Origin of the sequence: Dactylosporangium cerinum (genome assembly GCF_042653625.1) — a bacterium.
Taxonomy (GTDB): domain Bacteria; phylum Actinomycetota; class Actinomycetes; order Mycobacteriales; family Micromonosporaceae; genus Dactylosporangium; species Dactylosporangium cerinum.
The window spans coordinates 1-57,671 of record NZ_JBHSIU010000015.1 but is presented as its reverse complement, the minus strand read 5'-3'; the positions used below and the strand labels follow the sequence as shown (position 1 = coordinate 57,671).

General features: G+C 71.9%; 49 protein-coding genes (1 of these 49 running past the window's edge). 30 read left to right on the top strand and 19 right to left on the bottom strand.

What is annotated here, in order from left to right; genetic code table 11:
* From ACFPIJ_RS15145 to ACFPIJ_RS15125, 5 genes are all read left to right on the top strand, one after another.
* Positions 1–157, top strand: the final stretch of a protein-coding gene (locus tag ACFPIJ_RS15145; protein WP_380115523.1) for an adenosine deaminase. 914 nt of this gene lie to the left of the window's left edge; only the last 157 of its 1,071 coding nucleotides appear in the window; its start codon lies beyond the left edge, outside the window; it ends in the stop codon at positions 155–157.
* Between the two features lie 300 nt (positions 158–457).
* Positions 458–3,925, top strand: a complete 3,468-nt coding sequence (locus tag ACFPIJ_RS15140) for a sensor histidine kinase (protein WP_380115522.1) — start codon at positions 458–460, stop codon at positions 3,923–3,925.
* Entirely contained in the window at positions 3,922–4,326 is a 405-nt protein-coding gene (locus tag ACFPIJ_RS15135) for a roadblock/LC7 domain-containing protein (protein ID WP_033358336.1), read from the top strand. The genes ACFPIJ_RS15140 and ACFPIJ_RS15135 overlap by 4 nt, the downstream gene beginning before the upstream one ends.
* A 98-nt stretch (positions 4,327–4,424) precedes the next feature.
* Positions 4,425–4,802: a DUF742 domain-containing protein gene (locus tag ACFPIJ_RS15130; RefSeq protein ID WP_033358337.1), complete on the top strand. Its 378-nt coding sequence runs from the start codon at positions 4,425–4,427 to the stop codon at positions 4,800–4,802.
* Positions 4,783–5,385, top strand: coding sequence for a GTP-binding protein (locus ACFPIJ_RS15125; RefSeq protein WP_203848113.1), 603 nt, complete (start codon positions 4,783–4,785; stop codon positions 5,383–5,385). Before ACFPIJ_RS15130 ends, ACFPIJ_RS15125 begins: the two co-directional genes overlap by 20 nt.
* A gap of 1,404 nt (positions 5,386–6,789) precedes the next feature.
* Here the strand turns inward: ACFPIJ_RS15125 and ACFPIJ_RS15120 are convergent.
* The 5 genes from ACFPIJ_RS15120 to deoC form a co-directional block, all read right to left on the bottom strand.
* Positions 6,790–10,422, bottom strand: a complete 3,633-nt coding sequence (locus ACFPIJ_RS15120; protein WP_380115520.1) for a hypothetical protein — start codon at positions 10,420–10,422, stop codon at positions 6,790–6,792.
* Positions 10,423–10,681: 259 nt separating this feature from the next.
* Complete coding sequence (locus ACFPIJ_RS15115; RefSeq protein WP_380115519.1) at positions 10,682–11,860, bottom strand: DNA primase; 1,179 nt, start codon at positions 11,858–11,860, stop codon at positions 10,682–10,684.
* A gap of 91 nt (positions 11,861–11,951) precedes the next feature.
* Entirely contained in the window at positions 11,952–12,827 is an 876-nt protein-coding gene (locus ACFPIJ_RS15110; RefSeq protein WP_380115518.1) for an aldehyde dehydrogenase family protein, read from the bottom strand.
* A complete protein-coding gene (locus ACFPIJ_RS15105) occupies positions 12,817–14,247 on the bottom strand; it encodes an aldehyde dehydrogenase family protein (protein WP_380115517.1) in 1,431 nt (476 codons plus the stop codon). Before ACFPIJ_RS15105 ends, ACFPIJ_RS15110 begins: the two co-directional genes overlap by 11 nt.
* 4 nt (positions 14,248–14,251) lie before the next feature.
* On the bottom strand, positions 14,252–15,187 hold the full coding sequence (gene deoC / locus ACFPIJ_RS15100) for a deoxyribose-phosphate aldolase (RefSeq protein ID WP_380115515.1): 936 nt from the start codon (positions 15,185–15,187) through the stop codon (positions 14,252–14,254).
* Between the two features lie 24 nt (positions 15,188–15,211).
* Between deoC and upp the strand changes: the two genes are divergently transcribed.
* Together upp and ACFPIJ_RS15090 are read left to right on the top strand one after the other, a co-directional pair.
* Entirely contained in the window at positions 15,212–15,844 is a 633-nt protein-coding gene (gene upp, locus ACFPIJ_RS15095) for a uracil phosphoribosyltransferase (RefSeq protein ID WP_380115514.1), read from the top strand.
* Between the two features lie 265 nt (positions 15,845–16,109).
* Entirely contained in the window at positions 16,110–17,270 is a 1,161-nt protein-coding gene (locus ACFPIJ_RS15090) for a glycoside hydrolase family 26 protein (protein WP_380115513.1), read from the top strand.
* Here ACFPIJ_RS15090 and ACFPIJ_RS15085 read toward each other — a convergent pair.
* Positions 17,265–18,863: a phospho-sugar mutase gene (locus tag ACFPIJ_RS15085; protein WP_380115512.1), complete on the bottom strand. Its 1,599-nt coding sequence runs from the start codon at positions 18,861–18,863 to the stop codon at positions 17,265–17,267. The genes ACFPIJ_RS15090 and ACFPIJ_RS15085 overlap by 6 nt on opposite strands.
* A 222-nt stretch (positions 18,864–19,085) precedes the next feature.
* The gene (locus ACFPIJ_RS15080; RefSeq protein WP_380115510.1) at positions 19,086–21,014 is read right to left on the bottom strand and encodes a serine/threonine-protein kinase; all 1,929 of its coding nucleotides are present in this window, start codon (positions 21,012–21,014) and stop codon (positions 19,086–19,088) included.
* A 656-nt stretch (positions 21,015–21,670) separates the two neighbouring features.
* Between ACFPIJ_RS15080 and ACFPIJ_RS15075 the strand changes: the two genes are divergently transcribed.
* The gene (locus tag ACFPIJ_RS15075; protein ID WP_380115509.1) at positions 21,671–22,954 is read left to right on the top strand and encodes an amidohydrolase; all 1,284 of its coding nucleotides are present in this window, start codon (positions 21,671–21,673) and stop codon (positions 22,952–22,954) included.
* 96 nt (positions 22,955–23,050) lie between these two features.
* A complete protein-coding gene (locus ACFPIJ_RS15070) occupies positions 23,051–25,297 on the top strand; it encodes a hypothetical protein (RefSeq protein ID WP_380115508.1) in 2,247 nt (748 codons plus the stop codon).
* A 56-nt stretch (positions 25,298–25,353) separates the two neighbouring features.
* On the opposite strand, the gene ACFPIJ_RS15065 is transcribed toward ACFPIJ_RS15070, so the two are convergent.
* A complete protein-coding gene (locus ACFPIJ_RS15065; RefSeq protein WP_380115507.1) occupies positions 25,354–26,580 on the bottom strand; it encodes a DUF4349 domain-containing protein in 1,227 nt (408 codons plus the stop codon).
* Between the two features lie 141 nt (positions 26,581–26,721).
* Here ACFPIJ_RS15065 and ACFPIJ_RS15060 point away from each other — a divergent pair, with 141 nt between their 5' ends.
* Positions 26,722–27,351: an MBL fold metallo-hydrolase gene (locus ACFPIJ_RS15060; RefSeq protein ID WP_380115506.1), complete on the top strand. Its 630-nt coding sequence runs from the start codon at positions 26,722–26,724 to the stop codon at positions 27,349–27,351.
* 6 nt (positions 27,352–27,357) lie between these two features.
* Here ACFPIJ_RS15060 and ACFPIJ_RS15055 read toward each other — a convergent pair whose 3' ends face one another.
* Positions 27,358–27,927: a 3'-5' exonuclease gene (locus ACFPIJ_RS15055; protein ID WP_380115505.1), complete on the bottom strand. Its 570-nt coding sequence runs from the start codon at positions 27,925–27,927 to the stop codon at positions 27,358–27,360.
* 22 nt (positions 27,928–27,949) lie between these two features.
* On the opposite strand from ACFPIJ_RS15055, the gene ACFPIJ_RS15050 reads away from it, so the two are divergent.
* The 3 genes from ACFPIJ_RS15050 to ACFPIJ_RS15040 all read left to right on the top strand — a co-directional run bounded on the left by ACFPIJ_RS15050 (position 27,950) and on the right by ACFPIJ_RS15040 (position 30,516).
* A complete protein-coding gene (locus ACFPIJ_RS15050; RefSeq protein WP_380115504.1) occupies positions 27,950–28,750 on the top strand; it encodes a TolC family protein in 801 nt (266 codons plus the stop codon).
* 69 nt (positions 28,751–28,819) lie between these two features.
* Positions 28,820–29,569, top strand: coding sequence for an SCO6745 family protein (locus tag ACFPIJ_RS15045; RefSeq protein WP_203848100.1), 750 nt, complete (start codon positions 28,820–28,822; stop codon positions 29,567–29,569).
* Entirely contained in the window at positions 29,566–30,516 is a 951-nt protein-coding gene (locus ACFPIJ_RS15040; RefSeq protein WP_380115502.1) for a GNAT family N-acetyltransferase, read from the top strand. Before ACFPIJ_RS15045 ends, ACFPIJ_RS15040 begins: the two co-directional genes overlap by 4 nt.
* 22 nt (positions 30,517–30,538) lie before the next feature.
* Here the strand turns inward: ACFPIJ_RS15040 and ACFPIJ_RS15035 are convergent, their stop codons facing one another.
* Entirely contained in the window at positions 30,539–30,994 is a 456-nt protein-coding gene (locus tag ACFPIJ_RS15035) for a gamma-glutamylcyclotransferase family protein (RefSeq protein ID WP_033358353.1), read from the bottom strand.
* A gap of 253 nt (positions 30,995–31,247) precedes the next feature.
* Between ACFPIJ_RS15035 and ACFPIJ_RS15030 the strand changes: the two genes are divergently transcribed.
* Positions 31,248–32,651 carry an NAD(P)H-quinone dehydrogenase gene (locus ACFPIJ_RS15030; protein WP_380115501.1) on the top strand — a complete coding sequence of 468 codons (1,404 nt, stop codon included), beginning with the start codon at positions 31,248–31,250 and terminating at the stop codon, positions 32,649–32,651.
* A gap of 55 nt (positions 32,652–32,706) precedes the next feature.
* On the opposite strand, the gene ACFPIJ_RS15025 is transcribed toward ACFPIJ_RS15030, so the two are convergent.
* The gene (locus ACFPIJ_RS15025; protein WP_380115500.1) at positions 32,707–33,222 is read right to left on the bottom strand and encodes a 2'-5' RNA ligase family protein; all 516 of its coding nucleotides are present in this window, start codon (positions 33,220–33,222) and stop codon (positions 32,707–32,709) included.
* Positions 33,222–34,037 (bottom strand): Fpg/Nei family DNA glycosylase, encoded by an 816-nt coding sequence (locus ACFPIJ_RS15020; protein WP_380115498.1) that lies wholly within the window; start codon positions 34,035–34,037, stop codon positions 33,222–33,224. Before ACFPIJ_RS15020 ends, ACFPIJ_RS15025 begins: the two co-directional genes overlap by 1 nt.
* A gap of 195 nt (positions 34,038–34,232) precedes the next feature.
* Here ACFPIJ_RS15020 and thrS point away from each other — a divergent pair, with 195 nt between their 5' ends.
* From thrS to ACFPIJ_RS14995, 5 genes are all read left to right on the top strand, one after another.
* The gene (gene thrS / locus ACFPIJ_RS15015) at positions 34,233–35,429 is read left to right on the top strand and encodes a threonine--tRNA ligase (RefSeq protein ID WP_380115497.1); all 1,197 of its coding nucleotides are present in this window, start codon (positions 34,233–34,235) and stop codon (positions 35,427–35,429) included.
* Positions 35,430–35,462: 33 nt separating this feature from the next.
* The gene (locus ACFPIJ_RS15010; protein ID WP_380115495.1) at positions 35,463–36,212 is read left to right on the top strand and encodes a DUF3152 domain-containing protein; all 750 of its coding nucleotides are present in this window, start codon (positions 35,463–35,465) and stop codon (positions 36,210–36,212) included.
* A gap of 45 nt (positions 36,213–36,257) precedes the next feature.
* Positions 36,258–36,770 carry a SigE family RNA polymerase sigma factor gene (locus ACFPIJ_RS15005; RefSeq protein ID WP_380115493.1) on the top strand — a complete coding sequence of 171 codons (513 nt, stop codon included), beginning with the start codon at positions 36,258–36,260 and terminating at the stop codon, positions 36,768–36,770.
* Entirely contained in the window at positions 36,767–37,708 is a 942-nt protein-coding gene (locus ACFPIJ_RS15000; protein ID WP_380115492.1) for a hypothetical protein, read from the top strand. The genes ACFPIJ_RS15005 and ACFPIJ_RS15000 overlap by 4 nt, the downstream gene beginning before the upstream one ends.
* Positions 37,709–37,817: 109 nt before the next feature.
* The gene (locus tag ACFPIJ_RS14995) at positions 37,818–38,180 is read left to right on the top strand and encodes a YbjQ family protein (RefSeq protein ID WP_380115490.1); all 363 of its coding nucleotides are present in this window, start codon (positions 37,818–37,820) and stop codon (positions 38,178–38,180) included.
* A 36-nt stretch (positions 38,181–38,216) separates the two neighbouring features.
* Here the strand turns inward: ACFPIJ_RS14995 and ACFPIJ_RS14990 are convergent, their stop codons facing one another.
* Positions 38,217–39,977 carry an acetyl/propionyl/methylcrotonyl-CoA carboxylase subunit alpha gene (locus tag ACFPIJ_RS14990; RefSeq protein WP_380115488.1) on the bottom strand — a complete coding sequence of 587 codons (1,761 nt, stop codon included), beginning with the start codon at positions 39,975–39,977 and terminating at the stop codon, positions 38,217–38,219.
* 114 nt (positions 39,978–40,091) lie between these two features.
* Between ACFPIJ_RS14990 and ACFPIJ_RS14985 the strand changes: the two genes are divergently transcribed.
* From ACFPIJ_RS14985 to ACFPIJ_RS14970, 4 genes are all read left to right on the top strand, one after another.
* The gene (locus ACFPIJ_RS14985; RefSeq protein ID WP_380115486.1) at positions 40,092–40,736 is read left to right on the top strand and encodes a PadR family transcriptional regulator; all 645 of its coding nucleotides are present in this window, start codon (positions 40,092–40,094) and stop codon (positions 40,734–40,736) included.
* Between the two features lie 80 nt (positions 40,737–40,816).
* Positions 40,817–41,773 carry an ATP-binding cassette domain-containing protein gene (locus tag ACFPIJ_RS14980; protein ID WP_380115485.1) on the top strand — a complete coding sequence of 319 codons (957 nt, stop codon included), beginning with the start codon at positions 40,817–40,819 and terminating at the stop codon, positions 41,771–41,773.
* Between the two features lie 6 nt (positions 41,774–41,779).
* A complete protein-coding gene (locus ACFPIJ_RS14975) occupies positions 41,780–42,535 on the top strand; it encodes an ABC transporter permease (protein WP_380115483.1) in 756 nt (251 codons plus the stop codon).
* 74 nt (positions 42,536–42,609) lie between these two features.
* Positions 42,610–43,788, top strand: coding sequence for an MFS transporter (locus ACFPIJ_RS14970; protein WP_380115482.1), 1,179 nt, complete (start codon positions 42,610–42,612; stop codon positions 43,786–43,788).
* Here ACFPIJ_RS14970 and ACFPIJ_RS14965 read toward each other — a convergent pair.
* A complete protein-coding gene (locus ACFPIJ_RS14965; protein WP_380115480.1) occupies positions 43,766–44,425 on the bottom strand; it encodes an O-methyltransferase in 660 nt (219 codons plus the stop codon). The genes ACFPIJ_RS14970 and ACFPIJ_RS14965 overlap by 23 nt on opposite strands.
* Before the next feature lie 28 nt (positions 44,426–44,453).
* A complete protein-coding gene (locus ACFPIJ_RS14960) occupies positions 44,454–45,077 on the bottom strand; it encodes a Maf family protein (RefSeq protein ID WP_380115478.1) in 624 nt (207 codons plus the stop codon).
* Between the two features lie 27 nt (positions 45,078–45,104).
* Between ACFPIJ_RS14960 and mscL the strand changes: the two genes are divergently transcribed.
* Entirely contained in the window at positions 45,105–45,797 is a 693-nt protein-coding gene (mscL, locus tag ACFPIJ_RS14955) for a large conductance mechanosensitive channel protein MscL (protein ID WP_380115476.1), read from the top strand.
* On the opposite strand, the gene ACFPIJ_RS14950 is transcribed toward mscL, so the two are convergent.
* The gene (locus ACFPIJ_RS14950) at positions 45,700–45,921 is read right to left on the bottom strand and encodes an acyl-CoA carboxylase subunit epsilon (protein WP_380115475.1); all 222 of its coding nucleotides are present in this window, start codon (positions 45,919–45,921) and stop codon (positions 45,700–45,702) included. The two genes, mscL and ACFPIJ_RS14950, sit on opposite strands and share 98 nt — an antisense overlap.
* Positions 45,922–46,015: 94 nt before the next feature.
* On the opposite strand from ACFPIJ_RS14950, the gene ACFPIJ_RS14945 reads away from it, so the two are divergent.
* Positions 46,016–48,175: a prealbumin-like fold domain-containing protein gene (locus tag ACFPIJ_RS14945; protein WP_380115474.1), complete on the top strand. Its 2,160-nt coding sequence runs from the start codon at positions 46,016–46,018 to the stop codon at positions 48,173–48,175.
* 76 nt (positions 48,176–48,251) lie between these two features.
* Positions 48,252–50,156 carry a protein kinase domain-containing protein gene (locus ACFPIJ_RS14940; RefSeq protein WP_380115472.1) on the top strand — a complete coding sequence of 635 codons (1,905 nt, stop codon included), beginning with the start codon at positions 48,252–48,254 and terminating at the stop codon, positions 50,154–50,156.
* 28 nt (positions 50,157–50,184) lie between these two features.
* On the opposite strand, the gene ACFPIJ_RS14935 is transcribed toward ACFPIJ_RS14940, so the two are convergent.
* Complete coding sequence (locus ACFPIJ_RS14935) at positions 50,185–51,780, bottom strand: acyl-CoA carboxylase subunit beta (protein ID WP_380115471.1); 1,596 nt, start codon at positions 51,778–51,780, stop codon at positions 50,185–50,187.
* Here ACFPIJ_RS14935 and ACFPIJ_RS14930 point away from each other — a divergent pair.
* Together ACFPIJ_RS14930 and ACFPIJ_RS14925 are read left to right on the top strand one after the other, a co-directional pair.
* Positions 51,764–52,663 carry a biotin--[acetyl-CoA-carboxylase] ligase gene (locus ACFPIJ_RS14930; protein WP_380115470.1) on the top strand — a complete coding sequence of 300 codons (900 nt, stop codon included), beginning with the start codon at positions 51,764–51,766 and terminating at the stop codon, positions 52,661–52,663. The two genes, ACFPIJ_RS14935 and ACFPIJ_RS14930, sit on opposite strands and share 17 nt — an antisense overlap.
* Positions 52,664–52,710: 47 nt before the next feature.
* Complete coding sequence (locus ACFPIJ_RS14925; protein WP_380115468.1) at positions 52,711–53,277, top strand: PH domain-containing protein; 567 nt, start codon at positions 52,711–52,713, stop codon at positions 53,275–53,277.
* A 54-nt stretch (positions 53,278–53,331) separates the two neighbouring features.
* On the opposite strand, the gene ACFPIJ_RS14920 is transcribed toward ACFPIJ_RS14925, so the two are convergent.
* Positions 53,332–53,946, bottom strand: coding sequence for a GtrA family protein (locus tag ACFPIJ_RS14920; protein WP_380115467.1), 615 nt, complete (start codon positions 53,944–53,946; stop codon positions 53,332–53,334).
* 122 nt (positions 53,947–54,068) lie between these two features.
* Positions 54,069–54,563, bottom strand: a complete 495-nt coding sequence (locus ACFPIJ_RS14915) for a GtrA family protein (protein WP_380115465.1) — start codon at positions 54,561–54,563, stop codon at positions 54,069–54,071.
* A gap of 335 nt (positions 54,564–54,898) precedes the next feature.
* Between ACFPIJ_RS14915 and ACFPIJ_RS14910 the strand changes: the two genes are divergently transcribed.
* Both ACFPIJ_RS14910 and ACFPIJ_RS14905 read left to right on the top strand, forming a co-directional pair.
* Complete coding sequence (locus ACFPIJ_RS14910) at positions 54,899–56,719, top strand: phosphoenolpyruvate carboxykinase (GTP) (RefSeq protein WP_380115464.1); 1,821 nt, start codon at positions 54,899–54,901, stop codon at positions 56,717–56,719.
* A gap of 118 nt (positions 56,720–56,837) precedes the next feature.
* On the top strand, positions 56,838–57,608 hold the full coding sequence (locus ACFPIJ_RS14905; RefSeq protein WP_380115463.1) for an isoprenyl transferase: 771 nt from the start codon (positions 56,838–56,840) through the stop codon (positions 57,606–57,608).
* Positions 57,609–57,671: the final 63 nt, after the last annotated feature.

Here is a 57,671-nt window from a genome sequence, read left to right as displayed (position 1 = left end):
CGAGATGGCGCTGCTGGTGGAGGCCTTCGGCTACGGCTGGTCCGAATTGCAGTGGTTCACGGTGAATGCAATGAAGAGCGCGTTCATTCCGTTTGATGAGCGCCTGTCGTTGATCAATGACGTCATCAAGCCCGCGTACGCGAAGTTGATGTCGTAATTTTGTCCGTATTTGTCAGGCGTCATCATCTGCGTGCATCGGGTAAATCGCCCAGCGTAACGGGATGATCGGGTGAAGCGCCTGATAAACGGACGAATTTCGTTACTCCGTACATAACGGCTAGCGGGAGGCCTGGGCTTTCTTCTTGCGACGGGACATGGTGGAATCTCGGAGGTCTGGCCCAGTAGGGTCGGCCGGTCGCGGGTGCCTGCTGTTTCACAAGGCCCCGGTTCGGAGGGCGGTGAAGTGAGCAAACGGCCAACGACGCGGGAGCCGGTCTCGTCGCGTCTGCGTCTCCCGGTGGGCCGGCTCCGAGACCTGCCGATCTGGTCGAAGCTCGGCCTGATCATGATCGTCCCCATCATCGCGACGATCGTGGTCGGCACGAACGGCCTGGTCAACAACATCGGTCAGGCCAACGACGCCGACCGGGCGCGCACCCTTTCCGGGTTGTCGGCCCAGGCCTCGGCCCTCGTGCATGAGCTGCAGAGCGAGCGCGCCAACGCGGCGCTGCTGCTCGGTGTGATCAGCACGCCGGCCGACGTCGAGGCGCGCGCCACGTTCGAGCGCCAGATCCAGAAGTCCGAGGACGCGAGCAAGGACTACCGGCTCACCCGGTCCGGCCTGGCCGACCCGCCGGAGGACTTCCGCAAGCAGCTCGCGGCGATCGACATCCAGTTGCTCGACCTGCCCGGCATGCGCAAGCAGATCTCCGAGGGCGGCAAGGAAATCCTGGCCAGCACCGTCGTCAGCCGCTATCGCACGCTGATCGACGACCTGCTGAGCATCCGCGACGCCGCGGCCGAACTGTCCAACAACCCGGCGCTCGGCGCCGACATGCGCGCCGCCGCGGCGATCTCCGAGATGAAGGAGCAGGTCTCCCTCGAGCGGGTCGTCGTGCTGCGGGTCCTCACCACCAAGGCGTTCACCCCGCAGCTGCGCAAGGAGTTCGACGCCGCGCTCAACGGCCAGGAACAGGCCGAGGAGCAGTTCCGGGTCGTCTCCGAGCCGTGGCACCGCGACCTGTTCGACAAGAAGATCGCCGGCTCAGACCTGCGCGAGGCCGCCAAGTTCGAGGGCCAGCTCACCCCGCTCACCACCGAGGCACTGCCCGGCGGCATCTTCAGCGTTGCCAACTGGGACAACGCGATGGTGAACAAGACCAACCTGTTGCGCGGCATCGAGATCGAGTTCGACGAGCACAACATCGAGTCCGCCACGGCGCACCGCAACGACCTGCAGCGCCAGGTGCTCGTCACCGCCGGCGCCCTGCTGGGCATGCTGCTGCTCGCCATCCTCTTCGCCTGGATCGTGGCCCGGTCCATGGCCCGCTCGCTGCGGGAGCTGCGCCACGGCGCGCTCACCGTCGCGCAGTACGGGCTGCCCCAGGCCGTCCAGCGACTGCGTGACCCGGCACTCGCCGGTCAGATGTCGCCGCACCAGCTTGCGCTGCAGATCGCCGAGCCGCTGCCGGTCCGAAGTCGCGACGAGTTCGGCCAGGTGGCCGAGGCGTTCAACGCCGTCCACCTGGAAGCCGTCCGGACCGCGGCCGAGCAGGCCGCCCTGCGGGCCAGCGTCGCGACGATGTTCGTCAACCTCGCCCGCCGCTCCCAGATCCTGGTCGACCGGCTCATCGGTCACCTGGACCGCCTGGAGCGCGGCGAGGAGGACCCGGACCGGCTGGCCGAGCTCTTCCAGCTCGACCACCTGGCCACCCGGATGCGCCGTAACGACGAGAACCTCCTGGTCCTCGCCGGCGCCGACTCGACCCGCATCCAGCGCGAGCCCGCGCCGCTCATGGACGTGCTCCGCGCCGCGCAGTCCGAGGTCGAGCACTACACGCGCATCGAGTTCGGCATGATCGACCGGGACATCGAGATCGCGGCCCACGCGGTCAACGACATGGTCCACCTGGTCGCCGAGCTGCTCGACAACGCGACCGCCTTCTCCCCGCCGGACTCGGCGGTCATCGTGGAGGCCCGCCGCGTCGGCGACCGCTCCGTCCTCCTCGTCGAGGACCACGGCATCGGCGTCTCGCCCGAGCAGCTCAACGAGCTCAACGACCGCCTCGCCAACCCGCCGATGGTCGACGTCGCCGTCTCCCGGATGATGGGCCTCGTCGTGGTCGCCCGGCTGGCCGCCCGGCACGGCGTCAAGGTCGAGCTGCGGGCCGCGCGTGAGCGCGGCACCATCGCCGACATGACGCTGCCCGCCGGGGTCCTGGTGCCGCGGGCGCTGTCCGGCCGCGCCAACGCCGGCATGCCGACCGCGGGCATGCCCGCCGTCGGTCCCAACGACATGGTCCAGGCCCGGCCGATCCCGTCGACGCCCGCGCCGCGCTCCCCGCTCGCCTCGCCACTCGCGCTGGAAAGCGGTCCGGCTCCGGTCGGCGGCGGCAACGGCGGCCCGCGCTTCGGCACGCTCACCAGCAGCGGTCTGTTCGGTGGCGGTAGCCACACCGGCGAGCGGCCGACGGTCAACGGCTTCGCCAACGGTGCCCCGCCGCGGCGGGAGATCCCGCCCGCGGGCAACGGGCAGCCTCCGTACGGTGGCGGACCCAGCGCCTTCCACGACGGCGGCGGCTTCGGCCAGGGCCCGTCCGGCCCGGCGCCCCGCGAGGGCTTCGCCGGCGGCCAGGGCCCCGGCCCCCGCGAGGTCGGCCCCGGCCCGCGCGACGGTGGCTTCGGCGGCCGCCCGCCGGTCGGACCCGGACCCGGACCCGCTCGCAGCCTGCCCGCCTGGTCGGACCTGACCGGTGTCAGCGGCGACCAGGACCGGCAGTCGCCCGGCGACCTCAACCCGCTGCCGCAGCGCCGCGCCAACGAGAACTGGGACGTCGACGGCGAGGTCGAGGACGAGGCCAGTGGCCAGATCCCGCGGCAGCGCCCCGAGGCACCCGGACCGCGCGGCTACGACGCCCCCGCGGCGTACGCGGCCGGTGGGCCGCCTCCGGCCGCGGCGGCACCGCCCGCCTGGCCACCGGTGTCCCCGGCGCCCGCGCCCGGCGCGTCGCAGCCCGACAGGTATGCGGCCGCGGCGGCCCAGCAGGCGGACGCCTACGCGCCACCGCAGCCCGAGGCCTACCCGGCGGTCGACATGACCGCGGAGATCCCGCGGGTGCGCCTGGACTGGGACCCCTCGGCCTCCGACAGCGACGCCGGCGACTCCCGCCAGCGCTTCGTCGACGAGACGATGGAGCTGCCGATCTTCCGCGAGCTGGAGTCGGCCTGGTTCCAGACCACCAGCAAGCACCCGACCTTCGACGACGAACCTGTCGCCGCTGCTTCGCCCGCTCCTGCCGCACCGCCGGCCCCGGCTCCGGTGTCCAACGGTGCCTCGGCGACGCGGCCGGTCGAGGTGACCTACAGCGATACGGCATACGTGCCGCCGCAGCGTTTTGAAACCCGGGTTCCGGGTGAAGCTTCGCGAGGTTCGGCCGACCGGACATCCGGCGGTCCGGCGGTAAACTGGCAGACTGCGGCTGACGAAGGATGGCAGGCGGCGGCCGCGCTCGCCGAGGAACAGGAATTTGCGACGACCGACACGGGTTTGCCAAAACGCGTGCCGCAGGCGCAGCTGGTCCCCGGTGGGGTGGAGAAAAACCCCGCCACGGTGCACCGGCGCACACCGGAGTCCGTGCGTGGTCTGTTGTCCGCGTATCACCGAGGCGTTCAGCGCGGCCGCACCCGGTCCGACGACTCGAAAACCCCGGAGCCCACTTCGGCCGGGCCTCAAAACTCGCAGGTTGGCAAGGAGCAAGAGGCATGACATCTACGCAGGATCTCGGTTGGCTACTCGCCAACTTCGCGGACCGAGTGCCGGGCGTCGCCCACGCGGTAGCCGTCTCGGCAGACGGTCTGCTGTTGGCCGCCTCTCGTGACCTGCCGCGCGACCGGGGCGACCAGCTCGCCGCGATCGCCTCCGGTCTGGTGAGCCTCACGCAGGGCGCTTCCCGCTGCTTCGAGGGCGGGGCGGTGCTGCAGACCGTCGTCGAAATGGACAACGGTTTCCTCTTCCTCATGTCGATCTCCGACGGCTCCTCGTTCGCGGTCCTCGCGGCCCGTGCGTGCGACGTCGGTCAGGTCGGATACGAAATGGCGTTGCTGGTCGACCGGGTCGGTGACGCTCTGACACCGCCACCCCGGCCGACTGCGTCGATGCTCGGCTGAAACTGAACTAGGTGCTTTACGCGTTAGCTCATGACGACATAACTGTTGACGCATTAGCTGTTGACGACGCCCGACGAGTGAGGAGGTGAACGGCGACCATGGCCGAGCGCGATGAACCAACCGGCGCGTTGGTCAGGCCGTACGCCGTCACCCGAGGTCGCACCCGGCCAAAGCTGGATATTGCGATTGAGGCGCTGGTCGAGACCACCGTGCGTGGTCGAGCGGCCAACTCCCGGCCGGGCGGTGCTCACGGACAAGAACAGCAATACATTTCCACGCTTTGCGACGGTCGCTTGCAGTCTCTCGCTGAGATCGCGGCGCGCATGCAGCTTCCGCTGGGTGTCGCGCGGGTCATCGTTGCGGACATGGCTGCCGACGGACTGGTCGCGGTGTACGAGCCGACCTCGCTCGACGAAAACGAGTCGGTGGGCACAGAACTGCTTGAGAGGGTGCTGAGTGGACTTCGGAGGCTCTGACGTGGCAGTCCGCCCAGGGCGGGTCACGTCAGCGAAGATCGTCATCGCCGGAGGGTTCGGCGTGGGCAAGACCACACTGGTCGGCTCGGTCTCGGAGATCACGCCGCTGACCACCGAGGCCATCATGACGTCCGCCGGCGTCGGTGTGGACGACACCCGCAATGTCCCCGGCAAGACGACGACCACGGTCGCGATGGACTTCGGTCGTATCTCGATCGACCGTGACCTGATCCTGTACCTGTTCGGCACGCCGGGCCAGACCCGTTTCTGGTTCATGTGGGACGAACTGGTCCGCGGCGCCATCGGCGCTGTCGTCATGGTGGACACCCGGCGTCTCGCCGACTGTTTCGCCGCGATCGACTTCTTCGAGCATCGGCGGCTGCCGTACCTCGTCGCGATCAACTGCTTCGACGGCGTGCAGTATCACAACGCCGACGACGTCCGTGAGGCGCTCGCGATCTCCAGCGACGTCCCGGTCGTCTCCTGCGACGCCCGCTCCCGGGAGTCGACGAAGAACGTGCTCATCTCCCTCGTCGAGTACGTCCTGTCGATGCGCCGCACCCGGGCGACCGCCCCCGCGTAACCTCCTGCTACCCCCTCTCCAGCACGTCTCCGCGCGCACCGCGTCCGCCTCCTCAGCAGGGCGGACACGGTGCGCGCGTCTGTCTGCGCCCGCTGTCCACCGGGTGCAGCCGCGCCCTTGCTCGCACGACGCCCTGTCCCCGGTCTCCGCACCTGGTTGATCCCGCTCACTCGGAACTTCGCCGCCCGGTCTGCTGCGTGAGGTTCTTGCTCGCGCGGTCTGCTGCGTGCGGGTTTGCGTGGTGTGGTGGGCGGGGTCTGCGTGTGGGTCTTGTTGGCGTGGCGTGTGGCGTGTGGCGTGTGGATGGGTGGAACTGCGTGCGGGTCCGTGCTGGCGTGGCGTGGGCGGGGTGGGCGCTGTGTGCGAGTCCGTGCTGGCGTGGCGTGGCGTGGCGTGGCGTGGCGTGGCGTGGCGTGGCGTGGGCGGGGTGGGCGCTGCGTGCGAGTCCGTGCTGGCGTGGCGTGGCGTGGTAGGGCGGGGTGGACTGGGCCCCGCCCGTGGGTCTCGCTCGTGCGGCCAGTCAGGGCGAGCGGGCCTGTGCGTGTGGTGCTGTGCTCGGGTCGCCTGCTCGCGCAGGGGCTGTCCGCGGGGGGCTGTCCGCGGAGGTCTGTCCGCGGAGGTCTGTCCGCGGGGGTCTGTCCGCGCAGGGGCCTCACACCAGGGTCTGTCGTGGGCTTGGTTGCGAGATCTGCTGCGGTCGGTTGCGGTGTCCGCCGGCCGGTTGGCTCGCCGGTCTCCTTTGCAGAGCTGGCCGTGATCGTGTGCTGGTTGGGCGGGATCGGCCTGCTGGTCGGGTCGGGCGGTTACGTCGCGTCCGGTGGGCGCGTTGGGCCGCAGCGACGAACTCGGATGGCATCCTGGCCCGGGAAGCTCTGAGAGGTCGCTGACGGTTCGACGGTGTGCGAAGGGTATACGGATAGTGGCGACGGGTCGCGCAGCCGACCACAGCGCGTCTGGGCGGGATTGCGGCCCTACTGGAACTGGGCCGAGCTTGATGGGGTGACCACTCTGGTGCCGCGCCATCGATTCTTCCGTCGACACGCCACCGGGTCCACCGCCTGCCGCAATTGTCGACGTTGCGTCACCGATCCACTACGACGCTCCTTGTCGTCCGAGCGCATCCTCCGCCCCCACGCGTGATCGAAGGAATGCCGTGGCCGTCCACGCGACCGCCCGGCGCCTTCGATCAAGCGAACAGGATTGTTAGACCCTGGGACGGCACTGCCATCGCCCCGACTAGGGCGATTTGTCGGAATTTCTTCAAAGCCGGCGGCAATCGAGACCCAAGTGATCTCGCAGATCGAAGGAGCCGTCTGTGCGGGCGGCCGGACGATGCGCAGCGGCACGACAAACGCCGCAGGGCCGCCCCCGGAAGAGGGCGACCCTGCGGTGGTGCACAAACACTCAGCGGCGGGCTGAGCGGTACTCGAACTCGCGCTCCTGGTACTCCCGGCTGGCCTCGCGCTCGCGGCTGAAGTCCCAGCCGCCGGCTGCCTCGCGGCCCGGGCGCCCGCCGACGGCGAACCCGCCGACCTCCTGGCCCCGGCGCCAGCCACGGAAGTAGCCCGTGGTGTGGGCGGCGATCTGCGCGGCGTCGCGGACGATGCGCAGCGGGCGCTCCGGGGAGTTGATCGGAGAGCCGGGGACCAGGTTCTGCTGCGGCACGCGCCGCGGCAGGCCGGTTGAGGTCTCGTCGCCGAGCTTCGGCTGGGCGGCCTCCTCGGCGGCCCGCCAGGCGGAGTCGTTCTGGTTGTCCCAGTTGACGGCGGGGCGCTCGGCCGGGGTCTCCGTCTCGCTGTCGGCGTCCCAGTCGGTGAACCACGCGGAACGTGCCGCGGCGAATATCAACAGGTCACCGTCCGCCTCGTCGGCGGGCTTCGCGGTGGCCTCGGCGCGTTCGGCGGCGGCGCGGCGGCTGCGGCCCGCGCCGGTGCCGTTGCTGCGGGCGGTGGCGCGTTCGGCCGGGCCCTCGACGAGGCGGAGGGCGGGCGGCTCGAAGCGGAACTCGCCGCTGTACTCCCCGCTCAGCTCGTCGGAGTACCCGCTCAGCGCCGGGTCCGGCACGGGAGCGGGCTCGACGAGGCGGAGACCGGCGGGCTCGGCCGGCAGGTCGCCGGTCTGCCACGGGGGCGGGACGCGACCCTCACGCTGGCGGGGCAGCTCGACCGGGCGCTCGGCCCGGGACCGCTCGCTACGCGGGATCTCGGTGCGCGAGCGCTCGGACCGCGGGATCTCGGTCCGGGACCGCTCGCTGCGCGGGATCTCCGTGCGGGACCGCTCGGACCGCGCCGGCTCGGAACGTGAAGGCTCGGAACGCGAAGGCTCGGAACGCGACGGCTCTGCGGCCTCGGCGCGCGAGCGCTCCGAGCGGCGGCCTTCGGATCTTGCGGTTGACGCTGCCTCGTCGGCGCGGCTACCGCGCCGCCCCCGGCTCGGCTCCGCACCCGCGTCGCCTTCCGAGGTCGACAGGTCGGCGTGGTTCAAGGGGTCGCGGTCGGCGCGGTTGCGGTCCGCCCGGTTGCGCTCGGACCGGCTGAGCTCGGAGCGGTTGAGCAGCTCCGCGTGCTCGGTGCGGCCGGCGGCGTCGGCCGTGTCCGTGGCGCCGCGGCGGCCGAAGTCGCCGGTGGTCTCGAGGTCGCGCAGCTCGACCGGCGGCTTGGGCAGGTCGCTCAGGCGCGGCAGGCTGCTCAGATCCGACGAGAACGACGGAGCCTCCGATGAGAACGACGGAGCCGGGGTCTCGACCGCGAACGCCGACGTCGTCATCTGCAGCGGGTCGCCGTCGAACGCGCCGGCACCCTCGGCGCCGCTCAGCGGCCAGCTGCTCCGCGTCCCGGGCGCCGGCGTCGCCGGGTCCAGGGTCGGCGGCTCGCCGAGGGAGCTGAGGTCACTGAGCCGGATGGCGCCGCTGTCGCTCTCCTGGGCCGCGGCCGGAGGCGCGGAGGAGGGGCGGGTGAAGTCGAAGCCACCGTCGGAGAGCAGCGGGGCGATGCCCGGTGGGGGCGTCGGCATCAGCGAGGCGAACGTCGGCTCGGTCGCGGCCGGCGGCGGGATCACCGGGGCCGGTGCGACCGGCGGCGGTGCGACCGGGGCGGGCGCGACGGGCAGGGGTGCGACCGGCACCGGCTGCGGCGGCGCGGGCTGCAGCGGCACCGGGATCGACTGCATCGACGCCGGGACCGGCTGCTGCTGGTACGTCGGCGGGATCGGCGGCGCGGGTGCGTACGTCGGTGCCGGCGGCTGGTACGCGGCCGGCTGGTACGGCGGGGCGACCGGCTGACCCGGTCCACCGGCGGCCGTGTTGTCGAACGCGCCCGGGAAGGTCGTCGAGTAGCTGGGCGGTGCTGTGTAGCCGGGCGGCGTCGAGGTGACCCCGTAGGCGGGGGGCGTCGAGCTGACCCCGTACGCCGGGGGCGTGGACGGCACGCCGTAACCGGGCGGCGTGGACGTGACGGGCTGCCCGAAGTCGGGCGGCGTCGAGGTCACGGGCTGGCCGTAGGCCGGCGGCGCGGACGGGACCTGCTGCCCGTAGCCGGGCGGCGTGGACGTGACGGGCTGGCCGTACACCGGCGGCGCGGACGGGACCTGCTGCCCGAACCCCGGCGGCGTGGACGTGACGGGCTGGCCGTAGGCCGGCGGCGCGGACGGGACCTGCTGGCCGTAGCCCGGCGGGGTCGAGGTGACCGGCTGGCCGAACGCGGCGGCCGCGGGCTGGTAGCCGGGCGGGGTCGAGGTCACCGGCGGGGTCGAGGCGGCCGCGGGCGGCCCGGACACGACGCCACGGCGCGACGGCAGGCCCGAGGCGGCGGCCGGCGGCGCGGAAACGGCCGGCGGCTGGGCCTGGGCGGGCGGCTGGGTCTGCGCACGGCGGCGGCCACCGGTGGCCGCGGCGGCGTTGGTGCGTCCACCGGCGGCAGCGGGCTGGGCTCCCGCCCCGAAGGCTGCGGGCGTGGCCTGCGCGGCGGTCGACTCGGCGGCCCGGGCGGCCTCGGCGGCGCGGGCGGCGACCCGGCTGCGGGTCGGCGGCGCGTCCTGCCCGACGGCGGCGACGGATCCGAGGGAACCGGCGGAGCCCGGGGCGGACGTGGGCACGGGCGGCGCGGCGCGCAGCGGCGCGACCGGCGTCAGCGGCGAGCGCTGGCGGCCCGGCTGCAGCCGCGACGGGCTCATCTTCTCGGCGAGGACGCCGACGAGCGAGGCGGCGGCCGCGTCGCAGGCGCGGACCGCGGCGACGGACTGCCGGATGGTCTCGGCGACCGCGGCGGTGAGCGCCCGGTTGACCCCGGTGCGGCGGGGGGTCTCGGCGATCGCGACCCGCAGCGCGGTGATGGCCTCGCCGAGGGTGGTGGCGTCGGCGACCCCGTTGGCGGCGAGCTCCGTGACGACCTGGGCGTCCCGGTTCCGGCCGGCGGCACCGCCGCCGAGGATGCCGGGCTCCGGCAGCGCGTCGAGGATCGCCAGCGGGATCGTCTCGGCCGGGTCCGGGTAGGCGCGCAGCGCGGCCGGGTACAGCTCGCGCAGCACCTCCCGCAGCGTCGCGGCGGCGCTCTGGCGGCCGGAGACGACCGCGGCGTGCGCGGCCAGGACCGGCTTGAGCGGCAGCATGTCGCGCGGCGGGGACTGCCCGACCGCGGAGAGCACGCCGGCCTGCAGCGCGCGGGCGAGGCCCACGGCGCGCCGCTCGGCGGCGTTGGACTGGATCTCCTCCGGCGACTCGTCGTCCGCGAAGCGCTCGGCGTAGTCGTCGGCCGAGTCGTCGTCGGTGAAGGCGAGGTTGCGCCCGGCCGCGGTGAGCAGCTGGGTGACGACGTGGTCGTCGCTCTCGGCCGCGACCGCCACGGCGGACTGACCGCCGGAGCGTTGCGCGAGCAGCGCGCTGAGCTCGGCGTAGCCGCCGGCGTCGTCGCTCACCTCGCAGATGTCGATGAGTCGGCCGGCGTCGTCGACGACCGCGACGGTCAACCAGATTTCGGAGCTTGACTGCGGCTCGGCGAGATCAGCCGACGCCAGACCGCAGTACACCCGAACGAGCGCCACCGCGTCGTCCTCCTCTCGGGACAGCAAGTTGAGCTTTCATCACGTCGGCGGGGGCGTGTCCCGGCGCCCCGCCGTGTGTTGCCGCAGGTCAAACTGAACGACCTCTACTAAACAGGTTGCGGGCGGGTGACGCGATCAGCCGTTTCGGTTGAATGCCGTCATCGGCTGATCGTCGCGCAGCGCCGCACCCGTCCGGTCAAAGGTCGGGTCTTGCCCGCCGTGCCAAAATGCCCACGGCTTAGATCCTGTCGGTCACAAATCAATCACGCCAGTCCACAGCGGCAGAAATCTTGCCGATTATGGTCCGCCAGCCGAGCGCTGCCTGTTGTGCCCCGATTTTCTTCAGCCGGCGCTTGGCGAAGAAGCCACTGACGCCGCCGCCGGCCGCTGCGCGCAGCGCCTCGTCGAGGTCGTCGAGGGGGGAGCCGGGCGAAAGGGCGGTGCGGACCGCCTCCAGGCGCAGCGAGTAGGCCAGGTCGCGGGCGGCCTCGCCGGCGGCGATGAGCAGCTCGCCGTCCCAGGCGTCCTGACCGCCGCGGAGGTTCTCCACGACGAGGTCCAGCTCGTAGCGGTCCTCGTCCTTCGGCACCACCGCGGAGGCGGTGATGCGGGTCTTCAGGCTGCTCCACGTGTCGAGCTGGAGCAGGTCGTGCTCCTCGTCGGACTTCACGAACTCGACGAGCCCCTCGACGCTGCGGAAGAGCAGCAGCTTGCCGCGGTGGCCGAGGAACGCGGGAACCTCCTCGGGCTCCTCCTCGTCCTCGTCCTCATCGTCGTCCTCGTCCTCGGCGGCCTCGGCGTCGACGTCGTCCGTTTCGTCGGCATCGTCGTCGTCATCCGATTCGTCCTTCGCGACCGCGTCATCCGCGTCGTCGGAGTCCTCGTCCTCGTCCCGTGCGGACTTCTTCTTGGCGGGCTTCTTCAGCGCCGCCGGCTCGGGCTCCTCCTCGGCGAACAGCTCCGCGTTCTCGTCGAGGATGACGACCTCTTCCTCGTCCACGTCGACCTCGCGGCGGTGGAGGATCGCGAAGTCGTCCTCCTCCTCGTCCAGCTCGGTCGGGGTGAGCTCGGTCGACAGCCGGTAGGCCCGCAGGGTGTAGCCGACGCCCTTCGGCAGCGCGATCTCGACCGGCTCGATGTTGACGTCGGTCCACATCGCGTCGGCCTGCGCCGAGCGCTCCCGGCCGCCGTCCTCCTCGTTGAAGTCGGCGTCGTCGTCCTCGACCTCGTCGTCCTCAACCGTCTCGACGTCCTCAGCCGCCTCAACGTCCTCGACGGCGTCGACGTCCTCAACGACGTCCGTCGTCTCAGTGGTGTCAGAAATGTCCGAAACCTCTTCGGCGGCGGCCGGCTCCGGGGCCGGTGTGCTCTTCTTCGCCGCTGCTGGGCGCGAGGACGCCGGACGTGAAGAAGACGGACGGGAAGACTGGCGGGCCACTGTGACCTCCGTAGTCGGCTCGGCGTGCGGGCACACTGCTCACTTACATGGCCTCGCGCACAAACACCCTAGTGTGCCCGGTTGGCGACGGTCAGACCCCCTTGGGGTGCCAGACCGTCTTGATCTCCAGCAGGGCCAGCATGCGGGACACGCCCGGATCGGCGCTCCAGTCAGGGTCAGCAGGTCGGATCACCCGCTTCAGGTTCTCCGCTGCCGCGACTTCCAAGTCTTTGGCGAGCGTGTCGTCCGTCACACCCGTGAGGTCGATGGCGTTGACGTCCTGGTGCGAGGCGAGCCACGGCGCGATCTCCGCGGCCTTCCCGGTGAGGACGTTGACGACGCCGCCCGGCAGGTCGGAGGTGGCGAGGACCTCGGTGAGCGAGATCGCCGGCAGCGGCCGGTCGGTGGAGGCGATGACCACGACGGTGTTGCCCGTCACGATCGCCGGTGCGATGACGCTGACCAGGCCGAGCAGCGAAGAGCCGGCGGGCGCGACGACGGCCACGACCCCGGTCGGCTCGGGCGCGGACAGGTTGAAGTACGGCCCGGCGACCGGGTTGGCCCCGCCGTGGATCTGCGCGATCTTGTCCGACCAGCCCGCATACCAGACCCACCGGTCGATCGCGGCGTCCACCTGGGCCGCGGCCTCCTTACGCGAGCCGCCCTCGGCGGCCTTCACCTCGCTGACGAACTGCTCGTGCCGGCCCTCGAGGACCTCGGCCACCCGGTACAGGACCTGGCCGCGGTTGTAGGCGGTGGCGCCGGACCACTTGCCGACGGCCGCGCGGGCCGCCTTGACCGCGTCGCGGGCGTCCTTGCGGGAGCCGAGCGCGGCGTTGGCCAGGAACGCGCCGGAGGCGGAATGCACCTGGTAGGACCTCCCGGACTCGCTGCGGGGGAACGCGCCGCCGATGTACAGCTTGTACGTCTTGCGCACGGCGAGCCGTGCCGGTGACTCAGTGCTCAAGGTATGCCTCCAGCCCGTGACGGCCACCCTCGCGGCCGTAGCCGGATTCCTTGTAGCCGCCGAAGGGTGACGTCGGGTCGAACTTGTTGAAGGTGTTGGCCCACACGACGCCGGCGCGCAGCCGGTCCGCGATGTGCAGGATCCGGGAGCCCTTCTCGGTCCAGATCCCGGCGGACAGCCCGTAGGGCGTGTTGTTGGCCTTCTCGACGGCTTCGTCGGGGGTGCGGAACGTCAGCACCGACAGGACCGGCCCGAAGATCTCCTCGCGGGCGATCCGGTGCGCCTGCGTCACGCCGGTGAAGAGCGTCGGGGTGAACCAGTAGCCGCGCGACGGCAGCTCGCACGGCGCGGACCAGCGCTCGGCGCCCTCGTCCTCGCCGATCTGCGACAGCTGCCGGATCCGGGCCAGCTGCGCGGCGGAGTTGATCGCACCGACGTCGGTGTTCTTGTCCAGGGGGTCACCGACCCGCAGCTGCGCCATCCGCCGCTTCAGCGCATCGAGGAACTCCTCCGCCACGGACTCCTGCAGCAGCAGCCGGGACCCGGCGCAGCAGACGTGCCCCTGGTTGAAGAAGATGCCGTTGACCACGCCCTCGACCGCCTGGTCGAGCGCCGCGTCGTCGAAGACGATGTTGGCGGCCTTGCCGCCCAGCTCGAGGGTGAGCCGCTTGCGGGTGCCGGCGACGGCCCGCGCGATGGACCGCCCGACCTCGGTCGAGCCGGTGAACGCCACCTTGTCGACGCCGGCGTGCTCGACGAGCAGCCGGCCGGTGTCCCCGGCGCCGGTGACGATGTTGACCACGCCCGGCGGCAGCTCGGCCTGCTGGCAGATCTCCGCGAACAGCAGCGCCGTCAGCGGCGTCGTCTCGGCCGGCTTCAGCACCACCGTGTTGCCCGCCGCGAGCGCCGGCGCGATCTTCCACGCCAACATCAACAACGGAAAGTTCCACGGGATGACCTGAGCGGCCACGCCGAGCGGCTTCGGGTCCGGGCCGAAGCCGGCGTACGGCAGCTTGTCGGCCCAGCCCGCGTAGTAGAAGAAGTGGGCGGCGACGAGCGGCACGTCGACGTCGCGCGACTCGCGGATCGGCTTGCCGTTGTCGAGGGACTCGAGCACCGCGAGCTCACGGGCCCGTTCCTGGATGATCCGGGCGATCCGGAACAGGTACTTGGCGCGCTCCCGCCCGGGCATCGGGCCCCAGACGGTGTCGAAGGCATGACGCGCCGCCTGCACCGCCGCGTCGACGTCCTCCGAGGAGGCTGCCGCGATGTCGGCCAGGGCCTCCTCGGTGGCCGGGTTGACCGACTTGAACGACTCGCCCCGCCCGTCGACGAACGCGCCGTTGATGAACAGGCCGTAGGAGGACCGGATGTCGACGACCGAACGTGACTCCGGCGCCGGTGCGTACTGAAAATCCATCGTCCTAGTCCAAGGTGAAGTAGTCGGGGCCCGCGTAGTGGCCGGTGGCAAGCTTGGTCCGCTGCATGAGCAGGTCGTTGAGCAGCGTGGAGGCGCCGAACCGGAACCGGTCGGGGTCCAGCCAGTCGGGGCCGGCGGTCTCGTTGACCATGACCAGGTACTTGATCGCGTCCTTCGCCGTGCGGATGCCGCCGGCGGGCTTCACCCCGATGATCCGGCCGGTCGCGGCCCGGAAGTCGCGCACCGCCTCCAGCATGACCAGCGTCACCGGCAGCGTCGCCGCCGGCTGGATCTTGCCGGTCGAGGTCTTGATGAAGTCGGCGCCGGCCAGCATCGCCAGCCAGGAGGCGCGGCGCACGTTGTCGAGGGTGGCCAGCTCGCCGGTTTCCAGGATGACCTTGAGGTGCGCGTCGCCGCACGCCTCCTTGACCGCCACGATCTCGTCGTGGACCTCGGCATACCGCCCGGCCAGGAACGCGCCCCGCTTGATCACCATGTCGATCTCGTCGGCGCCGTCGGCGACGGCCGCGCGGGTGTCGGCCAGCTTCACGTCGAGGGGCGCCTGCCCGGACGGGAAGGCGGTGGCGACGCTGGCCAGGTGGACCCCGCTGCCGTGCAGCGCCTCGGCGGCCACCGAGATCATCGCTGGGTAGACGCAGATCGCGGCGGCGCTCGGGCAGGTCGGGTCGGCGGGGTCGGGCCGGATCGCCTTCGCGCACAGCGCCCGGACCTTGCCGGGGGTGTCGGAGCCTTCGAGCGTCGTCAGGTCGACCATGCGGATCGCCAGATCCAGGGCCTGCGCCTTCGCCGTCGTCTTGATCGACCGGGTGCCCAGCATGGCGGCGCGCTGCTCCGCGCCAACCTGGTCGACACCGGGCAAACCGTGCAGGAAGGTCCGCAGGGCGCCTTGTGAGCGCGCGACCTCGGCGGTGAGGGTCATGACCTGAGTCTAGGCTGTGCTCTCGTGGACGTACTCGTGGTGGATCACCCCCTGGCCAAGTCGCGACTGACCGCGATGCGTGACGAACGGACCGACAACGGCCAGTTCCGTGCCGCGCTGCACGAGCTCACCACGATGCTGGTGTACGAGGCGGCCCGCTCCTTCGCCACCGAGCAGTTCCCGGTGCAGACGCCGGTCGCCGTGGCCGAAGGCACCCGGCTGGCCAACCCTCCGCTGCTGGTGCCGGTCCTGCGGGCCGGGCTGGGCATGGCCGACTCGGCCCTGGCGCTGCTGCCGGAGTCCTCGATGGGCTTCGTCGGGCTGGCCCGCGACGAGGAGACCTACGAGCCGCGCGCCTACATGGAGTCACTGCCCGGTGACCTCAAGGGCATCCCGGTGCTGGTCCTCGACCCGATGCTCGCCACCGGCGGCTCGCTGCTGCACTGCGTGCGGCTGCTGGTCGACCGCGGCGCGACCGACATCACCGTGCTGTGCGTGCTCGCCGCGCCCGCCGGCATCGAGCGACTGGCCGACTCCGGCCTGCCGATCCGCCTGGTCACGGCCGCGATCGACGAGAAGCTCAACGAGCGCATGTACATCGTCCCAGGCCTCGGCGACGCCGGCGACCGGCAGTTCGGCGGCATGCCCCGCTTCTAGCTCCGAAGCTTCGCCGGCGGTTCCGTGGGGGGCTGCGCCTCCCCACACCCCCCATGCTCGCTTCGCTCCCACTCGAACTGTTCCTAGCTCCGTCGGCTTCGCCGCCGGTTTCGTGGGGGGCTGCGCCTCCCCACACCCCCCATGCTCGCTTCGCTCCCACTCGGTCCGAATTTGAACCGCACCTTAATTCCCGTCGCCGGTTCGGGGGATATCTGCTGCTCAGCCATTGCCTGACGGGCTGAGCAGCGGCCTACGGTGACCGGCGATGAAGCACCGACGCTCGTTCCTGCGCACCCATCCAGTCCTCGCCGTCGCCGTCACGGTGGGGATCCTCGTCGGCTCCGGCGCCCTCGCGGCGACCGGCGGTGGTAGACCCGAACGACGGGCTGTCTCCGTACCGGCGACGCAGCGACCTGACACGGAAAGCCTCGGCACCGCCGGCTCGCCGCCGGCATCTCCGAAATCGGCGGCGCCCTCCCAAAGCAAGAAGGCCCTGGAAGGCACCCGCTGCGGGTTGAGCGCGAAGCTGGTGCCGGGCTGCGGGCTGCTGTGGGGGGTCGCGCCCGGCGCGTTCACCGACCTGCCGTCGTCCAAGGCGCTGGGCAACTTCGAGCGCACCACCGGCCGCCCCGCCGACATCCTGCACTCCTACCACCGCGGCGACGAGGTCTGGCCGACCGCCGACGAGATCGCCACCGTGCAGCAGGCCCGCAAGCGGATCCTGTTCGCCAACTGGAAGGTCGCCTGGAACACGACCTGGGCCGACGTCGCCGCCGGCGGGCAGGACGCCCGCATCGACCGGGCCGCGGCCCGGCTGAAGGCGTTCCCGGGGAAGCTGTTCGTCGCCCTGCACCACGAGCCGGAGAACGACGTGCGGGCCGGCGGCGGCATGACCGCCCGCGACTACGCCGCCATGTACCGGCACACCGTCCTGCGCCTGCGCGCCGCCGGCGTCACCAATGTCGTCTTCGTCATGGTCTACATGGCGTACGAGCCCTGGTGCGTGCAGCCGTGGTTCGGCGACCTGTACCCCGGTGACGACGTCGTCGACTGGATCGGCATGGACCCCTACCTGTTCGCCAGGCCCGGCGGCTACGGCCACGGCGACTTCGCGTACCTGGTCGACCGCACCTCGGATCCCGCGAAGTGGCCCGGGTTCTACACCTGGGCCACCCGGACGCACGGCAACAAGCCGCTCATGATCGCCGAATGGGGGGTGTACGAGCATGCCGCCGACCCGGCGCAGAAGGCCTGGATCTATTCGACGGTCCGCCAGCAGCTCGGCCGGTTCCCCGCGATCAAGGCCCTCGTCTACTTCGACTCGCCGAACGCCCCCAAGGGCGACACCCGGCCGGACAGCTCGCAGGCGGCCCTTTCGGAGTTCCAGAAGCTGGCCGCGTCGACGGTGTTCTCGGTGACGCTATAAGCCCAGGGCGGCCGCTGTTTCGGTCCGCAGCGCGGCCAGGGACGCCCGGGCCTTCTCGCGGGCGGCCGTGACGTTGCCGTCCGTCACCGGCTCGACCACCTCCAGGTACGCCTTCAGCTTCGGCTCAGTCCCCGACGGCCGCACCACCACCCGGGTCGTGCCCGCCCGCACGATCAGCACGTCGGCGTCCGGCAGCAGGTCCTCGACCGCGTGCACCGGCTCGTCGAGCAGCGCCACCGGCGGCCGCTGCCGGATCGTGGCCATGGCGGTGGCGATGTCGGCGAGGTCGTCGACGCGGACGCTCAGCTGGTCCGTGGCGTGCACGCCGTGCCGCAGCGCGAGCTCGTCGAGCCGGTCGCCGAGGTCCTTGAACTCGGACTTCAGCCCGGCGGCCAGCTCGCACACCAGCAGCGCGGCGGTGATGCCGTCCTTGTCCCGCACGTGGGTGGGCGCGACGCAGTACCCCAGCGCCTCCTCGTAGCCGAAGACCAGGTCGTCGCCGGCCCGGACGATCCACTTGAAGCCGGTGAGCGTCTCGCCGTAGGGCAACTGGTGGGACTCGCACATCCTGGACAGCAGGCTGGAGGACACGATGGTGGTCGCGTACCGGCCCTTGACGCCGCGGCGCATCAGGTGGTCGGCGAGCAGGACCCCGACCTCGTCACCCCTGAGCAGCCGCCAGCCCTCTTCTGCCTTGATCGCCACTGCGCACCGGTCGGCGTCGGGGTCGTTGGCGATCGCGATGTCCGAGTCGGTCTCCGTCGCGAGGGCGAGCAGCAGGTCGGTCGCGCCTGGCTCCTCCGGGTTCGGGAACTTGACCGTCGGGAACTCGGGATCGGGCTCGGCCTGCTCCGCGACGACGTTCGGTTCCGGGTACCCCGCTTCGGTGATTGTCCGGATAAATACGTCTTTTCCTACTCCGTGCATGGGGGTGTACGCGATGACGAGGTCCCGCGGCACCTCAGGCTCGACGGTGCGCAGGGCACTGTCCACGTACGCGTCGACCACGTCCTCGCCCAGGGTCTCGCCGGGGTCACCCAGCGGCACGTCCAGCAGCGGCCCGACCGCCCGGATCGCCCGCTCGATCTCCCGGTCCGCGGGCGGCACGATCTGCGAGCCGTCGCCGAGGTACACCTTGTAGCCGTTGTCCTGCGGAGGGTTGTGACTCGCGGTCACCATGACCCCGGCGGCGGCGTCGAGGTGCCGCACCGCGAACGCGAGCACCGGCGTCGGCAGCGGCCTGGGCAGCACCAGCGCGCGCCGCCCGGCGCCCTGCGCCACCCTCGCGGTCTCCTCGGCGAACGCCTTCGAGCCGTGGCGGGCGTCGTACCCGACGACGAGCGGCCCCTCGACCCCGGTCTCCGCCAGCCAGCGGACGAGCCCGGCCGCGGCGCCCCGCACGACGGCGAGGTTCATGCCGTTCGGCCCGGCCCGCAGCGGCCCCCGCAGCCCGGCCGTGCCGAACGTCAAAGGCCCCGCGAACCGCTCCCGCAACTCCTGGTGATCGTCGAGCACGGCCCGCAACTCGTCCCGGCCGGCGGGGTCGGGATCGTCGGCCAGCCAGGCCTCCGCTTCGGCGCGCAGATCACTCATCCGTCGTTCTTAGCACGCCCCGCCCCACCCCGAGCCGCCTCAGCCCTTCCCCGCCCCCACCCCACTCCGCGCCGTCAAGCCGTCCCACGGGTGCCGACCGTGGGGTGGAGCGGTGGCCCGTGCCGGCGGTGTCGGCCGTGGTCGGACGGCGGATCCGGTCGGGCAGCGCGCTGGGCGCGGCTCCTGACCGGATCCGTCATCTGATCATGGACCGGGGCGGGGTCACTGGCCGGTGGAGGCGCCCGCCGACGGGGTGGTGAGCTTGAACGAGCGGACCATCTCCTCGAAGATGACCTTGCTCTCGGTGAACTTGGCCTCGGGCACGGTCACGAAGAAGTGGTAGCTCTTGCCGTTGAGGACCACGGCGTCCCACAGGGCGTGCCGTTGCTGGTCACCGGCGCCGCAGGTGTATTCGAGGACCGCGGCGTCGTGGCCGTCGAGCTTGTTGTCGGTCATGTCGACGTGGGTGTACGGCTGGGTGCAGCTGGACGCCGTCGACTTCAGCCGGTTCTCCGCGCCCTCGAGGAAGGCGCGGGGCGTGTTCGACGCCTTCTCGATGTTGATGCGGATGCGGCGGTTGGCGTCGGCCGGGTCGGTGATGTCGAAGTAGGGCGCGGTCGCGTTGCCGAGCTGCTTCTTCGCCCAGCCCTTCGGGATGTTGACCGTGATGCCGCCGGGGTGGCTGAAGGACTCCACGTCCAGCAGGGGCCGGGCCGGGCCGCTCGACGTGGTGACCGGGGGCTTGCCGTTCTGCGCGTCCGAGCCGCCGCTGGAGAACAGGCCGGACATCGACAGCGCGATGACCAGGACGACCACGACGCCCGCGGCGACGGCGACCTTCGCCCAGCGCGGTGCCTGGGTGACGATGCGCTTGAAGTCGGTGCCGGGCGGCTTCGGGGGCTCGGCCGGGGCCTGGGTCCAGTCGGTGGTGCCGAGCGGGCCGTCCTGGTAGGCCGCATACCGGCTGGCGTCGGTGCGCTCCAGCTCGGGGTCCTGGGCCTGGTGGGACGGGCCGCCGGAGTGCATGCGCCGCATGGCGCCGCTGACCGTCTCGCCGGGGGCGATCATCGCCCGGCCGCCGATCTGGCCGGTCGGGGAGTGCTGCGGGGTCGCGACCGTCGGCTGGTGCGTCGGGCGGACCACCGCATACGGGTCCGTCATATGTGCGGGGGCGTTGCTGGCGAGGGGGCCGGCGAGCAGGTCACGCAGGACCGCGCGGGCGGTCTCGACGTTCCAGCGGCGGGCCGGGTCCTTCTCCAGCAGGCCGTAGAGCACGCCGGCGAGCGGGCCGGCGCGGACCGCCTGGGCCGGGGGCTCCTCGACGACGGCGCGCATCGTCTCGAACGGGTCGCGCCGGTCGAACGGCGGCCGGCCCTCGACCGCGGTGTAGAGCGTGACGCCGAGGGAGAACAGGTCGCTGGGCGGCCCGAACTTCGCGCCGATGGCCCGCTCGGGGGAGATGAAGTGCGGCGAGCCGAGCACCATGCCGGGCGTGGTCAGCTCGCTGTCGGTGGGCATCCGTGCCACGCCGAAGTCGGTGAGCACGCAGCGGCCGTCGCCGGCGATGAGGACGTTGGCCGGTTTGACGTCGCGGTGCAGGACGCCGGCGGCGTGGGCCACCTCGAGCGCACCGAGCAGCGCGATGCCGATCTTGGCGACGGCGCGGGCGGCCAGAGGGCCGTCCTCCACGATCATCTCGGCGAGGCTGCGGGCCTGCAGCAGCTCCATGACGATCCATGGGCGGCCGGCCTCGGTGACCACGTCGTAGACCTGGACGACGGCTGGGTGTGACAGTGCCGCCGCGGCGCGGGCCTCGCGCAGCGTCCGCTGATACATCGAGTCGCGGTCGCTGGGGGCCATGTTGGGCGGCAGTATCACCTCTTTGACCGCCACGTCGCGGCGCAGCACGGTGTCGCTGGCGCGCCACACGGTGCCCATGCCGCCGTGACCGATGGCGGTGCGCAGCGCGTAGCGCCCGCCGATCACCACGCCCGGGGCAGCGCGCTGCCCGGGCACGGGCATGCTCGTGGAGCCGGGTTCGCGGGGCTCCCGCTGCTCGGGGCCGCGCGCAGGATCACGCCCGGCTCCGGCGGAAGCCAGAGCGCCGGTGGGTGGCAGTGGCTCGCCGTGCCACGTCGGGAGCTGAGTCACAGGCAGTAAACCGTCGTCATGGAGGGAAGATGACTTTCTCGCTGTACGACCGCGGTCCCCACTATCTTGCTTGCTGCTCGCCGGTTAAGAAAGGTGGGGTCCCGTCCTTCACCGTACCGTGACCCGCACGCAACCGTGTGTGCTGATCTTGTTGCGCTGCTGAACCGGTTGGATTGAATCCGCTCATTCGGGGAACCCGGAGGGTCGGACGGAGCGTCTACGCAGGAGTACTGAAACGCATCCGGAACATCGGGGGACTACTTTCCCTGGATTTCCTGGTGCACCTGCCGATCCGGGGGTCGGACGCACGCACGGTGCGGCGCCAACCCCCGGGTTCATGCCACTCTGCGACGTCGTCCGTCACTGTGCGTCGATCATCGGCGACGATGACGGCAGCACCGAAGCGAAAAATTACTCGCGACACCACGTGACCGTGGCGCCTGTCACCCGTTGTAGGAGGTGGGGGGTACTTGTCTGAAGCGGACCGCACACTTCCGACGAGGCCAGCAACTTTACGCCTCCAGTACCAATCAAGTGACGCTCAGCTATCTCAACATCACGAGAATGATGTTGCGCTCCGTCACCTTGACCCAGTTAGTCTGTCCGTGGCACGCATGGGGCGGGCCGCTCCTTTAGACCGAAATAGAGAACTCACCGTGACGAGAGCGCTGATGCTGCCCGATCCTGCCGCCGCGGCGGCACGGGTCAGCAAGTTGACGTCGTCCTGGCCCGAGACTCCACCCGGGGCCGATCCGCTGCCCGGTCAGCTCGACCGCTGGCTCACCTCCCGGGGTGCCGAGCTCGTAGCCGTGCGACGTCACATTCACGCGCATCCGGAGCTCTCCGGCCAGGAGTTCGAGACGGCGGCCCTGGTCGCCCGCGAGCTGACCCGCGCCGGCCTGTCGCCCCGCATGCTGCCCAAGGGCAACGGCGTCATGTGCGACATCGGCTACGGCGACCGGGTCATCGCGCTGCGTGCCGACCTGGACGCCCTGCCGCTGCCGGACACCAAGGACGTGCCCTACCGTTCCACCGTCGACAACGTCTGCCACGCGTGCGGGCACGACGTCCACACCACGATCCTGCTCGGTGTCGGTCTCGCCCTGGCCCAGCTGGCCGAGCGCGACGAGCTGCCGGGCCGGGTGCGGCTGCTGTTCCAGCCGGCCGAGGAGACGATGCCGTCGGGTGCGCCCGAGGTCATCGCCGCCGGCGGGCTCAAGGACGTCGCCGCGATCTTCGCGCTGCACTGCGCGCCGCAGCTGCCGGTCGGGCTGGTCGGGGTCCGCTCCGGGCCGTTCACCGCCGCCGCCGACAAGATCGAGGTCCGGCTCACGGGACGCGGCGGGCACACCGCCCGGCCGCACCTGACCGCCGACCTCGTGCACGCGCTCGGCCGGATCCTGGTGGACGTGCCGTCGCTGCTGGACCGCAAGCTCGACGCCCGCGCCGGGGTCTCCATGGTGTGGGGTGCCGTGCGCGCCGGCGAGGCGGCCAACGCGATCCCGATCGAGGGCATCGCCCGCGGCACCATCCGGGTCCTCAGCCGCGACGCCTGGCGCGACGTGCCGGAGCTGGTCACCAAGCTGGTCCACGACGTCATCGCGCCGACCGGTGCCGACGTCGAGGTCAAGTACACCCGCGGCGTGCCCCCGGTCGTCAACGACCGCCTGGCCACCGCGGTCATCGCCGGCGCCGCCGGTGCCGCGCTCGGCCCGGACCGGGTCGTCGAGGCGGAGATCAGCATGGGTGGCGAGGACTTCGCGTTCTACCTCGACGGCGTGCCGGGCTCGATGATCCGCCTCGGCGTCGGCGTGCCCGGGTCGGACCAGAAGTTCGACATCCACCAGTCGCTGTTCGACGTCGACGAGCGTGCGATCGGCTACGGCGTCCGGGTCATGGTGCACACCGCCCTCGCCGCACTGAGCGCGGGCGCCTTCTAAGCAGCCGAGCCGAAGCAGCCGAGCCGAGGCAACCGAGCCAGAACCGCAGGCGACCGGGGGATGTCTCAAAGCCCACCGGTCTGATAGCCATGGACCGTGGTCACTGAACTGCGAGTGCACGGCGTCACGGGCACCCCGGCGGAGGACGTCCTCGACCGGCCGCTGCTGCGGCGGGTCGCGGGCGACACCGACGCCGGGTTCTTCCGGCCCCGCGCGGAATACGGCGCGGGCGCCGGAGCGGGCGGCGTGACCCTGGAGGCGTACCGCTGGGGCAACCTCACCGCCGGTGCCGCCGCCCGCGCGCTCTGGCTGCTCCTGCTGCCGTTCATGTTCGCCAACGTCGCGATCTGGCTGCGCCCCGACGTCGGCGACCGCGCCAGGACGGCGATCCGGGCCCTGACCCGCGTCTTCGCGCTGACCATGACCGCGTCGTTCGTCCTGGCGTTCGTCGAGATCTCGATGGATCTGGTCGGCTGGCAGTGCGCGGCGCTGCCCCGCTGCCTGCAGGACCGCGGGTACCTGTCGGTGCTCGCGGACGGCACGTTCGCCACCACCAGCCGCCGGCTCGCCGTCACCGCGCTGATCCCGGTCCTCGCGATCGCGTTCCTGTGGTTCCTGGGCCGGCGCACCTGGGCCCGCTACGAGGCGTACCCGATCACCACCGAGGGCGACGGCGACGGCCTGGCGCACCCGTGCTTCTGGAACGGCCGGCCGCTCGTCGGCCGGCTCCGGTCGCTGCACATCGCGGTCGCGTTCGGCACCCTCGACGCGGCGCTCCTCGCCGTCCTCGTCCCGCACGACCGGCACCCGGCCGGCTACGTCCTCGCCGCCGCCACCGCCCTCATCCTGCTGCTCGGCGTCGTCGCGGTGACCCTGCGCGCCGTCGTGCACCGGGACACCCCGGCCGGCTGGGCGAAGCCGTTCACCCGGGTGCTCAGCCATGCCGCCGTCGGGCTGACCGGCCTCGTCCTCGCGTACGCCTGCCTGACCCGCGACCCGTGGACGGCCAGGGACCGGATGCCGGCGTTCAGCGGCACCGTCACCGTGCTCTTCGCCGTGCAGGTCCTGCTGATGCTGGTCCTCGGCGGGGTCGTCCTGGTGACCCGCCCGAAGGGCACCTTCCTGCTGGGGCTCGCGGGGCCGCTGATCGCCAGCACCGGACTCGGCGTCGCGGTCGCGTTCGCCGCCGGGATGGCCTACCGGGTCGCCGACTTCCTCGACCGGCGTTCGCTGCCGTCCACCGCGGACTACGACGAGGGCCGCCTGGTCATCGAGCCACCGCCCGCATACGAGTGGGCCGCCGCCGGCTTCGTCCTGCTGCTCGTGCTCGCCGCGCTGGTCGCGCTGACGATGGGGCTGCCGATGGTGCGCCGCCTGCGCCGGTATGCCCGGGTCGTCACCGACGCGGACTTCCGCGGTGGCCGGCTGCGCGACGCCGGGCGGGCCCGGCACATCGACACCGCCGTTGCCGACGCCCTCGTCACCGACCACGTCGGGCGCATGCTGGTCTGGGTGTTCGTCCCGGCTGCCGCGGCGGCGGTCGTCGCGACCGGGTTCGCGCTGCTCGGGCTGCGGCCGATCCGGCTGGCGGCGTCGGGGTCCGCCGCGGCCGAGGTGACGTCGACCGTCGTCAACCTGGGCACCTATCTCATCGGCCTGTCAGCGTTCGCGCTCGTGTTCATCGGGATTCTGGCGTACCGGTATCAACGCTTCCGCCGGATCGTCGGCGTCCTGTGGGACCTCGGCACGTTCTGGCCGCGGGCCGCGCATCCCCTCGCGCCGCCCTGCTACGCGGAGCGGGTCGTGCCCGAGCTCGCCCGGCGCACCGGCTGGCTCGCCGCCGAGCAGGGCGGGGTCATCCTGTCCGGGCACAGCCAGGGCACCGTCCTGGCCGCCGCGACCGTGCTGCAACTGCCGCCCGAGGCGCAGGCCCGCACCACGCTGCTGACCTACGGTTCGCCGCTGCGCCGCCTGTACGCCCACTTCTTCCCCGCCTACATCAACGACGCGGTGCTGACGCGGATCGGCGCGGTGCTGGCCCGACCCGAGGATGGCGTCCTCGACGCGGGTCAGCACAGCCCCCGTTGGGTCAACCTCTGGCGGGACACCGACCCGATCGGCGGCCCGGTGCAGGCACCGACCGCACGGGATGTGCGGCTGGTGGACCCGCCGGGCTTCGACATCGCACCCGGTGACACGGTGTTCCCCAAGGTTGACGGACACTCCGGCTATCAGCTGCGGCCCGCGTTCGGCGCCGCCGTGGCCGGACTCGCGACGGTCCTGTCGGGCGCCTCGGACGAGCCGCCGACGGTCTCGAACCCGTCGGCGCCCTCGACTGCCTGACCGGACGTGGCGCACCGGTGGTGCGGCCCGGCGCCGCCGGCGGGCCGCACGACCGCTCACCGCTGCGGTGGCCGGCCCGGCTCCCCGCCGTCGCCGGCAGGCGGTGCGGTGGCCGGACCGGCACCGCCACCGTCGGCCGGACCGCCGGCAGGCGGCGCGGAGACGGCGTCAGCCCCCGCCGACACCGGCGCGGAGCCGGGATCAGCGGCCGCGGGCGGCGCGGAGACAGGACCAGCGGTGGCCGGCGGCGCGGAGACCGGGCCGCGGGCCGGCGGCACCGGCGCCAGCAGCGGGCCGGAGCGCGGGCCGTACCCCGGGCGCGGGGCGGCCGGGAACTGCGGGTTCCAGCCCGGAGCCGGACCCGCAGCCGGGCCGCCCGCGGCGACCAGTGCCGGGCGCTTCGGCCGGTACCGGCGGATCAGCCAGACCAGGACGTACACCGGCACACCCAGGAGCAGGATCCACGGGGTCAACCAACCCAGCACCGTCAGCGCCACCTGCAGCGAGGCCAGGAACGCCTCCAGGCCGTTCTTGAACCCGGCCGCGACCCCGATCTCGTCCTTGTCCTTGGTAATCGCCGCCTCGGGGCCGAGCAGCTGCAGGGTGATCGTCGACAGCGCGGTCAGGCCGTCGAGCTTGCGCTTGCGCGCCTGCAGGGACTCGAGGTCGGACAGGCGGCGCGACAGCTCCGACTCCAGCGAGGTGATCTCGCCGATCGTGGTCGCCTTCGCCAGCAGCGCGCGGATCCGGTCGACGCTCGCCGCGGCGTTGTCCAGCCGGGCCTGGACGTCGACGACCTGGTCGGTGACGTCCTGCGCGGTGATGGTGCGGTCCTCCTCGTCGCCGAGGTCCTTGAGCTGCTCGAGGGTCGGCGTGAACTTCGCCGCCGGGATGCGCAGCACCAGCGTGCCCGTCGAGCGGCGGTCGTCGCGCCGGCGGTTGTCGCCGCCGACGAAGCCGCCCGCCTGGGTGGCGAACGAGATGGCCTTGGCGGCCGCGGCGTCGACGTCGTCCACGCGGACGGTCATCGTGCCGGCGTAGATGATCGAACGGTTCTCGACGTCGAGGTTGTCGGGGACCTTGTTCGGCTCCTTGGCCGGGTCCTGGACGGGCTCCCTGGCGGGGCCGGCACCGCCCTCCTGCGCCACCCCGGGCGCGACCCCGCCGCGGTCGGCGCTGCTGGCGGCCGGGGCCTCCTTGTCGTTGGCGCCGCAGCCGCTCACCGCCACGAGCAGCACGGCACTCACCGCCGTGAGGAACAGTCTGGTGCGCCTGACTGACATGACGCCTCCTGGGTAGGGTCGATCGGAGCGATCGAACTGCCACCTGGGACGCACCCGGGCGCCGCACCGGTTCCCGGGCGCAGCGTCACGGTTACGACACGGCAGAGCCACGGCGAGAACACGGCGAAGGGACCAGGAGTCATGCGCATCACCAAGTTCACGCACGCGTGTCTGCGCATCGAGCACAGCGGCGGGGTGCTGGTGATCGACCCGGGTGTCTACACCGAGGCGGAGGCCCTCGACGGCGCCGACGCCGTCCTCATCACCCACGAGCACTTCGACCACGTCGACATCGAGGCGCTGCGGGCGCTGAAACGACCCGAGCTCACCGTGCACACCCACGCCGACGTCGAGGCGCAGCTCGCCGACCTCGACGCCGACCTGTACGCGGTCGCCCCCGGTGACACCTTCGTCGCCGCCGGGATGACGGTCCGCGCCCACGGCGGCCGGCACGCGGTCATCCACCCCGACATCCCGCGGATCGTCAACGTCGGCTTCGTGATCGACACCCCGGACGGCCCGCTGTATCACCCCGGCGACGCGTTCCACGTCCCCGACGAGGAGATCGCCACGCTGTTCGTGCCGGTGTCCGCGCCGTGGCTGAAGCTCGCCGAGGCGATCGACTTCACCCGGAACGTCGCCCCGGAGCGGGCGTTCGCGCTGCACGACAGCATGCTGGTGGACGCCGGCCAGCAGATGGTCACCGGGCACATGACCCAGCTGTCCGGCACCCGGTACGCCCGCCTGGAGCCCGGCACCAGCATCGCCTAGAAGGGCTCAGGGCCGCCAGGCCATCAGGTTCGCGAACAGCTCCGCCTGCTCGATGGCGTCGTCCAGGGCGTGGTGGGTGTGCCGGCGCTTCGAGAGCAGGTGCGCCGGCATGCGGCTCTTCACGGCCGCGCCGATCGGGACGCCCGCGCGGACCGCGTACAGGGTCTTGATGTCCAGGCAGCCCGAGTGGCCGAAGACGCTGGCGCCGGTGAAGCGCAGCAGGTACCAGTACAGGAACATCCAGTCGAACACGGCCGGGTAGGCGACGATGACGGGCCGCCCGGCGCCCGCGGTGCGCGTCACCCACGCGCTGAGCTCGCTCATGGCGGTGGCCGGGTCGGCGCCGTCGCGGAGCAGGGCCGCCCGGTCCAGGCCGGACACCGCCAGGGCCTCGGGGACGAAGTCGTCGCTGATCGGGCGCAGCTCCCGGTAGAACGTGTCGGCGGTCGGGTCCGCCGCGGTGAACACCCCGTCGGAGCGGCCGGCGACCGCCAGGCCGAGGCTCACCATCGAGTACGGCCCCGGAATCGGGCCGTCGGCCTCGACATCGAGGGAGAAATAGACGTCCGCGCGCATCCGCTGATCCTACGATCGGGTGGTGGACGATGCGCTCGCCGCCGTGGTGGCCAGGTTGTACGCGGTGCCGCCGGAGGAGTTCGTCGCGGTGCGCGCCGAGGAGGTCGCCAGGGCCCGCGCGGCGCGCGACACCGGGCTCGCCGGCGTGATCGGCAAGCTGCGCAAGCCGACGGTCGCCGCGTGGCTGGTCAACCTCCTCGCCCACGAGCGCCCCGACCTGGTGGAGGAGCTCCTGGAGCTGGCCGCGGAACTCCGCGACGCCCAGCGCGAGCTGCGCGGCGCGGAGCTGCGGGAGCTGTCGACCAGGCGCCGCTCCACCGTCGCCGCCCTGGCGAAGGAGGCCGCCCGCCTCGCCGGACCCGACCGGGGCAACCTTCCGCTGCAGGAGGTGGAGGGAACCTTCGCGGCAGCGCTCGCTGATTCGACGGTGGCGGCGGCGGTACAGGAGGGAGCGCTGACGAAATCGCTCGAGTACACCGGCTTCGGGGAGACCCCGCGACCGCAGCTGCGGCTCCTGCAGGGCGGCGACGACGCGCCCCAGCTCAGCACCGTGACCGCGAAACGGTCCGCGCCGACGCAGGACGACCGGGAGCAGCGGGCCGAGGCCCGGCGGCGGGAGGAGGAGCGGCGCCGCGCCGAGGAGGAGCACGCCAGGGTCGTCAAGCAGGCCCGGCGCGAACTGATGACGGCGCTGCAGCAGCTGACCGACGCGGAGACGGCGAAGTCCGAGGCGGAGCGCGCCGTCGCCGCTGCGGAGAAGGCCATCAAATCAGCCGAGAAGCGGGTGAAAATCGCGCAGGACGCCCTCGCGGACCTGTCCTGAACCCGACCGGATGCCTCCCACGAACGTGTGAGTACTCGGTGATCCACCCGAGCAGGCAGAATGAGCCGGGTGACTCCCGAGCAGGCGGCAGCGGCAGCGAAGCAGGCCGTCCTGATGCTGGGCGGCGCGTTCAGCGACGACCCCAAGACCATGCGCCGCGCTCGGCAGATCGGACTGACCGGCTGGGCGTTCTACGTCGCCGGCCGCGGCGGTGCCCTCGGCGACGTGCGGGCCGACACCGTCGCCGCGGCGCTCGGCTTCATCGCGCCGGAGGCGGTGCAGGACGGCTGGGACGCCGCGCGCAAGGTCGCCCCGCCCGAGCAGATCGCCGCCGACAACCTCGACGAGTGCTGCCGGTGGGGCCGCGAGCACCTGGAGAGCTTCTACGCGCTGCCGAAGCTGGTCGAGCTCGCCGAGCGGGTCGTCGTCAGCGCCGAGACCGCCGGCATGCCGCTGTTCGCGGCGTGGCGGGCGATGCCGCTGCCCGACGACTCACCCGGCGCCCGCGCCGCCGTCCTGGCCCACCTGCTGCGCGAGCACCGCGGCGCCGCGCACCTCCTGGCGATCCGGGCCAGCGGCCTGAGCCCCCTGGAGGCGATCATCGCCGGCCCCGAGGGTGAGGCCGGCGCGACGGCGTTCGGCTGGCAGCCGCCGTTCCCGCCGTTCGAGCCGCTCGTGCGCCGCCGCAGCTGGGCCGAGGCCCTCACCGACCGGATCGCCGGCGAGGCGTTCCGCGCACTGGCCCCCACCGAACGCATCGAGCTCGTCAACCTGCTCGACGCGGCGGTGACCACCGTTCAGGAGGCGGCACCGGTATGACACGTCCCTTGACCGGCCTCGACGGCTGGACCGTCCGTGGGTGCACGCTGCGCGACGTGGCGGCGATCCTCGCGATCACCCGGGCCAGTGACATGGCCGCCCTCGGCGAACCCGACTGGTCCGAGGACGAGGTCGTGGAGACCCTGACCGCCCCGGCCGAGGACCCGTCGGTCGACACGTGGCTCGCCGCCGGCCCCGACGGCGTCCCGGTCGCCTGGGCGTATGTCGACAACCCGAAGCGCGGCGACCGCGACAACGTCGAGCTCTACGCCTGGCCCGGCCGCGGCGAGCCCGCCTACGGCCCGCTGCTGGACCTGGCCGTCGCCAGGGCGGTCGAGCGGTCCCGCGGCAACGGCTTCACCGACGGCGTGCTGCGGGCCGGGACGCTCGCCTCGGAGACGGCGCTGGTGTCGGTGCTGGAGGCGAACGGCTTCGCGTTCGTCAAGCGCCACGCCCGGATGACCCGCCCGCTCACCGGCGACGAGCGCCCGCCCACCGGCTTCGACATCCGTCCGGTCCGCCCCGACGAGCTGCCCCGGTTTCACGAGGTGCTCGAGGCCGCCTTCGCCGACGCCCCCGACTTCGAGCCGACGACCTACGAGGACTGGCGCACCTGGATCGACAGCCTGGTGTCGACCAGCTGGGACGAGTGGTTCGTGGCGCTGTCCGGCGGCGAGATCGTGGGCGTGCTGCAGTCCGCCGACCAGGCCGTGGAGCGCGGCGAGGGCTGGATCAAGAACCTGGCCGTGCTGCGCGGGCACCGCAAGACCGGCATCGGTGGGGCGCTGCTGCGCACGGCGTTCGCGGCATACGCGGCCAAGGGGCGCACCTCGGCCGGTCTCGGCGTCGACCTGACCAACCCGACGGGCGCGTATCAGCTCTACACCGGCGTCGGCATGACGGTGGTGTTCGCCGCGGACGTCTACGAGCGGCCGCTCGGCGGTTGAGGCCGCAGGGCCCGGCCGGCAACTACGGCATGGCGGTCTTCGTGGGCCGGGCGCGCAGCGCGTCGAGATAGTCGGCGGGCGCCCCGGCCTTCGCCGCCGCGTTCGCGATCTCGGCGAGATACCAGGCCGTCGGCAGGCCGCCCTCGTACCCGTTGAAGACGTACACCCACGCCGTCGCGTCGCCGTCGAGCGTGGCCACGCGCAGGTGCAGCTTCTGGTACGTGCCGGCGAGCGCGCCCTCGACCTCGTCGAGCTGCTTCTCGTCGTTGGGGTGGACGTCGTAGAGCGCGACGAAGACCCGGTCGCCGGGTGACTCGACGATCGTGGTGACCGAGCCCTCCCAGCCGAGGACATCCTCACCGGCGAACGTCAGCCGCCAGCCTTCCAGCCAGCCGGTGCCGATCATCGGCGAATACGGACAGTAGGCCCGCATGCGGGCTGGGTCCAGGTTCGAGCCATACGCGGCGTAATGACGCACGGCGATGACGATAAACCCGTCAGGGTGCGGGAGTGAATACTGCAGAGCGTGTCGGATTCGGATCCACTCGTCGGCGCGGCGACGCCGTTCGGCTGGGTCGCTGCCCGGAGGCCCGCGCCGAAGGGGGACAATGTGGCGACAAGGCCGAGAAGGCACGAGTGCGGCGCGCAGCGACGCATGGGGGGCGTGGGGTGGGAAACCCCCCGCGGAAACCGCCGGCGAAGCTGACGGAGCTAAAAGGAGAGTGGCGTTCGTGGGCCGGATCGTGATCATCGGAGGGGGCCCGGCGGGCTACGAGGCGGCCCTGGTCGCCGCGCAGCTCGGTGCCGAGGTCACCGTGATCGAGGCCGAAGGTGCTGGTGGCGCGTGCGTGCTGCATGACTGCGTGCCGTCCAAGACGTTCATCGCCAGCTCGAGCGTGGTCACCGCGCACCTGGACACCGAGGAGTTCGGGGTCATAGGGCCGCCCGGGCCCGACGTGCGGGTCGACGGCCCGGCGGTGCACCGGCGGGTCAAGCGGCTGGCCGCGGCACAGTCCAGCGATATCCACTCGAAGCTGCTCAAGGCGGGCGTGGAGTTCGTCACGGGCACCGCCCGCCTCGGTGAGGACACGCTCGGTCACACCCATGCGGTGCAGATCACACCGGCCGGCAGTGACGCTCCGTATGTGATCGCGGCCTCAACGGTGCTGCTGGCCTCCGGCGCCACGCCCAGGGTGCTCCCGACCGCGGTCCCCGACGGCGAGCGGATCCTCGACTGGCGCCAGGTGTACGACCTGCCGCAACTGCCCGAGCACCTCATCGTCGTCGGGTCGGGCGTGACCGGCGCGGAGTTCGCCTCGGCGTATCTGGCGATGGGCATCGACGTGACGCTGGTCTCCAGCCGGGACCGGGTCATGCCGCACGAGGACCCCGACGCCGCGATGGCGATCGAGCGGGTGTTCCGGGCCCGGGGCATGACCATCCTCAACAACTCCCGCGCCGCCGCCGCCCGTCGGGTCGACGGCGGGGTCGTGGTCGAGCTCGCCGACGGCCGTTCGGTCGAGGGCTCGCACGTGCTGATGGCGGTCGGTTCGGTGCCGCAGACGGCCACGCTGGGCCTGACGGAGTACGGCGTCGAGGTCGCCCCCGGCGGCTACGTCACCGTCGACCGGGTGTCGCGCACCAACGTCCCGGGCATCTACGCGGCCGGCGACTGCACCGGGCTGCTGCCCCTCGCCAGCGTCGCCGCCATGCAGGGCCGGATCGCCATGTGGCACGCGCTCGGCGAGGCCGTCGCCCCGCTGAAGCTGCGCACGGTCGCCGCGAACGTGTTCACCGACCCCGAGCTCGCCTCCGTCGGCATCACCCAGTCCGACATCGACAGCGGCAGGGTCCCGGCCCGCTCGGTCATGCTGCCCCTGGCCGGCAACGCCCGGGCGAAGATGGACGGGCTCGACGACGGGTTCGTGAAGATCTTCTGCCGGCCCGCGTCCGGGCTGGTCGTCGGCGGGGTCGTGGTCGCGCCCAAGGCGAGCGAGCTGATCATGCCGATCGCGATGGCGGTGGAGAACCACCTGAGCGTCGACCAGCTCGCCCACACCATCACGATCTACCCGTCGATCTCCGGTTCGATCGCGGAGGCCGCCCGCCAGCTGATGATCCACGCGGAGGACTGAGGCGAGTTTGGACCGTGGGTCCGCCGCAGCCCGGCATCCACTTGCCGAACACGCCTCAGGGCAGTTCCCGGTAGATGTCGCGGGCGTAGTCGACGACCGCGGCCCGGGTCACGGTCGCCTCGATCGGCAGGACCTCCAGGCAGCGGCGCAGCGCCTCGGTGAGGATCGGGCGCGGCACCCGCATGGAGACGGTGCAGTGCGGGACCCACTCGCCGGGGTCGTACAGGGGCAGGCTCTCGATGCCGGCGCCGGTGAGGTGCCGCCACACGTCGGCCTGGTGGCGCATCAGGTCCGGGGTCGGGGCCAGTCCCAGGAACACGACCCGGCCGACGAACACGCCGGCGAACTGGAAGTTGAGCCGCAGCGGGGTGGCGACCCGCACCGGTTTCAGGGCCGCCTCGACCGCGTCCGGGTCGAGGGCGCGGGCGCCGATCAGCGACACGTGCGGCCGGTGCTTGCCGTCGTGCGGCGTGCGCAGCGTCTGCACGCCGAGCTCCTCGAGGAGGTCCCACAGGACGCGGATCCGGCGGGTGGCGCGCTCGTCGAGGTGCATCTCCAGGGCGGCGACCATCAGCGGGTCCTCTGGCAGACCCGGCACCAGTACGCGTTGCGGGCGTTCAGCTCCGCCGTCTGCACCAGGGTGCCGCAGACGAGGCAGGGCTGGTTCGTGCGGCGGTACACGTACACCTCGCCGCCGTGCCGGTCGACGCGCGGGGCGCGGCCCATCGCCTCGGGCAGGTGGACACTGTGGACGGTGTCGATCCGGCCGTCCTCGACCCCGGCGCGCATCAGCGTCCGCAGGTCGTGCCAGATCGTGTCCCACCGCCGCCGGGTCAGCCGCCGGCCGGTGACCGTGGGCCGCAGCCCGGCCCGGAACAGCGCCTCCGTCACGTAGATGAGCCCGGCGCCGGACACGATCGACTGGTCCATCAGCAGCGCCATGAGCGGCCGGTCCGACTTCTTGATCGCCGCGAACGCCCGCACCCCGCCGTCGTCCTCCTCGGCCAGGGGGTCCGGGCCGAGCCGGGCGTGCAGCGCCTCGACCTGCAGCGGGTCCAGCAGCTCGCACGCCGTCGGGCCGCGCAGGTCGAGCCAGTGCGCGCCGTTGGCCATCCGCAGCCGGACCTCCCCGACCGCCGGCGGCGGGTCCGCGTCGCCGTCGGTGAACTTGCCGTAGAGCCCGAGGTGGACGTGCAGCGTGATGTCGCCCTCGTACTGATGCAGCAGGTGCTTGCCGTGGGCGGAGGTGCCGAGCAGCGTGCGCCCGTCGACGCGCTGTGCGCCGTCGGCGAAGCGGCCCTGCGGGCTGCTGACCGCCACGGGGCGGCCCGCGAACAGGGCCCGGTGCCGCGCGGCGAGGCGGTGGATGGTGTGACCTTCAGGCACCGCACGTTTATACCCGTTCCTGGCACCGCGGCGGCGAGCTATTCTTGCGCACATGAGTCGCAGCGCACTGTTCACGACGACGCCGGGCCTTCCCCGGCGGCGCTGACACTCACTGTTCAGCCAAGCTCCGGGGCGTCGCGCTCCGGAGCTTTTTCGTGCGTGCGGCGCCCTTGGTTTCTCCAGGGAGTCATCGACATGCAGGATCACCGCAAACTCGGCCGCGACCTCGAACTCTTCCACTCCGACCCGCTCGTCGGCGCCGGGCTGCCGCTGTGGCTGCCGGCCGGTGCCGCCGCCCGCCGCGCCGTCGAGGACTACATCCACGCCCTCGAACGCCGCAACGGCTACCAGCACGTCTACTCGCCGCCCCTGGCCAAACAGGAGATGTACGTCAGATCCGGGCACCTGCCACACTTCGCCGACGACATGTTCCCGCCGATGGCGTTGAGCGAGCACGACGCGTTCGTGCTGCGCCCGAGCCTCTGCCCGCACCACGCCGCGGTGTTCAACGCGCGCGGCCGCTCGTACCGTGAGCTGCCGCTGCGCATCGGTGAGATCGGTGGGCAGTACCGCGCCGAACGCTCCGGCGTCCTCGGTGGACTGTCCCGGGTCCGCGCGATCTCCCTCAACGACGGGCACATCTTCTGCACCGAGGAACAGGTGCACGCCGAGGTCGTGGAGTCGCTGCGGCTCATGCGGGTGGCGCACGACGCGCTGGGCTTCCAGCCGTCCTCGTTCCGCCTGTCGCTGCGCGGTGCAGGCGGCAAGTACGTCGACGACCCGGCCATGTGGGACAAGGCGTCGGCGGTGCTGCGCGACGCCCTGGCCGAGGCCGGCGTGTCCTACGTGGAGGCCGCCGGCGAGGCGGCGTTCTACGGCCCGAAGGTCGACGTGCAGCTGCTGGACCACGCCGGCCGGGAGAGCACCCTGGCCACCGTGCAGGTCGACTACTTCCAGCCGGCCAGGTTCGACCTGTCCTATGTGGACGCCGACGGCGCGCGGCGCCGCCCGGTCATGGTGCACCGCAGCGCCGCCGGCAGCCTGGAACGGCTCTTCGCGCACCTGATCGAGGTGCACGACGGGGCGTTCCCGGCCTGGTACGCGCCGCTGCAGGTGGCCGTGCTCCCTGTCTCCGACGCCTGCGCGGGCGGCGACTTCCTGCGTGCCTGCCGCGCCGCCGACCTGCGCGTCGAGGAGTGGCACTCGGGCAGCCTCGGCGCCCGGATCCGGCAGGCCGCGGCGCGGAAGGTGCCGTTCGTCGCGGTGGTCGGGGAGCGGGAGGTCGCGGACGGCGCGGTGTCGCTGCGCCCACGGGATCCGGGCGCGCTGTCGGGGGTGCTGCCGATCGGGCCGGCGATCGCGGCGCTCTCCGAGGTGTGCAAGGCCCCATAAACAGGTCGGGGCGGCCGGTGCGTCAGTCCAGGTGTGCGGATCTTCCGGATCATCGTGATGCTCGCTTTCGTGGCCGGCTGCTCAGCCACGCCGTCGTTCTCGGCCCCTGCGTCCCCGGCGGCCCCGGCGGCACCGTCGTCGGCCGCCCCCACCAGGGGGCCGGCGACGGTGGACGTGCCGGTCATCCGGTACCCGGTCGACGGCGGCGGCGCGTTCGACTTCGCCCAGGCCGCCGGCCCGGTCGTCGGGACCAGGGGCACGCTGCTGACCTACCGGATCGGCGTCGAGCGGGGCATCACCGGCGTTGACGCGGCCACGTTCGGCGACGCCGTCGAGCTGATCTACGCCGACCCGCGCAGCTGGCCCGGCACCGGCAACTGGCGGCTGCGCCGGGCCGGTGCCGGCGAGCGGTACGACTACACCATCTACCTCGCCACCCCGGCGACCCGCGACGTACTGTGCGGCAACGGCTACGACCGGTACACCTCCTGCAGGAACGGCAACACGGTCGTGGTCAACGTGGCACGCTGGGCGCGCGGCATCCCCGGCTACGGCGCCGACCTCACGGCCTACCGGCAATACGTGGTCAACCACGAGACCGGTCACCGCCTCGGCCGCGGTCACGAGCTGTGCCCGGGCCCCGGCCGCCCGGCACCCGTCATGCAGCAGCAGACCCTCGGCCTGCACGGCTGCGTGGCCAACCCGTGGCCGATCGTCGACGGGCGGCCATATGCCGGGCGTTCCGGCCAGTACGACGACCCGACTCCCGAGGAATCGCCATAAACGCCCGGACCCTCCGGCGCCGTCTAGGAGGTGAGGGGGTGCTGGGTGCGGGACTTCGACGACTTCGTGACGGGGCGCAGCGCGGCGCTGCTGCGGTTCGCGTACCTGCTGACCGGCGACCGTCACCTCGCTGAGGACCTGACCCAGGAGGCGCTGGTGCGGGCCCACCGCCGCTGGCACGCGATCGTCGGCGAGGACGGGCCCGAGCCGTACGTCCGCCGGGCGATCCTGCGGCAGTACCTCTCGTGGCGCCGCCGCCGGGCGAGCACCGAACGGCCGATCGCCGAACCACCCGACGGCCCGCTCGGCACCGACCTCGCCGAACGGGTCGTCGACGCCGACGAGATGTGGACCGCGCTGCGCGCACTGCCCCGCTCGCAGCGCGCCGTCGTCGTCCTGCGCTACTACGAGGACCTGCCCGACGCCGAGATCGCCAGGCTGCTCGGCTGCGCCCCGGCGACCGTCCGGGTCCACGCGTTCCACGCACTGCACCGGCTCCGGTCCGTGCTGACCCCCGCCTTTTCGCATCCGCTTCCGTTTCGTGGGGACGAGTCATGAGCGACGTCGAAGACCGCGTCCGCGACCTGCTGCAGCGCCACGCCACCGACGCCCCGCCGGGCGCGACCCTGCTCACCACGGTGCGCGCCGAGAGCCGCCGCCGCGCCCGCCGCACCCGCGTCCTGGTCGCCGCGGTCGTCACCGTGCTCGCCGGCACCCTCGTGACGTGGCCGCTGCGGCTCGCCGCCGCCCCCGTCACGGTCGCCGCGCCATCGGCGCTGACCTCGCCGGACGCCCCCGCGACCGTCACGTTCCCGCTCACCCCGCCCTCCGGTTCCGCGGCCGTTGAGGTGCGGCTGGCCGCCGGACTGCCGACGCTGAGCTGGTTGCTGCCGGGCACCGACGCCACCGCCACCCTGACGATGAGCCCGACCCGCCCGGCGCTGTCCACCGCGACCCGCACCGACCCCGTTGCCGTCCGCGGCCGGAACGGTCTCGCCGCCGTCGTGCCGGACGAGGGGGTCTCGCTCGTGTGGCAGGAGAGCGCCGAGCAGTGGTTCGAGCTGCGGGCCCTCCCTCCGGTGCCGGTGGACCACCTGGCCGGCGCCGCGAAGAGCCTCCTGCCCGTGCCGGTGACCGCCCCGGCGCCGTTCACGTTCACCCTCGTCCCGGCCGGCTACACCATCGACAACGTCAACCCCGCCGCCGTCACCTTCTGCCCCGCGGACGTCGCCTTCGACCAGTCCTTCGTCGGCAAGATCACCGTCATGCTGGGCGTGACCGGCGAGCGGTCCCCGGGCCGCCAGGTCGACGTCGCCGGCCGCCCCGGCACGGTGACCAGCTCGGCGGACGGCTGGACCTCCCTGGAGGTTGATCTGGGCGACGGGCGGCTGCTCGTGGTGCAGTCCGCGGTGCGGGTGCCGTTGCCGGAGCCGGACCTGATCCGCTTCGCCGCCGGCATCACCGTCAACCCGACCGCCACTCCGGGCCGGGGCTGACCTTCCATTCCCGCCGCTCCCGGGCGGCATGGTCCTGCAGGTAGGGGAGCGGCGGGGTGGTTCCCCGTACATCCTCCCTAAACCGTACATATGTGCATACGATTCATTTGTGCTGGTTGTGACGACTGAGGGCCTACCGGGGTACGAGATCACCACCGTGCTCGGCGAAGTGCTGGGCGTGTGCGCGACGTCGCGGAACCCGTTTGCGGCCGGGTTGCGGTCCACCGAGGGCGGGCCGGGGCTGGACATGTCGCAGTTCCTGGTGCAGACCAGGGCGAAGGCGGTCGGGCAGATGATCCGCGTCGCCGAGCAGCGCGGTGCGAACGCCGTGGTCGGGATGCGGTTCGACCACCGGGACTTCACGAACACGTGGGCGGAGATGTGCGCCTACGGCACGGCCGTCGTCGCCGTCCCGCTGCACGCCAGCTCGGGCGCCCATGCCGCGGAGCGGTCGACAGCGGGATCGAGATGACTGCGCGGCCGGAGACGACCATGCAGCCGGAGGGGTCTACTTCAAGGTCGCGATGACCGCACCGGCGGAGACGACCTCGCCGACGGTGGCGGCCAGGTCGGTGACGACGCCGGCCTTGTGGGCGTTGAGGGGCTGCTCCATCTTCATCGCCTCCAGCACGACGATCAGATCGCCCTCGGCGACGGTGTCGCCCTCCGCGACCGCGATCTTCACGATGGTGCCCTGCATGGGGCTGGTGAGCGCGTCCCCGCCGGCGGCGCCGGCCTGCTTCTTGGCCGCCGAGCGGCGGCGCGGCGCGGCAGGGCCCGGGGAAGAGCCGGAGCCGGAGCCGGTGCCGGCGGCAAAACCGGCAGGCAGGGATACCTCCAGGCGCTTGCCACCCACCTCCACGACCACTGTCGAGCGCTCCTCCGCCGCGGGCAGGTCCCCGGCCGACGCGGTGAACGGCGGGACCGTGTTGACCCACTCGGTCTCGATCCAGCGGGTGTGCACCCGGAACGGGGCGGCCGTGAAGGCGTCGTCGCGCAGGACGGCCCGGTGGAAGGGCAGCGCGGTGGCCATGCCGTCGACGACCATCTCGTCGAGGGCCCGGCGGGCACGTTCGAGGGCCTGCTCGCGGGTCTCGCCGGTGATGATGACCTTGGCGAGCAGCGAGTCGAAGTTGCCGCCGATGACGCTGCCGGACTCGATGCCGGTGTCGACGCGGACGCCTGGGCCGGTCGGCAGCTGCAGGACGGTGACGGTGCCGGGGGCGGGCAGGAAGCCGCGGCCCGGGTCCTCGCCGTTGATGCGGAACTCGATCGAGTGCCCGCGCGGCTCCGGGTCGGTGTCGAAGCGGAGCTTCTCGCCGTCGGCGACACGGAACTGCTCGCGGACCAGGTCGACGCCGGCGGTCTCCTCGCTGACCGGGTGCTCGACCTGGAGGCGGGTGTTGACCTCGAGGAAGGAGATGGTGCCGTCGTTGCCGACCAGGTACTCCACGGTGCCGGCGCCGTGGTAGCCGGCCTCGCGGCAGATGGCCTTCGCCGACTCGTGGATCTGGGTGCGCTGCGCGTCGGTGAGGAACGGCGCGGGCGCCTCCTCGACCAGCTTCTGGTGGCGGCGCTGCAGGGAGCAGTCGCGGGTGCCGACGACGATCACGTTGCCGTGCTGGTCGGCGAGGACCTGGGCCTCGACGTGGCGGGGCTGGTCGAGATAGCGCTCGACGAAGCACTCGCCGCGCCCGAACGCGGCGACCGCCTCGCGGGTCGCGGACTCGAACAGGGCCGGGATCTCCTCGAGGGTGCGGGCGACCTTCAGCCCGCGGCCGCCGCCGCCGAAGGCGGCCTTGATCGCGACGGGCAGGCCGTGCTCCCGCGCGAAGGCGACGATCTCGTCGGCGTCGCGGGCGGGCTCGGCGGTGCCGGGGACCAGGGGTGCGCCGGCCCGCTGGGCGATGTGCCGGGCGGTCACCTTGTCGCCGAGGTCGCGGATCGCCTGCGGGGTGGGCCCGATCCAGGTCAGTCCGGCGTCGATGACCGCCTGGGCGAAGTCGGCGTTCTCGGAGAGGAACCCGTAGCCGGGGTGCACGGCGTCGGCACCGGCCGCCACGGCGACCTCGATGACCTTGTCGATACGCAGGTAGGACGCGGCGGCGGTGTCGCCGCCGAGCGCGTAGGCCTCGTCCGCGAGCCGGGTGTGCAGGGCGTCGCGGTCCGAGTCGGCATAGATCGCGACACTGGTCAGGCCGGCGTCGCGGCAGGCGCGGATGACGCGGACGGCGATCTCGCCACGGTTGGCGATGAGAACCTTACGCACGCTGAACGCTCCCTCGGGTAACCCTCAGCGCAGTCTAGGCGACCTGGCGTGCCTGGACCGCTGCCAACAATGTCACTGAGTGCCGTAGTCAAGAAACACCATTACGATAGTGTCGTGTCTACTACGCGTTTGATGATCATGGGTCTGGTGAGCTACCTGCAGCCCGTCCACGGCTACGACATCCGCAAGGAGTTGACCAGCTGGAACGTGGAGAGCTGGGCCAACGTGCAGCCGGGGTCGATCTATCACGCGTTGCGCAGGATGACCGAGGAGGGCCTGCTCGAGGCCGTCGACACCGAGCAGGTGGACGGGCGCCCGGCCCGCACGCGGTATCGGCTGACCAAGGCGGGCGAGGTCGAATACCAGGCGATGCTGCGCCGGTACTGGTGGGAGTACCAGGAACCGGTCGACCCGTTCCTCGCCGCCTTCGCGTTCCTGCCCTCGTTGCCGCGGTCCGAGGCGGCCGGCGCGCTGCGGGCCCGGGCGCGGCTCCTGGAGGGCTGGGTGGCGACCTATCGCGATAGCGGCGACGAGTGGACCGCCGGGAAGCCGGCGCACGTGGGCTGGCAGTTCGAGCTGACCATGGTGCGGGCCGAGGCGGAGGCCCGCTGGTGCCACGACGTCGCAACCCGGGTCGAGGCCGGCGAGGGTATGCAGTTCAACGAGGCCGCCGACACGGACGGCGAGCTCGGCGCCGAGGCCTGGCGCAAGGCGATCCGCGAGCAGTTCGGCGAGCCGACCGACGAGGACGACGACTAAAACGCGATATAAAGCTTGACCGCGCGAACTATATCGCGTTAGTTTCTCCCTGCGAGATACGAGACGACAGGGAGACCGTCATGATCGAGACGAAGGGTCTGCGGAAGTCGTACCGCTCCAGGGCCGGCCGCGAGGCCAAGGTCGTCGAAGCGGTGCGGGGGGTCGACCTCTCCGTCAAGGAGGGGGAGATCTACGGCTTCCTCGGCCCGAACGGTGCCGGCAAGACCACGACACTGCGGATGCTGGCGACGCTCATCACGCCCGACGGCGGGGAGGCCGTCATCGCCGGCGCCGACCTGCTCAAGAACCCCGGCGAGGTGCGCCGCCGGATCGGCTACGTCGCCCAGGGCGGCAGCACCTGGGACGAGAGCACCGCCCGCGAGGAGCTGGTGCTGCAGGCCCGCTTCTACGGCATCCACAAGGCCGAGGCGCACCGGAAGGCGACGAAGGCCCTGGAGGCGTTCCAGCTCACCGACTACGCGGACCGCAAGACGAAGACCTACTCCGGCGGCCAGCGCCGGCGGGTCGACATCGCGCTCGGCATCATCCACGGGCCGAAGGTCGTGTTCCTCGACGAGCCCACCACCGGTCTCGACCCGCAGAGCCGCGCCCACATGTGGGTCGAGGTCCGCCGCCTGCGCGACGAGGGCATGACCGTCTTCATCACCACGCACTACCTCGACGAGGCCGACGCCCTCTGCGACCGGATCGCGATCATGGACCACGGCGAGATCGTCACCGAGGGCACGGTCGACGACCTCAAGCGCGAGGTCGCCGGTGACGTGGTCACCGTCGGCGTCAACGGCGCCGCGAAAGCCGCCACCGACCTGCTCAAGAGCCAGGAATACGTCCGCAGGATCGAGGAGAACGAGGATCACTCGCTGCGGCTGTATGTCGACGAGGGCGCCGTCGCGATCCCGCACATCCTGCGGATCCTCGACCACGCAGGGGTCGAGCTGAAGCAGATGGAGCTGCACCGCCCCAGCCTCGACGACGTCTTCCTCACCAAGACCGGCCGTTCACTTCGGGAAAGCTGAGTAGCGATGAAATTCCTCCGCGACACCTGGCTCGTCTTCAGCCGCCAGATGCAGCTCATGCTCCGCCAGCCGGTGTGGCTGATCGTCGGGGTGGTCCAGCCGCTGTTCTACCTGTTGCTCTTCGCGCCGCTGCTCAAGCCGGCCCTGGGGGTGCAGACCAACGCCGAGGCGTACAAACTGTTCGTCCCCGGCCTGCTGGTGCTGCTGGCCATGTTCGGCTCGCTGTTCACCGGCTTCGGCCTGATCGCCGAGCTGCGCGCCGGCGTCATCGAGCGCAGCCGGGTCACCCCGGTCAGCCGCCTGGCCCTGCTGGTCGGCCGCTCACTGCGCGACGTCGTGTCGCTGCTGTTCCAGGCGGCGCTCATCGTCGTCGTCGCGGTCGGGTTCGGGCTCAGCGTCGGCCTGCTCGACGTCCTGGCGGCGTTCGCGCTGATGGCGATCATCTCGCTGATGCTGTCGGCGTTCTCCTACGCGATCTCGCTGAAGCTGCGCAGCGAGGACGCCCTCGCGCCGCTGCTCAACACGATCTCGCAGCCGCTGCTGCTGACCGCGGGCATCCTGCTGCCGCTCACGTTCGCCCCGACCTGGCTCAAGCGGGTCGCCGACTGGAACCCGTTCTCCTGGGCCACCGACGGCGTCCGGGCCCTGTTCGCCGGCGACCCGGGCGCGGACTCCGTCTGGCAGGCCGCGGTCGTCATCGGCGGCCTGACGCTGATCACCGTGGTCTGGGCGAGCCGCGCGTTCGCCAAGGGCGTCAGGTAGACCGCTGTACCGGTAACGACCGTCACCGTCACGGCCCCTTCCACCACAGGCAGGGGCCGTGACACCGTCAACCCGTGCCGCGACTCGTCCGTGACCGCCTCACCTGGGTCATCTATGTGCAGCTCGCCCTGTGGTGCTACTTCCTCTACGGGTTCGGGCCGGTGGCCCCGCTGCTGCGCGACGAGCTGCACATCAGCCGCACCCTCGCCAGCCTGCACGGGACCGGCTTCGCCGTCGGCGGCATCGTCGGCGGCGCCGTCATCCCGGCGCTGACCCGCCGCTACGGCCGCCACCGCCTCATCTGGGGCGGCCTGATCCTGGTCAGCGCCGCAGCCATGGGCATGTTCGCCGCGCATCACCTCGCGCTGACCCTGACCTTCGCGACCCTCGGCAGCTTCGGCGGCTCGCTGCTGGTCAACGGCGTCGTCGCGGCCCTCACCGAGCACCACGGCAGCGCCGGTCCGGCCGCGATCAGCGAGGCCAACGCCGCCGCGGCGACCGTTGGCCTGGTCGCCCCGCTGATCGTCGGCCTCGCCTACAGCGCCGGCCTCGGCTGGCGGGTCGGCCTGGTGCTCGTGGTCATCCCCACCGCTCTCCTAGCGTTTTTCGCAGGGGTACGGGTGCCCGAGCCGCTTGCCCGTGCCGGCACCGACGGCCGGCGCGTCCGCCGCCTTCCGGGCACCTACTGGTTGGCCGCGACGAGCCTGTTCGCGACGGGCTCCGTCGAGGTCTGCCTGACGCTGTGGGGCAGCGACGTGCTGCGGGCGCACGCCGGAGTGTCACCGGGGGTGGCCACGGCAGCGGTGTCGACGATGATCGCCGGGATGGTGACCGGACGGCTCATCGGCGGCCGGCTGCTCCTGCGGTTCCGCCCGACCCGCATGTTGCTGGCCGCCCTGGGCGTGTCAGCGGCCGGCTTCGCCCTGTTCTGGTCGGCGACCGTGCCGTGGCCGGCGATGGCGGGCCTGTTCATCTGCGGGCTCGGCGTCGGGCTGCACTACCCGCTGGGGATCGGCCTGGCCCTCGCCCACTCCGACGGGCAGCCGGACCTGGCCGCCGCGCGGGCGTCCTTCGCCGTCGGGATCTCCTTCGCGGTGGCCCCGTTCGCGCTGGGCTCGATCGCCGACCAGGTCGGGCCGCACACCGCGTTTCTGCTCGTGCCGGCGTTCCTGCTGCTCAGCGCGGTGGTGGTGGCACGCCTGGAGCGCGCCACCCTGCCCCCGGTGCCGGTCAGAGCCGTCGAGCCAGTGTGAGCCCGTCGGCGATCGGCAGGATCATCGACTCGACCCGGTCGTCGGCGAGGACCTGCCGGTTGAACTCGACGATCGCGAGCGTGCCCGCGTCGCCCGGGTCGGGGTTGAGCACGTGGCCGTGCCGCAGCACGTTGTCGACCAGGATCAGGCCGCCCGGCCGGGTGCGGGGGACGATCGCCTCCCAGTAGGCGGGGTATCCGGTCTTGTCCGCGTCGATGAACGTCAGGTCGAGGTGCGGCTCGGCGGGCAGCGCCGCCAGGGTCTCCGCGGCCGGCCCGATGCGCAGCTCGACCCGGTCCTCCAGGCCGCCGCGCCGCCAGTACCGCCGGGCGATCGACGTGAACTCCTCGGACACGTCGAAACAGGTCAGCCGGCCACCGTCGGCGAGACCGCGGGCGATCGCGATCGAGGACAGCCCGGTGAACGTGCCGATCTCCACCGCCTGCCGGGCGCCGGTGATCCGGGTGAGCAGGGTCAGCAACGCCGCCTGCTCCGGCGCGACCTGCATGCCCGCGTCGCCCGGCAGCACCGCCGCGGTCTCCGCGATCAGGTCCCGCACCAGGTCGTCGGGCTCGCTGCCGTTGGCGACGACGTACGCGTGCAGCGCGTCGGTGAGGGAGAGCGTCTGTCTCGTCATGGTTCGATCCTGCCCGACCGGTGGCCCGTCATGCCTCGATCCGTCCCGACCAGTAGTCGGTCAGCCGGACCCCGAGGATCGCCATCAGCACCCGCAGCGTCGGCAGCGACAACCCGACGACGTTGCCGTGGTCGCCCTCGATGCGGTCGATGAACACGCCGCCGAGCCCGTCGATGGTGAACGCGCCGGCCACGTGCAGCGGCTCGCCGGTCGCCACGTACGCGGCGATCTCCTCGTCGCTGGGCTCGGCGAAGTGCACGACCGTCTCGACGGTCTTCGACGTGTTGTTGCCGGTCGCCGTGTCGATCAGGCAGTGCCCGGTCTGCAGCACGCCGGAGCGGCCCCGCATCGCCTTCCAGCGGGCCACCGCGTCGGCGGCGTCGACGGGCTTGCCGAGCGCCGCGCCCTCGAAGGCCAGCATCGAGTCGCAGCCGAGCACGAGCGCCCCCTGCAGCGACGGCTCCAGCGCCGCCGCGACCGCCTGGGCCTTGAGCTCGGCGAGGGCTCCGGCCAGCGCGCCGCTGGCGGCGTCGAACTCGGCCTCCGCCGCGGCTTCGTCGACGCCGCTGACGATGACCTGGTGATCGATGCCGGCGGATCGCAGCAAGTTGCGGCGGGCGGGGCTGGCCGAGGCGAGGATGAACGTCTTCACGGGACGGACGTTAGTACCATCGCGGCCATGCGGAAGCTCTGGGCGGAGTTCAAGGCGATCGCGATCGGCGGCACGGTCCTGGACCTGGCCCTGGGCTTCATCATCGGCTCGGCGTTCGCCACGCTCGTCCAGTCGTTCGTCACCAACCTGTTCCTGCAGGCGGTCGCCTCCGTCGTCGGGGAGCCCGACTTCCAGAAGCTCGAGATCACCGTGCACCGCACGCCGATCAGGTACGGCCTGTTCCTCAACGACCTGCTGCAGTTCCTGCTGCTGGCGGTCGCCCTCTTCGTGATCATCAAGTTCATGACCTGGATCGGCGTGGAGCGCGGCCGGTCACTGGACACGCGGCAGTGCCCGTTCTGCTACGACCGGGTCCCGACCGCCGCGCTGCTGTGCCGGTCGTGCGGTCAGCAGTTGGTCGAGGACCTGCCGACGCTCGCCCAGGCGGAGTTCCTGCAGGACGAGCGCGAGGCGCGCCGCTGGCCGACGCTGCCGGCCCTGCCGCCGATCGCGATCCCGCGACGAAGGCCGCCCGGCGGCCGCGACGAGCCGCCCGGGGGCCGCGACGAAACCCGGGACGAGCCGCCCGGCGGCCCCGACGAGACTCCCGCCGCGGACGGGCCTAGTTCCAGCGGGGACGAGAGCCTGGCCGGGCGCTCTGCCGCCAGCGGGACACCGGAGCGGGCGCCGGAGCCGCCTCCGCAACGGCCGGGCGGCTGAACAACGCGCCCACGATCGCCGCGACCTCCTCCGCCGTCGGCGTGCCCCGAACGACCTTGAACAGCGGTTCCTCGGTCACCGTGACCCCCTGAAAGTGCGCGAAACGTTGCCGTCTTGCGAGCATACGCATGCATCGGCGGCGCATACTCGACACGGATCGGGCGTCGATGGCGAGTTTGGGGGGCGCATTGACCAACGTCCCACTCCGGAACGCATCGATGCTCGTGGTCGGTGTGCTCCTCGCCGTGTTGTTGCCCGCGGTGCCCGCGCACGCCCGGGACGGTGAGCAGCCCGCCTCGATCTCCGCCTCGCTCCGATACCAGGTCACGTTCGTGGCGCGGTCCTGCAACTCCTACGCCGACGTCATGGCCAACCGGGTCCGCGACGACCATCTCGAAGCGGCGTCGGCGCCCGGCCGGGGCAACGCGTACAAGGACGGCCAGGCGGTCGACCCGGCGGTCGAGGCGGCCAACGGCGACGGCTGCACCGCCCTGCCCGGATGGCATTTTTCACTGGGCGCTGGCCAGGAGAAGAAGGGTGCGCTGTCGACGGTGACCACGCCCGCCGTGGACTCCGGTGAGACCGTCGCCCAGGTGCCGCTGCTGGACGAGGCCGGGCACAAGACCGACAAGCTCATCGACGGCGCGGTGACCCTGCAGCTGACGCCGGAGCAGGCCAGCGCGTCCACGCACCGGCAGCTCTGGGTGCAGGGCGGCACGCCCGGCGACCCGCTGCTGGCCGGCACCCGGCCCGGCTACGGGTTCGGCGCCCTGCGCTGCGCGGCCGACGGGCACGCCGGCGGCAACGTGCAGTGGCTCGGCTTCCCGGCCGGGGCGCGGCACGTGTTCTGCTTCGCGTACTACGTGAAGTCCGCACAGGCCCCGGGCACGCTCGTGGTGAAGGCCCGCACCTCGACCCCGGTCGGCTACCCGCAGCGCTTCGTGTTCGACGCCAGCGCGAGCTACACCGCCGACAAGCGGATCTACGCCGACACCACCACCGACGCGACCCTGGTGCGCAGCTCCGGCGGGTCGCCCGGCACGGTCGTGTCGCGGACCCCGGCCGGCTGGACGCTCACCGACGTGAGCTGCGCGAAGAGCGGCGCCGGGCGCAGCCTCACCGCGACCGACGTGCCGACCGGCACCGCCACCGTGACCCTCGCCGCCGGAGAGGTCGTCACCTGCACGTTCACCTACACCCCGCCGGTCGCGCCGGCAGGGTTGACGCTGCGGCTGTTCGGCGACGCGCCCGGCGGGGCGTTCAACGTGTCGGTGGCCTCGGGCGGCGGTGCCGACCCGCCGCGCCTGCTGCAGGCCGCGCCCACCGGCGACGGGTCCGCGGCGGTCGCGACCGGCGCCGACCTGTCGACCCTGCTGCCGGGCGCGTATCCGGTGACGCTGACCGCCCCCGTGGGCGAGGCCGCCGCGTGGGCCCTCGCCGGGGCCGACTGCGGGGGGACCGAGCTCAAGCCCGAGGGGCTGTCCGTCACGGTGATGGTCGCCGCCGGCACGCCCACCGACTGCACGCTGCGGGTCGCCCGCAAAGGCGGCACGATCCAGCTGCGATCGGTGACCGTCGGCGGCGTCGGGGCGGCGTCGTTCGTGATCGCGCCGCGCACCCAGGGCACGCCCGGCTGGTCCGGCGTCGCGACCACCACCGCGCTCGGTGAGGCCGCCCTCGCCCAGGGCGTGCCCGGCGTGCTGCCGCTGGGCGAATACCTGGTCACGCCGCTGCCGCCGCTCGCCACCGTCGACGGCAGCTGGCGCCTGAGCTCCTTCGCCTGCGACCCGGGCGAGTCGCAGGAGCTGCCCAACGTCGGCGCGGACGTCGTGCCGCTCACCGCCGCCGAGCCGGCCGCGAAGTGCACCGCGAGCTACCTGTTCGAGGAGGCGCACCAGCTGCAGGTCACGGTCCGGTTCGCGGGCAGCACCAGCGGCCGCGGCGGCCCGGTCATGCTCGACCTGGCGTGCACCGACGGCTCGACCGGCCGGGTCGTGCTCCCCGCCGACGACAACAGCGAGGCGACGCTGCCCACGCCGCTGGGCTTCCTCGATCCCATGAAGTGCACGTTGCAGCGCCCGTCCACCCCCGTGGCGGGCGGCGCGACGGTGAGCATCGGCGCGACGCTGGACCCCGCGCCCGGCAATGCGCCGCTGTCGATCCCGGGCACCGTCGCCATCGGTGAGGACGCCGGCAAGGACGTCGATCTCTACACGGTGACCGTGACGGTGACGTTCACCGCCGACGATGCGGCACCGACCCAGCAGAAGGTGCTGGACACGTTCCGCATCCTGCCGGTGGCCCTGATCGGCGCCGGGTTGGTCGGGATCGGGCTCGTCATCCTATTGATCATGGTTCTGCGCTCCCGTACCGACTGAAAAGAGTGATCTGAGCAGGATCCGAGCGTGATCCGGGCTGTCTGGAACGGGCGCTCGTTGGGTAGCGTCTGAGGTGATGATGCAGTCCAGATCCCTGATCGCCGAGCGCTATCGACTGATCGAGTCGCTCGGTGCCGGCGGCATGGGCCGGGTGTGGCTCGCCCGGGACGAGATGCTGCGCCGCGACGTCGCGATCAAGGAGGTCATCCCGCCCGAGGGGCTGACCCCCGAGGAGCGCGAGGAGCTGCGGCTGCGCACCCTGCGCGAGGCCCGCGCAGCGGCCCGGCTCAACGACGCCAACGTGGTGCGGATCTACGACGTCGTGCAGTCCGAGCAGGCTCCGTGGATCGTGATGGAGTACGTGCCGTCGCGCTCGCTGCATCAGGTGATCACCGACGACGGCCCGGTGCCGCCCGAGCGGGCCGCGCAGATCGGTCTCGCCGTGCTCAACGCGTTGAAGGCCGCGCACGCCGCCGGGGTGCTGCACCGCGACGTCAAGCCCGGCAACGTGCTGCTCGCCGACACCGGCCGGGTGGTGCTCACCGACTTCGGCCTCGCCGTCTTCGAGGGCGGCGACGGCGCGGTGACCCGCCCCGGGCTGATCCTCGGGTCGCCGCAGTACATCTCGCCGGAGCGGGCCCGGGAGGGCATCTCGGGGCCGGAGTCCGACCTGTGGTCGCTGGGCGCCACGCTCTACGCCGCCGTCGAGGGCCGCTCCCCGTATGCGCGCTCCACCACCTACGCGACCCTGACCGCCCTGGCCACCGAGGACCCTGACCCGGCGACCCGCGCGGGCGTGCTCAAGCCGGTCCTCAACGCGCTGCTGCGCAAGGACCCCAGGGCCCGGGCGGGCGTCGCGGAGACCGAGCGGCTGCTGCAGCGCGCCGCGTCCGGCGAGGGCCGGGCCTGGACCTGGACCCTGCCCCGGCCGCGCCGGTCGCGCGAAGGGCATCCGACCGGGTTGCGCAGCTCCTCCAGCGGCTCCTCCCGCGGCTCGTCGCACCCGCTCGGCGGCTCGGCGTCGCGGCCCGAGGCGCCGGTCAGCTCGCCGCCCGCGGGCCTGGAGCAGGCCAGCCCGGCGCCGTCCGAGGCCGCGACCGTGCACCAGGGCCCGTCACCCGCACCGATCGACTTCCCGGGCAAGGCGCGGGGCAGCGCGGCGGTGCCGCCGCCCGTCGGCGCCGGCCTGTACGCGCGAAACGCGCAAGGCGTGCGGCCGGAGGTGGTGAGCGCCAGCAACGACAGCGGCGCCTTCGACACCGTCCCGCGCGGCCGGCACCGCGCCCGCTGGATCGCGGGCGCCCTCATCGTGGTGGCCCTGTTCGTCGGGGCCATCATCGTGATCGCCGACTCCGGCGGCGACGACCCGCAGCGGACCCTGCCGACGGGCGCGCAGGCCACCAACCTGCCGGCCGGGCCGGCCGGCACCCCCGGGCCCGGTTCGGTGAGCCCCACCCCCAGCGTGTCGCCGGTTGTGCGCGGCAGCGTCGGGGCGACCGTCATGGACCTGCCCCCGGGCTTCCACTGGGAGACCGACGACAAGTACGGCTGGGCGGTCGCGGTGCCCAACGGCTGGCAGCGCTCGGTCAAGAAGGCCAGCTACCCGTCGATGATCTCCTTCACCGACCCGCTCGACGGGCGGTGGGAGATGGCGATCGACACGTCGTTCAACCCGCCGAAGGGAGACCCGGTCGCCGACTGGAAGGACCAGGAGGCGTCGCGGCTCAGGGACGGCATGTATCCCAACTACGAGCAGGTCCACATCCAGCCGTTCACCTTCCGGGACGGCTGGGCCTGCGCCGACTGGCAATGGCGGTTCACCGCGCCGAGCGGGCGGCTGCACATCTCCAACCTCGGCTGCCGGGTCAACCCCGGCCGGGGCCACGCCATCTACTGGCAGACCCCGGACGGGGTGTGGGACGACTTCGCCACCGTGAACAAGTTCAACATCATCCAGGCGTCGTTCCGAGTCACTGCCTGACGCGGCGGCACTGCGTAATTCCTGAACATCACAGCGGGATGTTGCCGTGCTTCTTCGGGGGCAGGGTCTCCCGCTTGGTCCGCAGCAGCCGCAGCGCCCGCACGATCTCCACCCGCGTGGTCGACGGCGGGATGACCCCGTCGATGTAGCCGCGCTCCGCCGCCACGTACGGGTTGGCCAGGGTGTCCTCGTACTCCTGGATCAGCTCGGCGCGCAGCGCGGCTGGGTCCTTCGCGTCCCGCAGCTCCTGCCGGTACAGGATGTTGACCGCGCCCTGCGCGCCCATGACCGCGATCTGCGCCGTCGGCCAGGCGAAGTTGAGGTCGGCGCCGAGGTGCTTGGAGCCCATGACGTCGTAGGCGCCGCCGTAGGCCTTGCGGGTGATGACGGTGACCTTCGGGACGGTGGCCTCGGCGTATGCGTAGATGAGCTTCGCGCCGCGCCGGATGATGCCGTCCCACTCCTGGCTCGCGCCGGGCAGGAAGCCGGGCACGTCGACGAAGGTGAGGATCGGGATGTTGAACGCGTCGCAGGTCCGCACGAACCGCGCCGCCTTCTCCGACGCGTCGATGTCCAGGCAGCCGGCGAAGTGCATCGGCTGGTTGGCCACGATGCCGACCGGGTGACCCTCGACCCGGCCGAAGCCGATCAGGATGTTCTGCGCGAACAGCGGCTGCACCTCGAGGAAGTCCTCGACGACCGACTCGATGACGGTGTGCATGTCATACGGCTGGTTCGCCGAGTCGGGGATGACCGTGTCCAGCACCAGGTCGTCCTCGGAGACGTCCAGGGACGCCGGCAGCGGCACGACCGGCACGTCGTCCATGTTGTTGGACGGCAGATAGGACAGCAGCGCCTTCACGTACTCGATCGCGTCGTCCTCGTCGGCGGCGAGGTAGTGCGCGTTGCCGGACTTGGTGTTGTGCGTCCGCGCCCCGCCCAGCTCCTCGAACCCGACGTCCTCGCCGGTCACCGTCTTGATGACGTCGGGCCCGGTGATGAACATGTGCGAGGTCTGGTCGACCATCACGGTGAAGTCGGTGACGGCGGGGGAGTAGACCGCGCCGCCGGCGCACGGACCCATGATCAGCGAGATCTGCGGGATCACGCCGGACGCGCGGACGTTGCGGAAGAAGATCTCGCCGTAGAGCCCGAGCGAGGCGACCCCCTCCTGGATGCGGGCGCCACCGGAGTCGTTGATGCCGACCACCGGGCAGCCGGTCTTCATCGCCAGGTCCATGACCTTCACGATCTTCTCGCCGAAGACCTCGCCGAGGCTGCCTCCGAAGATCGTGAAGTCCTGCGCGAAGACGCAGATCTGGCGCCCGTCGACGGTGCCGTAGCCGGTGACGACCCCGTCGCCGTACGGCCGGGACTGCTCCATCCCGAAGTAGGTCGACCGGTGCCGGGCGAGCTCGTCGAGCTCGACGAACGAGCCGGGGTCGAGCAGCAGCTCGATCCGCTCACGGGCCGTCTTCTTGCCCCTGGCGTGCTGTTTCTCCACCGCCCGGGCCGAGCCCGCGTGGACCGCCTCGTCGGTGCGCCGGCCCAGATCGGCCAGCTTTCCGGCGGTCGTGTGGATGTCCGCGCCGACACCAACCTGCTCAATGGTCACGTTCGGCATCGTAATCGCGCGGGGATACGGTCGACCTGTGAACATTTACACCGACCTCGAGCGCCCACCGCTGCGTGCCGCAGCGCTCCGGCGCGCGCTGGTCGTCCCGGGAGGATTCTGGACGGACCTGCGGGTCGTCGAGGAGACCGGCTCGACCAACGCCGATGTGGCCGCCGCCGCCCGGGCCGGCGCCCCCGAGGGGCTGGTGATCGTCGCCGAGCGGCAGACCGCGGGCCGGGGCCGGCTGGGCCGGCAGTGGCAGTCGCCGGCGCGGGCCGGGCTGGCGCTGAGCATCCTGCTGCGCCCGGCGGTGCCGGCCGCCCGCTGGGGCTGGTTGCCGCTGCTCGCCGGGGTGGCCCTCGCGGAGGCGGTGCGCCGGGTGGCCCGCCTCGACGCCTACCTGAAGTGGCCCAACGACCTGCTGCTGCAGGGCGACCGCAAGACCGCCGGCATCCTCGCCGAGGGGGTCGGTGACGGGGCCGTCGTGGTCGGCATCGGGCTCAACACGACGCTGCGTGAGCATGAGCTGCCCCGCCCCGACGCGACGTCGCTCGCGCTCGCGGGTGCCGCCAGCGCCGACCGTGACCCGCTGCTGCGCGCCCTGTTGCGCAGCTTCGAGGAGGTGTACGGGCGGTGGCAGGCCGGTGACGACGCCGGCGTTCGCGAGGCGTACCTCTTCCACTGCGGGACGATCGGGCGCCGGATCCGGGTCGAACTGCCCGGCGGCAGCACCCTGACCGGCATCGCCACCGGCGTCGACCCAGACGGCCGGCTGCAGGTCACGGACCGTTCGGGCGAGGTGCACACGGTCGCGGCCGGCGACGTGGTGCACGTGCGCCCAGACCCGGCCGCAGACCCGGCGGCGGCCCCGACCCAGGAGACGACCGGGTAGGCCAATGTCGGGCGCGCTGCGAAAGGTCTAGCCTCACCTCGACATTCATGAACGAGGAGGTTGGCGTGGGGTTCCCGGAAAGCGTCCTGACCAAGGACGAGCAGGTGGTGCTGCACCTGCACCCCCACTGGAAGGCACTGTTCCTGCCGGTGCTGTGGTTCGTCCTCACCGCCGCCGTGATCGCGGCCATTTCCCTGTTCACGGGCGTGGGCACGATCGGCACGCTGATCGCGGCCGGAGTCGGCCTGGTGGTCGTGCTGGTGGTCACCGTGTGGCCGTGGATCAAGTGGAAGACCACCCACTACGTCTTCACCAACGAGCGGGTGATCATGCGCAGCGGCGTGTTCTCGCGCAGCGGCCGGGACATCCCGCTGGGCCGGGTCAACGACGTGTCGTTCTCGCACTCGCTGTTCGAGCGGATGCTCGGCTGCGGCACGCTGACCATCGAGTCGGCCGGCGAGCGGGGCCAGGTGCAGCTCACCGACATCCCGCAGGTGGAGAAGACCCAGAGCATGCTCTACGAGCTGGTCGACGCCGACCGGCAGAAGCACACCTTCGGCGACGACGACCGTCAGGCGCTCGTCGACGAGATCAAGAACGACGCGACGTCCTGACGCTTTCCGTCATCCGGAAGGCCTGGTGCATCAGGCCTTCCGGAGCGCGGACGCTCAGCGGTGGCCGGCGGGGGACTCCAGCTCGTCCAGGCTCAGCTCGTCGTCGTGGGAGTGCCGCGGCACGGGTGCGACGGCGACGTCGGTCAGCGCGACCTCGAGGGCCTCGACCTCGGCCTCCAGTTCGGCGTCCGCGATCGCCTGCGGGTCGTCCGAGACGACCGGGGCCTGGAAGACGAACGTCCGGTATGCCCAGAAGCGGAACACCATCGCGATGCCGATGCCGAGGGCGCTGGCGATGTTGAACGCGAGGCGGTCGGCGCTGTTGGTCTCGCTGAAGCCCAGCCCGTACTTCGCCACGGCCAGCACCGCGCCCTGGATCAGCAGGCCGATGCCGTTGAGGGCGAAGAACAGGGTGTATTCGCGCCGCATGCTCCTGCGGTCACTGGCCCGGTAGGTCCACTGCCGGTTGAGGAAGTAGGACGCGGTCGTCGCGACCACGGCGGCGACGATCTTCGCCTTGAGCGGGCCGATCGACAGCAGCAGGTTGAGCACTGCGAAGTCGATGACCGTGTTGATGCCGCCGACCGACAGGAACTTGAAGAGTTCGGTGGCGAGCGAGCGATGCCGCTCGGGGACGAACCGGTCGCGGAGGTTGCTGGCAAGGCGCACCGTGCAACCTTACGGTAGGTCACCAACCACGGCGCCGGATACACCGCCGACTGCGGGCCAGGTCACCCGCATCTTGACCACTGCGCAACCAGGTCGTTACCTGCTGCCGAGTTTCAAGCGGGTCAGGCCGGTTCGGCGGCCTTGCGGAAAACAATGTTCCGGTAGGACCAGAAGCGGAACAGCGTGCCGAACGCCATGCCGACCACGTTGGCCGCGATGTTGTCGGCGATCTTGCCCTGGAAGAACGGCCACACCGAGCCGAGCCCGTAGTGGCTGGCCCAGAGGCAGACCAGGCCGATGATCAGCCCGATGAGGTTGAACAGGAAGTAGAGGCTGTATTCGCGTCGCAGGTTGGTCCGCTCCCGGTCGCGCCAGGTCCAGAACCGGTTGCCGATGAACGCGACCGTCGCGGCGACCACCGTGGAGATCGTCTTTGCGAGCAGCGTCGGCGTCCCGCCGAAGAGCAGCACGTTGAAGATGGTCACGTCGACCACGAACGACACGATCCCGACCGTGCCGAACTTGCCCAGTTCGCGCACGAGGTGCTCGAAGCGGGCGAACAGCCCGCGCAGGCCGCCAGGGCCCGGCCCGGCCGCCACTGACTGCAGTTCCGTCACGTCGCAGAGGGTACTGCACTGATGACCCCAGCGAGCGCAGCTGCCTCAGACCGCACGCTTTGCGCGTTGGTGCGCGGTTGACGAAAAGTTCACGCGTGATTCTGCGAACGGGTGCGAGATTCTTCGGCCCTTGTGCAGGTTTTCACAAGCTCTCACACTGCCCGGCCACGGTGACCGGTTTACGCTGAGGGAAATCAGTCGAACGTTTCCACGGCCGCTCGCAGCATCGCGCGCCGTGCTTTGGCGTATGCACGGCGCGGTCGTCAGCCGCCCTTGCAGTCCACGCCGACGCTCTTGCAGTCCAGGTCAACGCCGACCACGAGGAGATCTCGAACATGTCCGCACCGGTCACCGTCCCCGGCCTCGACCAGGCACCCACCGCCCACCCCAAGCTCCTCGCGTGGGTTCGCGAGGTCGCCGAACTCACCAGACCCGACCGCGTCGTCTGGTGCGACGGCTCCGAGGGGGAGTGGCGCCGCATCACCGACGAGCTGGTCGACAAACAGGTGCTCGTGCGGCTGCGGCAGAAGCCCAACTCGTTCTGGGCCCGCACCGACCCGTCGGACGTGGCCCGGGTCGAGGAGCGCACGTTCATCTGCTCCGCCGACGAGGCCGACGCCGGCCCGACGAACAACTGGATGGCCCCCGCCGAGATGAAGCAGGTGATGACGGAGCTGTACGACGGTTCGATGCGCGGCCGCACCATGTACGTCGTGCCGTTCTGCATGGGCCCGCTGACCGCCGAGCAGCCCATGTTCGGCGTCGAGCTGACCGACTCGCCGTACGTGGTCGCCTCCATGCGGATCATGACCCGGATGGGCGCCGACGTGCTCGACCGGATGGGCGCCGACGCGTCCTTCGTGCCCTGCCTGCACTCGGTGGGCGCGCCGCTCGCACCCGGGCAGGACGACGTCGCGTGGCCGTGCAGTGACACCAAGTACATCTCCCACTTCCCCGACAGCCGCGAGATCTGGAGCTACGGCTCCGGCTACGGCGGCAACTCCCTGCTCGGCAAGAAGTGCTTCTCGCTGCGCATCGCCAGCGTCATGGGCCGCGACGAGGGCTGGCTCGCCGAGCACATGCTGATCCTGAAGCTGACCGGCCCGAGCGGGCAGGTGAAGTACGTCGCGGCCGCGTTCCCCAGCGCCTGCGGCAAGACCAACCTGGCGATGCTGGAGCCGACCATCCCCGGCTGGAAGGTCGAGACGCTCGGCGACGACATCGCCTGGATGCGGTTCGGTGCCGACGGCCGGCTGTACGCGGTCAACCCCGAGTTCGGCCTGTTCGGCGTGGCGCCCGGCACCGACTGGAAGACCAACCCCAACGCCATGCGGACCCTCGCCAAGGGCAACTCGGTCTTCACCAACGTGGCGATGACTGACGACGGCGACGTCTGGTGGGAGGGCATGGGCGAGCCGCCCGCGCACCTCACCGACTGGAAGGGCCGCGACTGGACCCCGGACTCCGACGAGCCGTCGTCGCACCCGAACTCGCGCTTCTGCACGCCGATCGAGCAGTGCCCGATCCTGGCCGACGAGTACGCCGACCCGCGCGGCGTGCCGATCGACGCGATCCTCTTCGGCGGCCGGCGCAAGACCACGATCCCGCTGGTCACGGAAGCGCGCGACTGGACGCACGGCGTCTACCTCGGCGCGACGCTGTCCAGCGAGACCACCGCCGCGGCGGCCGGCAAGGTCGGCGTGGTCCGCCGCGACCCGATGGCCATGCTGCCGTTCATCGGCTACAACGCCGGCGACTACTTCGCCCACTGGATCGGCATGGCCAAGGCCGGAGACGCCGCCAAGCTGCCGAGGATCTTCTACGTCAACTGGTTCCGCCGCGGTGACGACGGCCGCTTCCTGTGGCCCGGCTTCGGCGAGAACGCCCGCGTGCTGAAGTGGGTCGTCGAGCGCATCGAGGGCACCGCGGCGGCGGTGGAGACCCCGATCGGCCGGGTGCCGGCACCCGGCTCGCTCGACGTCGAGGGCCTGGACCTGACGGCTGAGGACCTGGCGCTGGCCCTCCGGGTGGACGCCGACGAATGGCGCGCCGAGGTCCCCCAGGTGGTCGAATGGTTCGAGCGGTTCGGTGACAAACTGCCGAGCGTGCTCTGGGCCGAACTCGACGGGCTGAAGGCTCGCCTCGACGCCGCATAGCCCCTGGTCGGCGGCCGGTCAGTCGGGAGATCGGCCGCCCTCCCACCCGCCGTTCAGCACTGTCCGGTGCACGCCTGACGGTGTCGCTTTGCCCGGTAGGTCGCTACTCTTCTCGACCGTGGGCCTGCGTGACGTGGTGTATTCGTTGTACGAGAAGCGTCTCGCCCGACGGCTGCACGGCAAACCTCAGCCGCGACACGTCGGGGTGATCGTCGACGGCAACCGGCGCTGGGCGCGCGAGATGGGCTACGTCGACCCCAACGACGGCCATCGCGTCGGCGCCGAGCGGATCAAGGAACTGCTGCGCTGGTGCGACGGGGCGACCGTCGCGCACGTCACGCTGTGGCTGCTCTCGACCGACAACCTGTCCCGGCCGTCCGCCGAGCTCGACCCGCTGCTGCAGATCATCGAGAACCTCGCCGCCGAGCTCGCCGCCGACGGCAACCCCTGGCAGCTGCGCATGGTCGGCGCCCTGGACCTGCTCCCGACCGCCAGCGCCCAGTCCCTGAAGGCGGCCGAGGAACGCACCGTCAACCGCGCCGGCGGCGCCCAGGTCAGCCTCGCCGTCGGCTACGGCGGGCGCCGCGAGATCGCCGACGCGGTCCGCTCCCTGCTGCACGAGCACGCGAAGGCCGGCACGTCCATCGAGGAGCTCGCCGAGATCCTCGACGTCGACCACATCTCCGACCACCTGTACACCCGTGGCCTGCCCGACCCTGACCTGGTCATCCGCACCAGCGGCGAGCAGCGCCTGTCGGGCTTCCTGCTGTGGCAGAGCGCCCACTCGGAGTTCTACTTCTGCGACGTGCACTGGCCCAGCTTCCGCCGCGTCGACTTCCTGCGCGCGCTGCGCTCCTACGCCAACCGGCAACGCCGCTACGGCACGTGAGCTAGCTGCCGCGCCTGCGGCGCGGCGGCGGGGGTTGCTGCGCCCCGCCGCCGCGCCTTCGGC

Coding starts and splice junctions, on each gene's coding strand:
- ACFPIJ_RS15135 (WP_033358336.1), top strand. CDS start 3,922: ATGACATCTACGCAGGATCTCGGTTGGCTACTCGCCAACTTCGCGGAC.
- ACFPIJ_RS15130 (WP_033358337.1), top strand. CDS start 4,425: ATGGCCGAGCGCGATGAACCAACCGGCGCGTTGGTCAGGCCGTACGCC.
- ACFPIJ_RS15105 (WP_380115517.1), bottom strand. CDS start 14,247: ATGGATTTTCAGTACGCACCGGCGCCGGAGTCACGTTCGGTCGTCGAC.
- deoC (WP_380115515.1), bottom strand. CDS start 15,187: ATGACCCTCACCGCCGAGGTCGCGCGCTCACAAGGCGCCCTGCGGACC.
- ACFPIJ_RS15090 (WP_380115513.1), top strand. CDS start 16,110: ATGAAGCACCGACGCTCGTTCCTGCGCACCCATCCAGTCCTCGCCGTC.
- ACFPIJ_RS15085 (WP_380115512.1), bottom strand. CDS start 18,863: ATGAGTGATCTGCGCGCCGAAGCGGAGGCCTGGCTGGCCGACGATCCC.
- ACFPIJ_RS15065 (WP_380115507.1), bottom strand. CDS start 26,580: ATGTCAGTCAGGCGCACCAGACTGTTCCTCACGGCGGTGAGTGCCGTG.
- ACFPIJ_RS15060 (WP_380115506.1), top strand. CDS start 26,722: ATGCGCATCACCAAGTTCACGCACGCGTGTCTGCGCATCGAGCACAGC.
- ACFPIJ_RS15055 (WP_380115505.1), bottom strand. CDS start 27,927: ATGCGCGCGGACGTCTATTTCTCCCTCGATGTCGAGGCCGACGGCCCG.
- ACFPIJ_RS15040 (WP_380115502.1), top strand. CDS start 29,566: ATGACACGTCCCTTGACCGGCCTCGACGGCTGGACCGTCCGTGGGTGC.
- ACFPIJ_RS15025 (WP_380115500.1), bottom strand. CDS start 33,222: ATGGTCGCCGCCCTGGAGATGCACCTCGACGAGCGCGCCACCCGCCGG.
- thrS (WP_380115497.1), top strand. CDS start 34,233: ATGCAGGATCACCGCAAACTCGGCCGCGACCTCGAACTCTTCCACTCC.
- ACFPIJ_RS15000 (WP_380115492.1), top strand. CDS start 36,767: ATGAGCGACGTCGAAGACCGCGTCCGCGACCTGCTGCAGCGCCACGCC.
- ACFPIJ_RS14980 (WP_380115485.1), top strand. CDS start 40,817: ATGATCGAGACGAAGGGTCTGCGGAAGTCGTACCGCTCCAGGGCCGGC.
- ACFPIJ_RS14975 (WP_380115483.1), top strand. CDS start 41,780: ATGAAATTCCTCCGCGACACCTGGCTCGTCTTCAGCCGCCAGATGCAG.
- ACFPIJ_RS14965 (WP_380115480.1), bottom strand. CDS start 44,425: ATGACGAGACAGACGCTCTCCCTCACCGACGCGCTGCACGCGTACGTC.
- mscL (WP_380115476.1), top strand. CDS start 45,105: ATGCGGAAGCTCTGGGCGGAGTTCAAGGCGATCGCGATCGGCGGCACG.
- ACFPIJ_RS14950 (WP_380115475.1), bottom strand. CDS start 45,921: ATGCTCGCAAGACGGCAACGTTTCGCGCACTTTCAGGGGGTCACGGTG.
- ACFPIJ_RS14945 (WP_380115474.1), top strand. CDS start 46,016: ATGCTCGTGGTCGGTGTGCTCCTCGCCGTGTTGTTGCCCGCGGTGCCC.
- ACFPIJ_RS14940 (WP_380115472.1), top strand. CDS start 48,252: ATGATGCAGTCCAGATCCCTGATCGCCGAGCGCTATCGACTGATCGAG.
- ACFPIJ_RS14930 (WP_380115470.1), top strand. CDS start 51,764: ATGGTCACGTTCGGCATCGTAATCGCGCGGGGATACGGTCGACCTGTG.
- ACFPIJ_RS14935 (WP_380115471.1), bottom strand. CDS start 51,780: ATGCCGAACGTGACCATTGAGCAGGTTGGTGTCGGCGCGGACATCCAC.
- ACFPIJ_RS14925 (WP_380115468.1), top strand. CDS start 52,711: ATGAACGAGGAGGTTGGCGTGGGGTTCCCGGAAAGCGTCCTGACCAAG.
- ACFPIJ_RS14910 (WP_380115464.1), top strand. CDS start 54,899: ATGTCCGCACCGGTCACCGTCCCCGGCCTCGACCAGGCACCCACCGCC.